Source organism: Pseudomonas sp. TZ252, assembly GCF_056110345.1.
Genome location: NZ_CM148566.1, coordinates 4,789,260 through 4,839,266 on the forward strand (window position 1 = coordinate 4,789,260; position 50,007 = coordinate 4,839,266).

General features: G+C 64.7%; 61 protein-coding genes, 1 tRNA gene and 1 pseudogene (1 of these 63 cut by a window edge). 32 read left to right on the plus strand and 31 right to left on the minus strand.

The window, feature by feature from the left end; all coding sequences use genetic code 11:
• Nucleotides 1-382: the 5' portion of a heavy metal response regulator transcription factor gene (locus tag ACYAF3_RS22260; protein WP_003098784.1), read on the minus strand. 299 nt of this gene lie to the left of the window's left edge; only the first 382 of its 681 coding nucleotides appear in the window; it begins with the start codon at nt 380-382; its stop codon lies beyond the left edge, outside the window.
• Nucleotides 383-507: 125 nt separating this feature from the next.
• Between ACYAF3_RS22260 and ptrA the strand changes: the two genes are divergently transcribed.
• From ptrA to queF, 3 genes are all read left to right on the plus strand, one after another.
• Nucleotides 508-699: a T3SS anti-activator PtrA gene (gene ptrA / locus ACYAF3_RS22265; RefSeq protein WP_003090881.1), complete on the plus strand. Its 192-nt coding sequence runs from the start codon at nt 508-510 to the stop codon at nt 697-699.
• 171 nt (nt 700-870) lie between these two features.
• Nucleotides 871-1,488 (plus strand): copper-resistant cuproprotein CopI, encoded by a 618-nt coding sequence (copI, locus tag ACYAF3_RS22270; protein WP_074231532.1) that lies wholly within the window; start codon nt 871-873, stop codon nt 1,486-1,488.
• 117 nt (nt 1,489-1,605) lie between these two features.
• Entirely contained in the window at nt 1,606-2,436 is an 831-nt protein-coding gene (queF, locus tag ACYAF3_RS22275; protein WP_017149139.1) for an NADPH-dependent 7-cyano-7-deazaguanine reductase QueF, read from the plus strand.
• 66 nt (nt 2,437-2,502) lie between these two features.
• Here queF and ACYAF3_RS22280 read toward each other — a convergent pair whose 3' ends face one another.
• The 3 genes from ACYAF3_RS22280 to ACYAF3_RS22290 all read right to left on the minus strand — a co-directional run bounded on the left by ACYAF3_RS22280 (nt 2,503) and on the right by ACYAF3_RS22290 (nt 4,161).
• Nucleotides 2,503-2,766 (minus strand): DUF4404 family protein, encoded by a 264-nt coding sequence (locus ACYAF3_RS22280; protein WP_003090878.1) that lies wholly within the window; start codon nt 2,764-2,766, stop codon nt 2,503-2,505.
• A 73-nt stretch (nt 2,767-2,839) separates the two neighbouring features.
• Complete coding sequence (locus ACYAF3_RS22285; RefSeq protein ID WP_003090877.1) at nt 2,840-3,421, minus strand: phosphonate degradation HD-domain oxygenase; 582 nt, start codon at nt 3,419-3,421, stop codon at nt 2,840-2,842.
• A complete protein-coding gene (locus ACYAF3_RS22290) occupies nt 3,418-4,161 on the minus strand; it encodes a phosphatase (protein WP_003116578.1) in 744 nt (247 codons plus the stop codon). Before ACYAF3_RS22290 ends, ACYAF3_RS22285 begins: the two co-directional genes overlap by 4 nt.
• Nucleotides 4,162-4,294: 133 nt before the next feature.
• Between ACYAF3_RS22290 and ACYAF3_RS22295 the strand changes: the two genes are divergently transcribed.
• Nucleotides 4,295-5,014 carry a UTRA domain-containing protein gene (locus ACYAF3_RS22295; protein WP_003104061.1) on the plus strand — a complete coding sequence of 240 codons (720 nt, stop codon included), beginning with the start codon at nt 4,295-4,297 and terminating at the stop codon, nt 5,012-5,014.
• Nucleotide 5,015: 1 nt separating this feature from the next.
• On the opposite strand, the gene ACYAF3_RS22300 is transcribed toward ACYAF3_RS22295, so the two are convergent.
• Complete coding sequence (locus tag ACYAF3_RS22300; RefSeq protein ID WP_003119889.1) at nt 5,016-5,420, minus strand: acyl-CoA thioesterase; 405 nt, start codon at nt 5,418-5,420, stop codon at nt 5,016-5,018.
• Between the two features lie 102 nt (nt 5,421-5,522).
• Between ACYAF3_RS22300 and ACYAF3_RS22305 the strand changes: the two genes are divergently transcribed.
• Nucleotides 5,523-6,227, plus strand: coding sequence for an MlaA family lipoprotein (locus ACYAF3_RS22305; RefSeq protein ID WP_003114777.1), 705 nt, complete (start codon nt 5,523-5,525; stop codon nt 6,225-6,227).
• Between the two features lie 57 nt (nt 6,228-6,284).
• On the opposite strand, the gene pilZ is transcribed toward ACYAF3_RS22305, so the two are convergent.
• Entirely contained in the window at nt 6,285-6,584 is a 300-nt protein-coding gene (gene pilZ / locus ACYAF3_RS22310; protein ID WP_023085356.1) for a cyclic di-GMP-binding protein PilZ, read from the minus strand.
• Nucleotides 6,585-6,830: 246 nt separating this feature from the next.
• On the opposite strand from pilZ, the gene rssB reads away from it, so the two are divergent.
• Entirely contained in the window at nt 6,831-8,015 is a 1,185-nt protein-coding gene (gene rssB / locus ACYAF3_RS22315) for a two-component system response regulator RssB (RefSeq protein WP_003119890.1), read from the plus strand.
• On the plus strand, nt 8,012-8,494 hold the full coding sequence (gene rssC, locus ACYAF3_RS22320; RefSeq protein WP_003104052.1) for an anti-sigma factor antagonist RssC: 483 nt from the start codon (nt 8,012-8,014) through the stop codon (nt 8,492-8,494). Before rssB ends, rssC begins: the two co-directional genes overlap by 4 nt.
• A gap of 87 nt (nt 8,495-8,581) precedes the next feature.
• Here rssC and tal read toward each other — a convergent pair whose 3' ends face one another.
• From tal to ACYAF3_RS22340, 4 genes are all read right to left on the minus strand, one after another.
• Nucleotides 8,582-9,505, minus strand: coding sequence for a transaldolase (gene tal, locus ACYAF3_RS22325; RefSeq protein WP_009876707.1), 924 nt, complete (start codon nt 9,503-9,505; stop codon nt 8,582-8,584).
• A 79-nt stretch (nt 9,506-9,584) separates the two neighbouring features.
• On the minus strand, nt 9,585-10,583 hold the full coding sequence (dusA, locus tag ACYAF3_RS22330) for a tRNA dihydrouridine(20/20a) synthase DusA (protein WP_003104050.1): 999 nt from the start codon (nt 10,581-10,583) through the stop codon (nt 9,585-9,587).
• A gap of 592 nt (nt 10,584-11,175) precedes the next feature.
• Nucleotides 11,176-11,769 carry a cysteine hydrolase family protein gene (locus ACYAF3_RS22335; protein WP_003104048.1) on the minus strand — a complete coding sequence of 198 codons (594 nt, stop codon included), beginning with the start codon at nt 11,767-11,769 and terminating at the stop codon, nt 11,176-11,178.
• Between the two features lie 27 nt (nt 11,770-11,796).
• Nucleotides 11,797-13,011 carry an MFS transporter gene (locus ACYAF3_RS22340; RefSeq protein ID WP_003090864.1) on the minus strand — a complete coding sequence of 405 codons (1,215 nt, stop codon included), beginning with the start codon at nt 13,009-13,011 and terminating at the stop codon, nt 11,797-11,799.
• A 104-nt stretch (nt 13,012-13,115) separates the two neighbouring features.
• Here ACYAF3_RS22340 and ACYAF3_RS22345 point away from each other — a divergent pair, with 104 nt between their 5' ends.
• The 5 genes and pseudogenes from ACYAF3_RS22345 (at nt 13,116) to ACYAF3_RS22365 (ending at nt 18,308) form a co-directional block, all read left to right on the plus strand.
• The gene (locus ACYAF3_RS22345; RefSeq protein WP_003116580.1) at nt 13,116-13,772 is read left to right on the plus strand and encodes a GntR family transcriptional regulator; all 657 of its coding nucleotides are present in this window, start codon (nt 13,116-13,118) and stop codon (nt 13,770-13,772) included.
• Between the two features lie 266 nt (nt 13,773-14,038).
• A complete protein-coding gene (locus ACYAF3_RS22350) occupies nt 14,039-15,073 on the plus strand; it encodes a hypothetical protein (RefSeq protein ID WP_003090863.1) in 1,035 nt (344 codons plus the stop codon).
• Nucleotides 15,074-15,152: 79 nt separating this feature from the next.
• The gene (locus tag ACYAF3_RS22355; protein WP_016852705.1) at nt 15,153-15,749 is read left to right on the plus strand and encodes a hypothetical protein; all 597 of its coding nucleotides are present in this window, start codon (nt 15,153-15,155) and stop codon (nt 15,747-15,749) included.
• A 93-nt stretch (nt 15,750-15,842) separates the two neighbouring features.
• Nucleotides 15,843-16,048 (plus strand): annotated as a pseudogene (locus ACYAF3_RS22360) (hypothetical protein).
• 328 nt (nt 16,049-16,376) lie between these two features.
• Entirely contained in the window at nt 16,377-18,308 is a 1,932-nt protein-coding gene (locus ACYAF3_RS22365; RefSeq protein WP_023088218.1) for a right-handed parallel beta-helix repeat-containing protein, read from the plus strand.
• Between the two features lie 77 nt (nt 18,309-18,385).
• On the opposite strand, the gene ACYAF3_RS22370 is transcribed toward ACYAF3_RS22365, so the two are convergent.
• Nucleotides 18,386-18,871 (minus strand): hypothetical protein, encoded by a 486-nt coding sequence (locus ACYAF3_RS22370; RefSeq protein WP_003122543.1) that lies wholly within the window; start codon nt 18,869-18,871, stop codon nt 18,386-18,388.
• A 434-nt stretch (nt 18,872-19,305) separates the two neighbouring features.
• The gene (locus ACYAF3_RS22375; protein ID WP_003160537.1) at nt 19,306-20,385 is read right to left on the minus strand and encodes a hypothetical protein; all 1,080 of its coding nucleotides are present in this window, start codon (nt 20,383-20,385) and stop codon (nt 19,306-19,308) included.
• Between the two features lie 243 nt (nt 20,386-20,628).
• Here ACYAF3_RS22375 and mcpN point away from each other — a divergent pair, with 243 nt between their 5' ends.
• Nucleotides 20,629-22,224, plus strand: coding sequence for a nitrate chemoreceptor McpN (gene mcpN, locus ACYAF3_RS22380; protein ID WP_003452307.1), 1,596 nt, complete (start codon nt 20,629-20,631; stop codon nt 22,222-22,224).
• 21 nt (nt 22,225-22,245) lie between these two features.
• Here the strand turns inward: mcpN and ACYAF3_RS22385 are convergent, their stop codons facing one another.
• The 8 genes from ACYAF3_RS22385 to ACYAF3_RS22420 form a co-directional block, all read right to left on the minus strand.
• Nucleotides 22,246-23,484, minus strand: coding sequence for a M20/M25/M40 family metallo-hydrolase (locus ACYAF3_RS22385; RefSeq protein ID WP_049950133.1), 1,239 nt, complete (start codon nt 23,482-23,484; stop codon nt 22,246-22,248).
• A 66-nt stretch (nt 23,485-23,550) separates the two neighbouring features.
• The gene (locus ACYAF3_RS22390; protein WP_003104034.1) at nt 23,551-24,018 is read right to left on the minus strand and encodes a GAF domain-containing protein; all 468 of its coding nucleotides are present in this window, start codon (nt 24,016-24,018) and stop codon (nt 23,551-23,553) included.
• Between the two features lie 114 nt (nt 24,019-24,132).
• On the minus strand, nt 24,133-24,351 hold the full coding sequence (locus ACYAF3_RS22395; protein ID WP_003104033.1) for a helix-turn-helix domain-containing protein: 219 nt from the start codon (nt 24,349-24,351) through the stop codon (nt 24,133-24,135).
• 8 nt (nt 24,352-24,359) lie between these two features.
• Nucleotides 24,360-24,917: a DUF2975 domain-containing protein gene (locus ACYAF3_RS22400; RefSeq protein ID WP_031690135.1), complete on the minus strand. Its 558-nt coding sequence runs from the start codon at nt 24,915-24,917 to the stop codon at nt 24,360-24,362.
• Nucleotides 24,918-25,087: 170 nt separating this feature from the next.
• Nucleotides 25,088-26,887, minus strand: a complete 1,800-nt coding sequence (gene mep72, locus ACYAF3_RS22405) for a metalloendopeptidase Mep72 (protein ID WP_019486200.1) — start codon at nt 26,885-26,887, stop codon at nt 25,088-25,090.
• Between the two features lie 77 nt (nt 26,888-26,964).
• Nucleotides 26,965-27,624: a biofilm-associated metzincin protease inhibitor BamI gene (gene bamI, locus ACYAF3_RS22410; RefSeq protein WP_025271157.1), complete on the minus strand. Its 660-nt coding sequence runs from the start codon at nt 27,622-27,624 to the stop codon at nt 26,965-26,967.
• Nucleotides 27,625-28,102: 478 nt separating this feature from the next.
• Nucleotides 28,103-28,444, minus strand: a complete 342-nt coding sequence (locus ACYAF3_RS22415) for a PA2781 family protein (RefSeq protein ID WP_003119898.1) — start codon at nt 28,442-28,444, stop codon at nt 28,103-28,105.
• A complete protein-coding gene (locus ACYAF3_RS22420) occupies nt 28,441-28,722 on the minus strand; it encodes a hypothetical protein (protein ID WP_003107213.1) in 282 nt (93 codons plus the stop codon). Before ACYAF3_RS22420 ends, ACYAF3_RS22415 begins: the two co-directional genes overlap by 4 nt.
• 470 nt (nt 28,723-29,192) lie before the next feature.
• Between ACYAF3_RS22420 and ACYAF3_RS22425 the strand changes: the two genes are divergently transcribed.
• The 3 genes from ACYAF3_RS22425 (at nt 29,193) to ACYAF3_RS22435 (ending at nt 31,591) form a co-directional block, all read left to right on the plus strand.
• Nucleotides 29,193-29,591, plus strand: coding sequence for a PA2779 family protein (locus ACYAF3_RS22425; RefSeq protein ID WP_003090843.1), 399 nt, complete (start codon nt 29,193-29,195; stop codon nt 29,589-29,591).
• A 32-nt stretch (nt 29,592-29,623) separates the two neighbouring features.
• Nucleotides 29,624-30,553: a PA2778 family cysteine peptidase gene (locus ACYAF3_RS22430; RefSeq protein WP_003107207.1), complete on the plus strand. Its 930-nt coding sequence runs from the start codon at nt 29,624-29,626 to the stop codon at nt 30,551-30,553.
• Nucleotides 30,554-30,634: 81 nt separating this feature from the next.
• Entirely contained in the window at nt 30,635-31,591 is a 957-nt protein-coding gene (locus tag ACYAF3_RS22435; RefSeq protein WP_031755484.1) for a formate/nitrite transporter family protein, read from the plus strand.
• 50 nt (nt 31,592-31,641) lie between these two features.
• Here the strand turns inward: ACYAF3_RS22435 and ACYAF3_RS22440 are convergent, their stop codons facing one another.
• Nucleotides 31,642-32,925: an NAD(P)/FAD-dependent oxidoreductase gene (locus ACYAF3_RS22440; RefSeq protein WP_003114430.1), complete on the minus strand. Its 1,284-nt coding sequence runs from the start codon at nt 32,923-32,925 to the stop codon at nt 31,642-31,644.
• A gap of 183 nt (nt 32,926-33,108) precedes the next feature.
• Here ACYAF3_RS22440 and ACYAF3_RS22445 point away from each other — a divergent pair.
• The 4 genes from ACYAF3_RS22445 (at nt 33,109) to ACYAF3_RS22460 (ending at nt 35,126) form a co-directional block, all read left to right on the plus strand.
• Nucleotides 33,109-33,185, plus strand: a tRNA-Val gene (locus tag ACYAF3_RS22445).
• Nucleotides 33,186-33,376: 191 nt separating this feature from the next.
• Nucleotides 33,377-33,814 (plus strand): type VI secretion system immunity protein Tsi4, encoded by a 438-nt coding sequence (gene tsi4 / locus ACYAF3_RS22450; protein ID WP_073658348.1) that lies wholly within the window; start codon nt 33,377-33,379, stop codon nt 33,812-33,814.
• Between the two features lie 4 nt (nt 33,815-33,818).
• Nucleotides 33,819-34,406 carry a type IV secretion system toxin Tse4 gene (tse4, locus tag ACYAF3_RS22455; protein ID WP_014602752.1) on the plus strand — a complete coding sequence of 196 codons (588 nt, stop codon included), beginning with the start codon at nt 33,819-33,821 and terminating at the stop codon, nt 34,404-34,406.
• 198 nt (nt 34,407-34,604) lie between these two features.
• Nucleotides 34,605-35,126 carry a hypothetical protein gene (locus ACYAF3_RS22460; protein WP_003122551.1) on the plus strand — a complete coding sequence of 174 codons (522 nt, stop codon included), beginning with the start codon at nt 34,605-34,607 and terminating at the stop codon, nt 35,124-35,126.
• A 92-nt stretch (nt 35,127-35,218) separates the two neighbouring features.
• Here ACYAF3_RS22460 and ACYAF3_RS22465 read toward each other — a convergent pair whose 3' ends face one another.
• On the minus strand, nt 35,219-35,389 hold the full coding sequence (locus tag ACYAF3_RS22465; RefSeq protein ID WP_003099153.1) for a hypothetical protein: 171 nt from the start codon (nt 35,387-35,389) through the stop codon (nt 35,219-35,221).
• Between the two features lie 263 nt (nt 35,390-35,652).
• Here ACYAF3_RS22465 and ACYAF3_RS22470 point away from each other — a divergent pair, with 263 nt between their 5' ends.
• A complete protein-coding gene (locus tag ACYAF3_RS22470) occupies nt 35,653-35,874 on the plus strand; it encodes a hypothetical protein (protein WP_003114427.1) in 222 nt (73 codons plus the stop codon).
• Between the two features lie 6 nt (nt 35,875-35,880).
• On the opposite strand, the gene ACYAF3_RS22475 is transcribed toward ACYAF3_RS22470, so the two are convergent.
• A complete protein-coding gene (locus ACYAF3_RS22475; protein ID WP_003451910.1) occupies nt 35,881-36,906 on the minus strand; it encodes a diguanylate cyclase in 1,026 nt (341 codons plus the stop codon).
• A 331-nt stretch (nt 36,907-37,237) separates the two neighbouring features.
• Here ACYAF3_RS22475 and ACYAF3_RS22480 point away from each other — a divergent pair, with 331 nt between their 5' ends.
• From ACYAF3_RS22480 to ACYAF3_RS22490, 3 genes are all read left to right on the plus strand, one after another.
• Nucleotides 37,238-37,477 (plus strand): hypothetical protein, encoded by a 240-nt coding sequence (locus tag ACYAF3_RS22480; protein WP_003114425.1) that lies wholly within the window; start codon nt 37,238-37,240, stop codon nt 37,475-37,477.
• Nucleotides 37,478-37,563: 86 nt separating this feature from the next.
• The gene (locus ACYAF3_RS22485; protein ID WP_003114424.1) at nt 37,564-38,343 is read left to right on the plus strand and encodes a PhzF family phenazine biosynthesis protein; all 780 of its coding nucleotides are present in this window, start codon (nt 37,564-37,566) and stop codon (nt 38,341-38,343) included.
• Nucleotides 38,344-38,364: 21 nt separating this feature from the next.
• On the plus strand, nt 38,365-38,775 hold the full coding sequence (locus ACYAF3_RS22490; protein WP_003099138.1) for a nucleotide triphosphate diphosphatase NUDT15: 411 nt from the start codon (nt 38,365-38,367) through the stop codon (nt 38,773-38,775).
• A 150-nt stretch (nt 38,776-38,925) separates the two neighbouring features.
• On the opposite strand, the gene ACYAF3_RS22495 is transcribed toward ACYAF3_RS22490, so the two are convergent.
• A complete protein-coding gene (locus ACYAF3_RS22495; protein ID WP_012613943.1) occupies nt 38,926-39,408 on the minus strand; it encodes a DUF6632 domain-containing protein in 483 nt (160 codons plus the stop codon).
• Nucleotides 39,409-39,413: 5 nt separating this feature from the next.
• Nucleotides 39,414-40,382, minus strand: a complete 969-nt coding sequence (locus ACYAF3_RS22500) for an enoyl-CoA hydratase/isomerase family protein (protein ID WP_003114421.1) — start codon at nt 40,380-40,382, stop codon at nt 39,414-39,416.
• A gap of 87 nt (nt 40,383-40,469) precedes the next feature.
• Between ACYAF3_RS22500 and ACYAF3_RS22505 the strand changes: the two genes are divergently transcribed.
• Together ACYAF3_RS22505 and ACYAF3_RS22510 are read left to right on the plus strand one after the other, a co-directional pair.
• Complete coding sequence (locus ACYAF3_RS22505) at nt 40,470-41,051, plus strand: TetR/AcrR family transcriptional regulator (protein WP_003090825.1); 582 nt, start codon at nt 40,470-40,472, stop codon at nt 41,049-41,051.
• A gap of 341 nt (nt 41,052-41,392) precedes the next feature.
• A complete protein-coding gene (locus ACYAF3_RS22510; protein WP_003119903.1) occupies nt 41,393-42,292 on the plus strand; it encodes a Dyp-type peroxidase in 900 nt (299 codons plus the stop codon).
• Between the two features lie 47 nt (nt 42,293-42,339).
• On the opposite strand, the gene ACYAF3_RS22515 is transcribed toward ACYAF3_RS22510, so the two are convergent.
• A complete protein-coding gene (locus tag ACYAF3_RS22515; protein ID WP_003090823.1) occupies nt 42,340-43,035 on the minus strand; it encodes an alpha/beta hydrolase in 696 nt (231 codons plus the stop codon).
• Between the two features lie 348 nt (nt 43,036-43,383).
• Between ACYAF3_RS22515 and ACYAF3_RS22520 the strand changes: the two genes are divergently transcribed.
• Nucleotides 43,384-43,575, plus strand: a complete 192-nt coding sequence (locus ACYAF3_RS22520; RefSeq protein WP_003099127.1) for a hypothetical protein — start codon at nt 43,384-43,386, stop codon at nt 43,573-43,575.
• A gap of 14 nt (nt 43,576-43,589) precedes the next feature.
• On the opposite strand, the gene ACYAF3_RS22525 is transcribed toward ACYAF3_RS22520, so the two are convergent.
• Nucleotides 43,590-43,778 carry a hypothetical protein gene (locus tag ACYAF3_RS22525; RefSeq protein WP_003090821.1) on the minus strand — a complete coding sequence of 63 codons (189 nt, stop codon included), beginning with the start codon at nt 43,776-43,778 and terminating at the stop codon, nt 43,590-43,592.
• A 269-nt stretch (nt 43,779-44,047) separates the two neighbouring features.
• Between ACYAF3_RS22525 and ACYAF3_RS22530 the strand changes: the two genes are divergently transcribed.
• Nucleotides 44,048-44,257, plus strand: a complete 210-nt coding sequence (locus ACYAF3_RS22530) for a hypothetical protein (RefSeq protein ID WP_003090820.1) — start codon at nt 44,048-44,050, stop codon at nt 44,255-44,257.
• 111 nt (nt 44,258-44,368) lie between these two features.
• Nucleotides 44,369-44,713, plus strand: a complete 345-nt coding sequence (locus ACYAF3_RS22535; RefSeq protein ID WP_003090818.1) for a cupin domain-containing protein — start codon at nt 44,369-44,371, stop codon at nt 44,711-44,713.
• 42 nt (nt 44,714-44,755) lie between these two features.
• Here ACYAF3_RS22535 and ACYAF3_RS22540 read toward each other — a convergent pair whose 3' ends face one another.
• Both ACYAF3_RS22540 and ACYAF3_RS22545 read right to left on the minus strand, forming a co-directional pair.
• Nucleotides 44,756-45,127: a hypothetical protein gene (locus tag ACYAF3_RS22540; RefSeq protein ID WP_003160518.1), complete on the minus strand. Its 372-nt coding sequence runs from the start codon at nt 45,125-45,127 to the stop codon at nt 44,756-44,758.
• Between the two features lie 156 nt (nt 45,128-45,283).
• A complete protein-coding gene (locus ACYAF3_RS22545) occupies nt 45,284-46,561 on the minus strand; it encodes an OprD family porin (RefSeq protein ID WP_003099122.1) in 1,278 nt (425 codons plus the stop codon).
• Nucleotides 46,562-46,925: 364 nt separating this feature from the next.
• Here ACYAF3_RS22545 and ACYAF3_RS22550 point away from each other — a divergent pair, with 364 nt between their 5' ends.
• Nucleotides 46,926-47,240 carry a hypothetical protein gene (locus tag ACYAF3_RS22550; RefSeq protein WP_003090814.1) on the plus strand — a complete coding sequence of 105 codons (315 nt, stop codon included), beginning with the start codon at nt 46,926-46,928 and terminating at the stop codon, nt 47,238-47,240.
• A 210-nt stretch (nt 47,241-47,450) separates the two neighbouring features.
• On the opposite strand, the gene ACYAF3_RS22555 is transcribed toward ACYAF3_RS22550, so the two are convergent.
• Nucleotides 47,451-48,338, minus strand: coding sequence for a LysR family transcriptional regulator (locus tag ACYAF3_RS22555; protein WP_003108881.1), 888 nt, complete (start codon nt 48,336-48,338; stop codon nt 47,451-47,453).
• 102 nt (nt 48,339-48,440) lie between these two features.
• Between ACYAF3_RS22555 and ACYAF3_RS22560 the strand changes: the two genes are divergently transcribed.
• Both ACYAF3_RS22560 and ACYAF3_RS22565 read left to right on the plus strand, forming a co-directional pair.
• Nucleotides 48,441-48,884 (plus strand): PACE efflux transporter, encoded by a 444-nt coding sequence (locus tag ACYAF3_RS22560; RefSeq protein ID WP_003090812.1) that lies wholly within the window; start codon nt 48,441-48,443, stop codon nt 48,882-48,884.
• Nucleotides 48,885-49,070: 186 nt separating this feature from the next.
• The gene (locus ACYAF3_RS22565; RefSeq protein ID WP_003160516.1) at nt 49,071-49,457 is read left to right on the plus strand and encodes a hypothetical protein; all 387 of its coding nucleotides are present in this window, start codon (nt 49,071-49,073) and stop codon (nt 49,455-49,457) included.
• 52 nt (nt 49,458-49,509) lie between these two features.
• Here the strand turns inward: ACYAF3_RS22565 and eco are convergent, their stop codons facing one another.
• A complete protein-coding gene (eco, locus tag ACYAF3_RS22570) occupies nt 49,510-49,980 on the minus strand; it encodes a serine protease inhibitor ecotin (RefSeq protein ID WP_003090808.1) in 471 nt (156 codons plus the stop codon).
• Nucleotides 49,981-50,007 lie beyond the last annotated feature (27 nt).

Consider the following 50,007-nt stretch of genomic DNA (forward strand, 5'->3'; position numbering starts at 1 on the left):
GGGTGGTCTCCTGCAACTGCTGGCTGCCCCGGCGCAGCAGGGTGCGCACCCGGGCGAGCAGTTCGACGAAGGCGAACGGCTTCACCAGGTAATCGTCGGCGCCTTGTTCGAGGCCGCGCACGCGGTCCTCTACGGCATCGCGGGCGGTCAGGAACAGCACCGGTACGGTCATCCCGGCGTCGCGCACGCTGCGCAGGATCTGCCAGCCGTCACGGCCGGGCAGCATGACGTCGAGGATCAGCAGGTCGTAGTCGCCGCCCAGGGCCAGTTGCTCGCCCTCGTTGCCATCGTCGCTCAGGTCGACGGCGAAGCCTGCCTCGGCGAGCCCCTGGCGCAGGTACTGGCCGATGCGCGGTTCGTCTTCGACGATCAGCAGTTTCATGTTAATCCCTCGTTACATTTGCCGGCCATGCCGACCTGTTTCTGACAGCATCGTAATCAGTGGGTAACGGGGGCGACAGTGGCCCCCGCGCAGACTACAGGGGAACTCATTCGAGGAGACTTCCCATGCGTACCTTCACTGCCTCCACCCTCGCTTTCCTGCTGGTCCTCGCCCCGACCGTTCCGGCCATGGCCGACAGCGGCGGCGACATCGTCTTCGAGCGCATGCAGGCCCAGGCCGCCAAGGCTCGTGCCGCGCACCAGGAGAAACTGGCGAAGCAGGCCGAAGCGACGAAGAAGGACAAGGAAAACTGCTGATCGCCAGTTCTTCCACCCCCGGCTCCACACGGGATGACGGAGGGCTCCGATCCCGTCTTCACCCGCCACCGGTTCCCTGGTTTCCGGTCGGCGGGTTTTTTATGCCCGTCGGTGGCGCTGGGCGATCTTAGCCTTCGCGGTCCGCAACGGCGGCAAGCTGACAAAGATGTAATGCTCCCGACAGCCAGCCGGCAGGCGCAGCGACACAGGATAGGCGACATCAACCCGATGGAGATTCCCCGTATGTTTCCGCGCCGCCTGCTTCCCGCTTCCCTGATCGTCCTCGGCGTGCTTTTCGGTGCCAACGCCCAGGCTTCGCCGGCCCACGGCCAGACCTTCGGCAAGCCGGCCCAGGCCGCGCAGGCCAGCCGCAGCATCGAGGTGGTGCTCGGCGATATGTACTTCAAGCCGCGGGCGATCGAGGTCAAGGCCGGCGAGACGGTCCGCTTCGTGCTGAAGAACGAAGGCAAGCTGTTGCACGAGTTCAACCTGGGAGACGCGGCGATGCATGCCGAGCACCAGAAGGAGATGCTGGAGATGCAGCAGTCCGGGATGCTCACCCCGACCGGCATGGCGTCGATGGACCATAGTCAGATGGGCCACGGCATGGCCGACATGGACCATGGCCGGATGATGAAGCACGACGACCCCAACAGCGTGCTGGTCGAGCCGGGCAAGAGCGCCGAGCTGACCTGGACCTTCACCAAAGCCACCCGGCTGGAGTTCGCCTGCAACATCCCCGGCCACTACCAGGCCGGGATGGTCGGTCAACTGACCGTGCAGCCCTGAGCCGGCGGACGGCCGGCGTGAAGATGCCGGCCGATCCGTATACACTTGCCGCCGCCCGCCAGTGCGGCGCGGCGCGCGGGGAAGGGCCCTGCGCGATTCATCCAGCAGGTTTCCCTCATGCAGCATCCCGCCGAACATTCGCCGCTGGGCAAGACCAGCGAATACGTCTCCAGCTACACGCCGTCGCTGCTGTTTCCCATTTCACGCACGGCGAAATGGGCCGAGCTTGGCCTGAGCGCCGAGACCCTGCCTTATCGCGGCGTGGATATCTGGAACTGCTACGAGCTGTCCTGGCTGACCCCGGCCGGCAAGCCGGTGGTGGCGATCGGCGAGTTCTCGATCCCGGCGGACTCGCCGAACATCATCGAGTCGAAGTCGTTCAAGCTTTACCTCAATTCCCTCAACCAGTCCGCCTTCGATAGTCGCGAGGCGCTTCGCGCGGTATTGGAGAAAGACCTCTCGGCCGCTGTCGGGGCGCCCGTGGGCGTGCGCCTGCGCAGCCTCGACGAAGTTGCCGAGGAGGGCATCGGGCGTCTGCCGGGGCGCTGCATCGACGAGCTGGACATCGCCGTCGACGGCTACGAGCAGCCGCGCCCGGAACTGCTGCGCTGCGACGCCGGGCGGATCGTCGAGGAGCAGCTCTACAGCCACCTGCTCAAGTCCAACTGCCCGGTCACCGGCCAGCCCGACTGGGGCACCCTGGTGGTCGACTACCGGGGCCCGGCGCTGGACCCGGCCAGCCTGCTGGCCTACCTGGTTTCCTTCCGCCAGCACCAGGACTTCCACGAACAGTGCGTCGAACGCATCTTCCTCGACCTGCAGCGCCTGTTGCAGCCGCAGGCGCTCAGCGTCTACGCGCGCTACGTACGCCGTGGCGGCCTGGATATCAATCCCTACCGCAGCCTGGCGGAGGTCGCACCGGACAACCGACGCCTGGTGCGCCAGTAACGCCTCGCAACACGCGGATACGAAAAAGCCCCGGCCATGCCGGGGCTTTTCATTTCGGCAAGTCGTTCAGATACCCATGTTGGCCAGGCTCTGCACGATGGAGCGGAGCGTGCCGGCGAGGGTCGGGTGGCTGACCTCGAAGCGCTCGACGGCGAGGTTGACCCCATCGACCAGGCTGCCTTCGTTGAGGGCGTCCTCGTTGGCCAGTTTCAGTTCGATGTCCCTGATCAGGAGTTCCAGTTCGGCGCGCTGCTCTTCGTTCAGCGGCGGTTGTTGCTCCAGTTGCTCGCGCAGGGCGGACAGTTCGCGCAGCAGACTCTCTTTCGGCATGGTATTTCCCTCGACGTACAAGTCTTCGGTGGACCTCCGGCGGGCGCCGAAAGGTCCGTCCATGCCGAACAGATTAACCTGTCGGGCGCAGATGTGCGCGATCCGGATCAATCCGCAGCAGGCGTTCCAGCAGCGGGAAGAAGTGCGTCAGTTCGGGGGTGCGCATGGCCGGGTCCTTGGCCAGGTCGTCGAGGCGGCGCAGGGTCAGGCCGTCCTGGGCATAGGGCGCCTTGATGTAGGCCGCGGCGGCACGCTCGTCGAACGGCCCGCCTTGCAGCACCAGGCTGTGCCGGGAGGCCGGCGACAGGCTGGCGTGGTAGCTCGGGTCCACCGCGCAGAGAAAGCGCTTGGCCGATACGTGCAGGCGCACCGGCTGCCAGACCGACTCTGGGAACAGCTCGCGCAGCAGGCGTGCGCCGAATTCCTCGTGGCGCAGGTCCTCCTCGTCGATCTGCGCCGGGTCTTCGTAGAGGTGGCCGATATCGTGCAGCAGGGCGGCGACTACAAGGCTGTCCGAGCAACCGGCGCGCTCGGCCAGGGTCGCACACTGCAGCGCGTGCTCGGCCTGGCTGACTGCCTCGCCATAGGGCTCGGCGCCATGGCTGGCGAAGCGTTCGGCCAGTTCGTCGAGAAAGCGGTGACGGGCGCGGCTCATGGTTTTTCTCCTTTCAGGCGGCGGACGGCGAGGTCGTGCAGGCAGGGTTGCAGCTCGCCCAGGTGATCGATCACGGAATGCACGCCCAGGCGGTACAGTTCCAGGGTGGCGTCGGCGCGCAAGCGGTCGCGCTCGGTATGTCCGAGAGCGTCCCAGTCGGCTGGCGAGAGGCCGCACGACGGCCCGCTGGCGGCCAGGCCGATGGTCCATAGCCCGGCATTGAGTCCGGCCTGGAGTTGACGCGGTTGGGCGCTGACCAGCACGCAGCCGTCGAGGCGCTCGATGCCCAGCCGGGCGAGGGCCTGCCAGCAGCCATCGGGGGCCGGCCAGGGGCGCGCGCCGGCGAGGGGGATCAGGGCGTCCGCTCGGCCGAGCGGCGCGGCAAGGCGCTGGCAGACCGATTCCGGTAGCTCGTCCTGCCAGGCGTAGGGAATCCGTTGTTCGTCCAGGCTCTCCAGCAGGGCCACGGCACCGGCGATGGCTTCGGCCTGTTCCTCGGCGGCTTCGTCGAGGGCCTGCTCCAGGCGCTGGCGCTCGTTCTTGTTCGGCTTGCGCTGCAACAGGAAGCTTTGTGCCTCGGCGAAGGGCAGCAGACTGGCGTCGCGGAGGTGTTCGGCAGGGCTATGCGGATGGCTGCGCAGCAGCGCCAGGGACAGGGTCCGGGCGCCGAAATCCACCAGGCCGCCGGAGAGTCCGAAGAGCAGGGCGGTGAAGCGCGGGAGTTGGTCGGAGCTGGGCATGCGAAAGGCGTCTGGCAAATGGTCTAGGCCAGCCTAGAGGGGTTTTGTGACGCCGCCGTGACGTTTTCGTGGCAGTGGCGATAGGCCGACGGGCTGCCGTTATAATCGGCCGGTCTGAATCAGCGAGGCCGTCATGCCGGTCGATCAATCTCGTCAGTACCTGCGCATCCGCGACCAGCTCGCCGCGGATATCGCCCAGGGCGTGCTGCAGGTGAAACTTCCCTCCGAGCGGGAGTTGGCCGAGCGCTTCCTGTGTACCCGCATCACCCTTCGCGAAGCCCTGCAGCAACTGGAAACCGAAGGCCTGGTCTATCGCGAGAACCGCCGCGGCTGGTTCGTCGCGCCGCCGCGGATCCGCTACAACCCGACCCGTACCACCGGCTTCATGGAATACGTCAGCGCCCAGGGACGCCAGCCGCGTACCGAGACGCTGCACGCCGAGCGGCGTGCAGCCGGCGCCTGGCTGGCCAAGCGGATGGGGCTGGAGGACAGCGCGCCGGTGTATTTCCTGCAACGGCGCCGCTGGGTGGACGAGCGTCCGGTGCTGATCGAACTGATCGCCCTGGATGCCGGGTGGTGCCCAGGCCTGCTGGACCACGACCTCGATACTTCGCTGATGAGCCTGCTGCGCGAGCGTTTCGGCCTGCAGCCGACGCGCTGCCAACTGGCGATGCACCCGACCGCGCTGAACGCGGCCCAGGCCGAGCCGCTGCAACTGGCGCCGGGTTCGCCGGCGCTGTACCTGGAGCGACTGAGTTACGCGGAGGGGCAGAGGGTGGTCGAGTTCGACCAGGAGTTCTGGCGCCCGGACGCTCTGGAGATCGTGCTCGACGCGGCCTATCCGGGCGCCTGAGTCAGGCGATCGCGGCGCGTATGCTGTCCGGCACGGGCGTCGAACGGTTTTCCGCGTGGCGCACCCAGACCAGCTTGCAGTGGCCTTCGCCATAGGTGCCTTGCGGATCTTCCAGGGTGCGCAGGCGATGTTCCAGTACCAGGCTGCTGGTGCCCAGCTTGCCGGCGTACAGTTCCACCACCACGGTGGCCGGATGCACCACCGGCTTCAGGTAGGTGTGCAGGCTTTGCAGCACGACCGGCCCCTCGGCAGCGCCTTCCAGGTCGATGCCGAGGGTTTCGAACCAGGCCACCCGGGCCTCTTCCAGGTACTGGAAATAGAGGGTGTTGTTGACGTGCCCGTAGCTGTCCATGTCGCCCCAGCGCACCGGGATATGGGCCGTGTGTAGCAATTGTCTGTCAGCCATCTCGTAACTCTTCTAGTCTCAAAATCGATGCGAGCCTATATACTGCGCGCACGCTGAAGCCGCGCTGGCGGCCAAGACTAGTCATGCAAAGGAGATACAGCAATGCGCGCCCGCGGCGTGAACTGGATCGAACGTAGTGCCCGAATCCTGGCTTGCGCCAGCCTCGCATTGGCACCCACGCTGTCCCTGGCGGCCAGTGAAGAAGACCCTTGGGAAAGCATCAACCGTCCCATCTTCACCTTCAACGACACCCTGGACACCTATGCGCTGAAACCGCTGGCCCAGGGTTACCAGAAGGTCACCCCGAACTTCGTTCAGGACGGCGTGCACAACTTCTTCAACAACCTCGGCGACGTGAAGAACCTGGCCAACAACCTGTTGCAGGCCAAGTTCCACAATGCCGGCGTGGACACCAGCCGCCTGCTGTTCAACAGCACCTTCGGCCTGGCCGGCTTGATCGACGTGGCGACCCCGATGGGCCTGCAGCGCAACGATGAGGACTTCGGCCAGACCCTGGGTTATTGGGGCGTCGGCAGCGGCCCGTACGTGATGCTGCCGTTCCTCGGCCCGAGCACGCTGCGCGATGCCCCGGCGAAGATCCCGGACATCTATGTCAGTCCCTACCACTACATGGACGACGTACGCGCGCGCAACGTGATGTTCGGCATCAATACCGTCGACACCCGTGCCAACCTGCTGAAGTCGGAAAAACTGATCAGCGGCGACAAGTACATCTTCATCCGCAACGCCTACCTGCAGAACCGCGAGTTCAAGGTCAAGGACGGCGAGGTGGAGGACGACTTCTAAGTCGACCCGCTTCGTGCGACACCTGGAAAGGCGGCCCTTGGGTCGCCTTTCGTCGTTTCAGTGGATCGCGACGATGCTCAGCCCCAGGCTATGCCGACCCGGGCCGAGGCGTTCGCAGCGCACCACGCGGGCTTCCAGTTCCAGGCCGGTGAGCGTCTCGTGGGTGGACGGGATGCTCACCCGCAGGTGGTCGCCCGGAGCCAGTTCGCTTTGCGCTTCCAGCAGCAGCCCGCTGGCGGACAGGTCCCGGCACAGGGCCACCGACTCGTGGCCTTCGCAGCGGATGGTGACCGGGGTGTCGAGCTTCATGCGGATGAAGTCGCGCTTCTCGCTGTAGTTGTGCTCGATGGGCTGCATGGGCTGATCCTCATGGTCGGGGCGATGGGAGGGCGACTGGCAATCCTGGCGATTATCGTCAAAGTTTATACCGTGCGGACGGGATCGGACGGACAAAGGCGGATTTTCCGGCAAAGGTCAACGGCTTGAACTGCTCAACGGATGGGAGTACCGTCTGCGCCTTGTCGAACCCCGTAGCCGCGCTGTTGTCACTTACAATAAGCGCCTAGGACCCACTGTTTCCGGCGCCGTTTGCCTGGATGACCCATGCATAAAGTCAGTGCCACGCTGCTGATCATCGATGACGACGAGGTGGTGCGCGAAAGCCTCGCCGCCTACTTGGAAGACAGCAACTTCAAGGTGTTGCAGGCCCTCAACGGTCTGCAGGGCCTGCAGATCTTCGAAAGCGAACAGCCGGACCTGGTCATTTGCGATTTGCGCATGCCGCAGATCGACGGCCTCGAACTGATCCGCCGCATCCGCCAGACCGCTTCGGAAACGCCGATCATCGTACTTTCCGGAGCCGGCGTGATGAGCGATGCGGTGGAAGCCTTGCGCCTGGGCGCCGCCGACTACCTGATCAAGCCCCTGGAAGACCTCGCGGTGCTCGAGCATTCGGTGCGCCGGGCCCTGGATCGCGCCTACCTGCGGGTCGAGAACCAGCGCTACCGCGACAAGCTGGAAGCCGCCAACCGCGAATTGCAGGCCAGCCTGAACCTGCTTCAGGAAGACCAGAACGCCGGCCGCCAGGTGCAGATGAACATGCTTCCGGTGACGCCGTGGAGCATCGAGGGGCTGGAGTTTTCCCACCGGATCATTCCGTCGCTGTATCTCTCCGGCGACTTCGTCGACTACTTCCGGGTCGACGAGCGACGCGTGGCGTTCTACCTGGCCGACGTTTCCGGCCATGGCGCTTCCTCGGCCTTCGTCACGGTGCTGCTGAAGTTCATGACCACGCGCCTGCTCTATGAGTCGAGGCGCAACGGCACGCTCCCGGAGTTCAAGCCGTCCGAGGTGCTGGCGCACATCAACCGCGGCCTGATCAACACCAAGTTGGGCAAGCACGTGACCATGCTCGGCGGGGTCATCGACCTGGAGAAGAACAGCCTGACCTACAGCATCGGCGGCCACCTGCCGCTTCCTGTGTTGTTCGTCGAAGGGCAGGCGAGCTACCTGGAGGGCCGTGGCCTGCCGGTGGGCCTGTTCGACGATGCGACCTATGACGACCGGGTCATGGAGTTGCCGCCTTCCTTCAGCCTGTCGCTGTTTTCCGATGGCATCCTCGATGTGCTGCCAGGAGCTACGCTGAAGGAGAAAGAGGCTTCGCTACCGGAACAGGTGGCAGCCGCCGGAGGCACCCTCGACGGGCTGCGCCAGGTCTTCGGGCTGGCCAACCTGGCGGAGATGCCGGATGATATCGCCTTGCTGGTGTTGAGCAGGAACCTTGCATGAGTACCGGTAAAATCCAGTTTGCCGAACAGAACGGCTCCTTCGTTCTGAAATTCGTCGGTGAGGTCCGCCTCACCCTGTGCTCGGCCCTGGATTCCACCATCGAAAAGATCTTCGCTGCGCTGAATTTTTCGGCGATCATCATCGATCTTACGGAAACCCAGAGCATCGATAGCACCACGCTCGGCCTGCTGGCCAAGCTGTCCATCCTGTCGCGGCAGAAAATCGGTCTGTTGCCCACGCTGGTGACCACCAATCCGGACATTACCCGTCTGTTGCAGTCGATGGGCTTCGATCAGGTGTTCAATATCGTCGATCGTCCGATTCCGTGCCCGGAATGCCTGTCCGACCTGCCGCCGCAGGACCAGTCGGAAGATGTGGTGCGCGACAAGGTTCTGGAGGCGCACCGCATCCTGATGGGCCTCAACGAATCCAACCGCGAAGCCTTCCACGACCTGGTCAGCGCCCTGGAGCGCCATTAACCGGTCGATCCCTTCCCGAATTCCTGCTGAATCCTCCGCTGCGCCGGAACGGGACGCCCTGCATGCGCGTCCCGCCGGCAGCGGCGATCAGTGGCGGGTCGCCAACTGGTATTCGAGCTTTTCCTGGTCGCGTGCGAACAGGCGGATGCCTTCGGCGAGCTTTTCGGTGGCCATGGCGTCCTCGTTCATCTGCCAACGGAAAGCGCTCTCGTCGAGCACCTGGCGCGGCTCGCCTTCGCCCGGCAGCAGCAGGCGCGGCAGCTCGCCCTGAGCGTCAGCCAGTTGTTGCAGCAGGTCGGGACTGATGGTCAGGCGGTCGCAGCCGGCCAGTTGCTCGATCTGGCCGAGATTGCGGAAGCTGGCGCCCATCACCACCGTCTTGTAGCCGTTGGCCTTGTAGTAGCGATAGATGCGCGAGACCGACTGCACGCCGGGATCCTCGGCGCCGACGTAGTCGCGGTTCTCGCTCTTCTTGTACCAGTCGTAGATGCGCCCGACGAACGGCGAGATGAGGAACACCCCGGCGTCGGCGCAGGCCACCGCCTGGGCGAAGGAGAACAGCAGGGTCAGGTTGGTCTGGATGCCCTCGCGTTCCAGAGTCTCGGCGGCGCGGATTCCTTCCCAGGTGGAGGCGATCTTGATCAGCACCCGCTCGCGGTCGATGCCCTGTTCGTCGTACAGCTCGATCAGGCGGTGGGCGCGGGCGAGGGTGGCCTCGCTGTCGAACGACAGGCGCGCGTCGACTTCGGTGGAAATACGTCCGGGAATGACTCCGAGGATGTCCTTGCCGACTGCCACGGCGAAGCGGTCGCAAGCCAGTCCGGCGTCGCCGCCGCTACCCGCGGTAGCCTGTCGAAGGTGCTCGGCGTAGCGCGGCAGGGCGGCGGCCTTGAGCAGCAGCGACGGGTTGGTGGTGGCGTCCACCGGCTTCAGGCGGGCAATGGCATCGAAGTCGCCGGTGTCGGCGACCACCGTGGTGTATTGCTTGAGTTGTTCCAGCTTCGAAGTCATGGCGAGGTCTTGTCAGGTGGGTTCTTGGGAAGAAGAATCCCCCGACCTTACCCGAGCCGCAGGCGCGGCTCAATGGGAGCTATCGCCCCGCCAGAAGTTCCAGCGCCTGGTCGAAAACCCGCAGCGGATCGGCGGCCTTGTGCACGTCCACCGAGAGCAACTGGCGGAATCGCCGGGAGCCGGGGAAGCCCTGGGCCAGGCCGAGGATATGGCGGGTCACGTGATGCATCGCGCCGCCTTCGGCCTGGTGTCGCTCGATGTACGGACGCAGACGGAGCAAGGCCTCGCTGCGACTGAGCGGCGGCGCTTCGCTGCCGAACAACTGGCTGTCCACCGCGGCCAGCAGGTAGGGGTTGTGGTAGGCCTCGCGACCGAGCATCACGCCGTCGAAGGTCTGCAGGTGCTCGCGGCAGGCCTCTAGGGTCTTGATGCCGCCGTTGAGGACGATCTCCAGGTCCGGGAAGTCCTTCTTCAATTGCGCCGCGACCTCGTAGCGCAGCGGCGGCACCTCGCGGTTCTCCTTGGGCGAGAGCCCTTCGAGGATGGCGATCCGTGCATGCACGGTGAAGCTCCGGCAGCCGGCCTCGCGCACCTGGCCGACGAAATCGCAGAGCTCGGCATAGCTGTCGCGCCCGTTGATACCGATGCGGTGCTTCACCGTCACCGCTATCTCCACCGCATCCAGCATCGCCTTCACGCAGTCCGCCACCAGCGCCGGATGCCCCATCAGGCAGGCGCCGATCATGTTGTGCTGGACCCGGTCGCTGGGGCAACCGACGTTGAGGTTGACCTCGTCGTAGCCGGCCTCTTCCGCCAGCCGCGCGCAGGCCGCCAATTCCGCCGGCACACTGCCGCCCAGTTGCAGCGCCAGTGGGTGCTCGCATTCGTCGTAGCGGAGGAAGCGCTGGCGATCGCCGTGCAGCAACGCGCCGGTGGTGACCATCTCGGTGTAGAGCAAGGTGTGACGGGACAACTGGCGCAGGAAGAAGCGGCAGTGGCGATCGGTCCAGTCCATCATCGGCGCAACGGAGAAGCGGCGTGAGAGGGCGGCGGGGGCGTTGGTCGGTTCTGGGCGCATCGGGACTTCGGTAGGGGGAGCGGAGCAGGGCGAGGGATTTTATCAGGGATGGGGCCTTTGCCATATCGTCGGTAATGAGCAGTTCCACCCGCCCAGCGTCGGTGTCCGATAACCCGAGGCTTTCCAGCACGGCTCGTAGGCTGTCATCAGTACATCGATTCGGATGATGTCTCCATCAGCCTCTCGACCTGGGCCGCCACCGTTTTTCAGTCACTGACCAGAATCTCCGCCCCTGGTACATCTTTCGTGGGGATGGACTCGATCGCCATTTTCTGGGGCGCTGCCAGGCAAAATGGTTGCCAGACCCGAGGAGGTAGTCGTTACCCTCCACTGGGCCTCTCTACATGCGCTCGACGATAGTATCGAGCTCCCGGATCTTGAAAGCCTTTTGGCAGGGAGGCGGGTTCCAGCCCAAAGGAGCGCTCCCGGTGAGTGGCCTTGACGCTACTGATGGTCAGCTTCGATAGCCCCGAGGAGTCGCCGAGCACATCGCCGATGCTTTTATCGGAGGTGGGATCGAGCGAGGGAAGTTGCCAAGGGTCTGGGCGGCGGTACGCGGGAACGACCGTTGCTTCTGTATGGCTGGCGCACTCTACATGCGTAGAGTTTTCGCCACTTCATCGATTTCGGTGATCGTGGCGTGGTCGGAAATGACTCTGGCCATGAGGTAGTCATGCAACTCTGCATCGCCATCGACACAGCCGTCTCTGAGCACAACCAACTGGTAGTCCAGATCGAACGCCTGGCGAACCGTCGTCAGCACTACGCCTGAGGTAGTGGCTCCAGCGATGAGCAATGTTTCAATATCATGCGCCCAGAGAAGCTCGTCCAGTTCCGTACCCGTGAAGGCGCCGACGCGACTCTTCGTAATGACCGGTTCGCTTTCGATCGGCTGCAAGGCGGCGGTGATCGCCAACCCGGGGCTTCCCGGTTCGATCAAGCCACTTTCACGTAGCTCGCGGAATAGCCTGTTGCGCCTGTCCATTGGCGGACCATCGGGCGGGCAGCCCACCGTTACATGAACTACAAGCATATCGGTTTGCCGTACCCTGGAAAGAAATCTGGAGGTGCGGGCCACTACCTCGGCTGCGCGAGGTGCGGGCACGAAGTTGTTCAGCACGAATTCCTGGAAATCCATCAGCAGCAGGGCGGAATTAAAGGGAGATTCAAGCACGAGCTCAGTCATGACGACCTCTGGGTGGTGGAAAACCGTCTAGCGGGTGGAGTGCCCAAGGGCTCGCCAGTTGAATAGCGCCCCTGCCAGCATCAACAGGCTGGTTACCAGGAAAACGCTGCGCATCCCGAACTGGCCACCGACGAACCCTCCGATTACCGGCCCGATTACCTGGCCGGCGAATTGCGCGGATAGCGACCAGCCCATTGCCGAGCCGACGAATCGCTCCGGGACGCTATGGCGGATTACAGCGGCCATGCACGGAAGCAGGCCGCCAAGCGCCATGCCCATCAGGAAGCGCAGGGCGATGAGTTGCCACCCCGCATATACGAAAGCCTGGGGAATCAGCAGGACGGCCGCGACGCTCAGCGCGGCTATCATGATGACGCCGTAGCCAATCCGGTCGGCCACCTTACCCAGATAGGTCGCGGAGATGATGCTTCCGAGCGCTGCCGCCGACATGGCCAGACCCGCCACAGACGTCACCCGCCTCGAGTCCTCGAGCAGCGTTTCGATATAGACGGTGATAATCGGTTCGACCGACATGTTGGCAATCATCAGCAGCAGGCCTGTCGCCAGCATGGCGAGGATCACCGCCTTGTTGGGCATATTCGACCAACCGACCTTGGGAGGTTCTTCGACGGCGGGGACGGAGGGGCGTGCAGTCTCGCGCAACATGAAGGTCGTGAAGACAAACGCAATGAAGATCAATCCACTGGCGCCCCAGAATGTGGCTCGTATGCCGATCAGAGGAGGCAGGAAGCCGCCAACCAGCGGCCCTAACAGATTGCCGGCCATCACGCCCGAGGAAAGAAGACCCAATGCCCATGCCGAACGGGATTTCGGAGCTTGCACCGCGACCAGGATCGTTGCCCCCGACGAGTACCCGCCGGCGATTCCCGCTAACAAGCGCAAGCCGATGAATTGCCAGATATCGGAGGCCAGCCCCATCAGCAACATGGTGATCGCCATTCCCAGGCTAGCTCGGACCAGCATGGGCTTGCGACCGTAGCGGTCGCCAAGCATCCCCCAAAGCGGTGCTACCAACCCGGCGGTGACGAAAGTGGCGGCGTAGGCGATACCTGACCACTGCACGATTGCAGCGTGGCCCGATACCCCGAGTTGACCTATGTAGACCGGGAGGAACGGCAGGATAAGTGTCATGGCGAAGACGGTGGTGAAGGCTCCAAACAAGCACACGGCGAGGTTGCGTTGCCAGCAGTCGATAGCGGGTTCGTTCATGTTGCCTTGCATCAGCAGACTCCGATCAGAGACACTCGATACCACACAGTCAATTTGGTATACCAATTTGGTATACATTGACGTTGGCCAATGGATCTGTCAATCGGAGGCACCTAATGACGGTCATTCAGCAGGCTGAAGAGCGGCTGCGCCGCTTGATTCTGGATATGGAGATCGGCCCTGGAGAGCGCCTGACGGAGCGCTGGCTCGAAGGGCAGACAGGGGCCTCGCGAAGCTCTATCCGCACGGCACTGGTTCGTCTTGAGGCTGAAGGTCTCGTTGCGAGGGAGGGCCGGGGATGGCTGGTGCCGCCCATCGATCTTCAGGAAATAGAACAATTGTTCGTATACCGGGAGATGCTTGAGGTAACGGCAGTTCGCCTCGGTGGAAAAGAGGCGGAAGAAAGCTATCTCCGGGAGGGGGAGGCCATACTGGATGCGGTGCCGATAAATGCCTCGGCAGAAGAGACCGAGTCTGCCGGACGCCAATTCCACCTTTGGATTGCCGGTTTGGCCCGCAATGAATTCATCAGTCGGGGGCTCGGCGAGGCCCTGACGCGCCTCCAGCGTGTCAGATGGTTGGAGAGCCAACCGGAACATCACGGCTGGGCCGAGCATCGCGCCATCATCGCCGCCTTGAGGGCATGCGATATCGAACGCGCCGCGGGGATGGTCGAATCGCACGTCCGGGAGACAAGGGACCGGTTGCTGGAAACTCTCCGAAAAGACCGGCGCAGTCTCAGGGCACGCGGAATCACCATTCTTCCTGAGTGATGCCGGCCGGGCAGGGCGATTCGGTCTCGTTTCCCGAGGAGGGGCATGCCAGGCGGCGCCGATTCCGACGCCTGAAGGTCTGCAGCCGGTTGTGGGCAGTCTGATCGGGAGGAGCCGAACCAACGAGGGCCGGCGGGCCGTGGCAGCTCCTGGCCCTGCCGGTGTGCCCCTGCCGACCTAGTCCATTTGAAATATTGCGATCCTGGCATGGGCCAGTAAGATGGGCCGTTCGACGACCCGCACCAGCCTCTATCAAGGATCGATGCATGAGACTGCCCCGCCCGCGTTTTGCCCTTTCCGCCGCCTTGCTGCTTTGCCTTTCCGGTTGCGTGTCGGAACTCGATTCGGGCGCCTATGGCAGCATGGACGATCCGCGCAACGCGCAGATGCTGGACCTGGTGGACCAGGCGCTGAAGGGGAACATGGCCGTGGTACTGGTGGCCGACGTGATGCCGCACAAGTCCCTGAGCGATGCCCTGACCATGACCCAGTGGACGCCAACGGCGATCTGGGAGTACGAGAAGGACCCGAAGGTGACCTTCGGCCGCAAGTTCCAGACCAACGCGCTGCAGCGGAAGCCCGACGAGACCTATCTGTTCAAGGCCTTCGAGGTGCATATCCTGCCGCCCGGCAAGTACCTGCTGACCGGCGGCGACGACTACCAGATCCATGGCTTGCTCGACCAGGTCGGCGCCCGCAGCGGTCCGCCCGGTTCGGGCCATGGCGCCAACGGCACCGCGTACCTGTCCCCCGAGCTGTATCGCGAGTACTACCGGGAAGAAGTCTGGAAAGATGCCACCTATGGCAGCGAGATCAAGACCGAGAAGGTCTGCACCGCCGTGCATGTGGCCTCGGGCGCCTGCGTGAGCTGGGGCGAGCAGCAATACACGCAGACGACCCAGGGCTCCCAGGCCGGCTATTACCAGCAGACCGACTCCCGCGACGTGCCCTCGATCAAGGTCCAGGCGCGCCTGCCGGTCGACAAGGCGCTGGCCAGCTTCACCGTGCAGGGCGGGCAATTGCTGCTGGCCCCGCGCATGCACCTGAAGACCCCCGGCTACAAGTACCAGCAGTCGAAGTGCCGGGCGATCGATCCGAAGAAGATCGAATGCCCATTGGAAAACCTGACCGTCTACACCTGGCCGGCGCCGATGGACTTCAGCCAGTCCTTGATCGCCCAGCGGGCCCTGAGCGACAAGCACCGGCAACTGCTGTCCAGGCTCCAGCCCCTGCAGATCACACCGCTGCGCAAGCAGGGCATGGAAGACCCGGTCTGGGGCGTGCCGCTGTCATTGAAATAGCGGGTGTTCGCTCAGGGGCGCCGGGTGCCGCCCCTATCCACGATCGGCAGGGAAGCGTTTCCCCACAAAGGAAGGTGACATGAACGTCTATCGCAAGGTTTCCCGCAGTGCCGTGACTTGGCTGTGCTCCGCGCTGCTGGCCGCATCCGGCCATGCCTGGGCCGAAGACTGGTGGGTGGTACACAAGGGCGATGACCCTGCCGAGCTTGACGTGTTCCTGGCCGATGCCGATTCGCTGGCACCGGTGCCGGGTATGGAAAACGCCTGGCAGGTGCAGATCGCCATGCTGTTCGACTCTTTCCATCTGCTCAGCGCGCACCAGTACCGCTGCGATACGCGAGAGGTGAAGGTGGTCAACGCCAAGACCTTCTCCAACAACGGGCAACCCACGAACCTCCAGTTCACCTTCGCCAAGGGCTGGACCCCGCTGCCCAACGAAAGCCATGAGGCTGTCCTCCAGTTCATCTGCGCGCCGCAGCAACGCGAACGCAACGGCATGCGCTCCACCGGCAGGGGCGTGCCATTGCAGGCGGTGATCACCGCCGTCGGCATGGTCGAGATGGAGCGCGCCCAGGCCAATCTCGCCGAGGCCCGGCGCAAGCTCGAAGAGGCCAAGAGCGATCGCGTCATGGGCGAACTCGATCGTCTGCTCGGCAACGAGCCCCGGAAGCCCTGAGCCGCTCTGACTGAAGCAGGGTGAAGCGAGGCGGATCGGGCCGTTTTCCGGGACGATCGGCGTAGGTCCGGAAGGCGCGTCGGGAGGGTATCGATGAAGTGGTATAGCCGCATCAGCCTGGGGCTCAGCCTCGCGGTCGCGAGCGCTTTCCTGCCTGCGCCCTGTTGCTGCATTCCACTGCGTTGGCATTCGTGCTCCAGCAGCGAAAGCTGGGAAGCGCTCGCGAAAGAGCGCTGCAATGGACGATCAACCTGGCGCTGTGGATGGCGCCGCTTTGTTATGTCCTTGCCAGCGTCTAGCCCGATGTACTTCCCCTCAACCCGCAGAGCGACAAGCCATGAGGGCCGTTTCATCATTTTCCTGGGGGCAATGAGTGCGTTGTCCATTTCAATGGGTGGACGTTCAGCCGGCCCCGCCAGTAAACCGTGTAGCGTAGCTTCGTTTTCGCAGGAATGATGCCGAGATTGGGACGGAAGTTGATGTCACGGTGCGATGGGGCTCAGAGGACTTGGGGCGGTGGGGCTTTGTCACGATCCCGGTCATATCATGGGCTGCTGACAAGGGAGCATGGCGATTGCGGCTGCCCTTTTCCCGGTGAAGTGCGAAACGGATTTTTCAGGAGGAAGCATGAGCTACGACACGACCGGTTCCATGGTGGGGGCCACAGTAGGAGACCCTAGCGATGAGCGATGGAATGCGTTGATTGACGAAACCGACCTCGTAAAGGGCGCATCACTTATAGGCAGATCGGCAATGGTTTTAGCCAGCCTGGCCGATCTTCCAGATGTTCCGCAAAGCTACACCCATGAGTACATCGTTCAAGGCCACAGACCCGGTATTACCACTGGTGGTGGCAGGTTCTACTGGGATGGGGCGGTTGCGCGGAATCGCCACAACGGCGGGACTATCATCAGCCCCACTGTTCCTGCGTACACTGCCCAGACGGGGTTGGCTGGCTATCTGGATGGCTCGGGGGAAACTGAGCCGTCCGCCTTTGGCTGCTTTGTCCGCAAAATCGAAGGCCATGGTATTCGCCTCGAATGGTTCGGCTGGCTGCCGGGGGAACTCGCTACCGCGCCAGCGCAAAAGCTTCTGCAACAAACCCGTTCGAACGAAGGCTCTGCGGCCCACATCGGTTACACGGCCATGTTTCCCCCGGCGACCGTTCGCTCCGGTCCATTGGTTATCGGTTCGGACCAGATCATCGCCGGAACCAGCCGGACTGTCATTCTCCAGGAGCCCGGTACGGTGACGATGGATGTCCAGCCGTTCATCAGCATGGCCGGACAGAGCAATGTGTTCATCTTCGGCAATGGAATGCAGATCAATGGACAGAAGAACGAGGCACGCAGCGGCGAAGGTCGATATGGACTTTTCATCTATGGCTCGAAAAAAGTCCTGGTCCAGGACCTGACAATCAACGCGTTCTCCGGTGATGGATTGGCCGTTACCGGCGATGCGGGGCGACCAAGCGAAGACGTACGCATCGACCGAGTCCTTTGCAACTTCAATGGACGCAATGGCTTTTCGGTCATCAATGCCAGGCGCGCGACGCTGCTGAATTGCCGAGCGACTAACACGAATACCAATGGACTTGGTGCATCAGCCAATGGACCCTGGGCGGCCTTCGACATAGAGCCCAATGAAGGAAGCGGTTACTTCATCGAAGATATCAACCTGATCGGTTGTTCGAGCGAGGGCAATGCTGGGAACGGACTCCAGTTCACCATCCCGAATACGGACTCCCCTGTCTCCGTCAGGGTCTCCGGATTCCAGTCCCGACGAGACGGTTCGGCTACTCAATACGGGGCGAAGAATGGCGGAGTGGGTTTCATATATGGAGGGGGCCTCTCTCCGAAAAACACTATGTCGGGTCTGATCCAACTGGTTGGCATAGTTGTCGACGAGCCTTTTGGCAGCGCTATGCGTTTCCGCAACTGGAGCGCCAGAAACGCGCCGGTACTCATCAGGGATGTCACGATAAGAAATGTGAACTTCGGCGTGGCCACGGGAAACATAAATCGATGCGGAGTCTGGCAGGACTCTTCTGACTCCATGGAAGTGATTGAACCAAAGGGCAATTTCGAAGTGGATGGGCTGACCGTCTTCGACGATAACCAACAGCTCATTCGACCCGTGTGGACCATGGGAATAGCGGCGGCTCCTACAATCGCCAAGGTGAGGAATGTCTACGTCAACCGACATGGCTATCCTGCTGTTTTGCCGTTACGTACGAAAGTACAAGGAGGCGTAGGGTGGAGCGAGCTGCCGATGGTGTCCTTGTCCTCGTCCTCAGCAATCGCAGGAACGGATTATGTCGGACAAATGGTCGAGTTGACGGGGAGCGGAGGATTCGTACTGCCGGAGGCCGCTCTTGCCTCGGGCTGTGTCTTCAGGATCAGGAATGGTTCGAGCGGCAGCATCAACGTCACGGCACTGGCTGGAGGAATCACGGGCAGTACCTACGGTAGCTACACCAACACAGGAAGCAGCCTGACCTTGATCAATGGGCAGTATGCCGAGCTATGGAGCAATGGAAGCACCTGGGTCCTGAAATGACGCGTAAACCTTTTATTTGGCTTGCCTCCGACTGTCGTGGCGTATGGTCGGTATGCCAGGACAGCTTTTCGAGCGGCTCAGCGCTTCGGCGCAAAGACCATCTTCACCGGCGCATCGTGCTTCAGGCGCGAGCCGTTCGGTTGGTTCCCGGGCTCGAAGCTAGGGTGCCAGGCCCTGAGTTCCGTATCGGACAGCCACTCCAGTTGCAATTGGTCCGCGGATGCGCGCAGGTCGAATTGCGCCAGCGACCGCACGACTGCATGGCACTTTTCCGATTTCCCGGTTTCGAGGAGGGAGACCTGTATTTCTTCGCCCCAGGTGATCGAACCTTTCTCCGGGCATTTCCGAACCTCGACGTGGTATTGCCCGTTCGGCGACGGCAGGTCGGAAATCAGCTTGTCGGGGCCGCACGCGGCGAGGAGTACGCTCAGTATCAGCAGGGGGCTTTTTTTCATCCATGACCTCTGTGGAAATCTCGGAAAGGAATTCCTCTCTTTTCCTGGCGGAAAATGGGCAGGAAGCGGGCCTGCCCATCCTACGCGCGGACTGCTGGATCTGCCCATGGGCGATCCACAGCTTCGTGCACGAGCGATATCAGATGGCGCTGAGCGATTTCAGGATCAGATAGGTGCAGATGAGCACCCCTGCCATGGACAACAGGCCCAGGGCGACAATGCTGAGTTTCATCGGGTTTCCTCGTTGAACTGCGATGGGCTGCTGTATCAAGGAGGGGAGAGGCAGCAGGCGGGGGGAAAGCCCCGGAGGGATGAGCGGCCTCCGGGGCTTTGGTGACCACCATAGGAGAAAGTCACATTGATAAGGCTAGCCTTGTTTCGCTGTGCGGCAAGCGAAGCGGCATCGCTTTTCCCGCAGGATCGGGAAAATGCCTAGCCATACCGCAGTGATGGCCACGGAGGGTCCATGCGCCTCGTCCATTTCCTGATTGCCCTTCCCGCCGCGCTGCTGGCTGAGCCTCAGATAACCGCGCGGCGCAGGTTCAGCGTTCGTCGCCGATCTCCAGTTCGATGAAGTCGATGACCCCTGCCGCGCGGTTGTCGAGGCGCTCAAGTTCCTGGCCGTCCAGCGTCTGCAACAGCGAGACGCCGTGTTCCAGGCGCTCGCCGGAGGCATGCGAAGCGGCTTCGCGGGTAGGACTGAACAGCCAGGCGTGCGGATGTTGCGCGCGCCAGGCGGCGCGGGGTGAAAGGCTGACCTCGGTGCCTGCCGGGTAGTGCCAGGCGCCCAGTTGCAAGGCCTCGGCGAGGACCGTACCGCCGAGGCCGTACAGGCGGCGGTCGCGGTCGAAGGCCAGGGCGCCGCCGCTCAGCGCGATGCCGCGCACCGACACCCGTTGCCCGGTTTCCGGCATTACCCGCCAGCGCTCGGCGTCGCGGTAGCCGTCGGTGTAGACCATGCCATCGCTGGCGAACAATCGCGCACCGGCGGGGAAGTCGATGTCGTCGGCGCGGTTGCCGGTCGCCAGGCTACAGCCTTCGAAGGCGGCGGGACGCCCGTCGCGCTCGCTGGCGAAGGCGATTTCCTGGCTGGCGTCGCAACGCCAGCCTTCGATCTCGGCGACTCCCTCGCCACGCAGGCGCAGCGAAGTGGGATGGACGCCGGTGGTTTTCCATGGGTCCTGCGGGTTGTCCTGCTCGCTCTGCAGCCAGCGTTGCAGGTGGCGGGTGGCGACGCCGCGGATCGTCACCGGGGTGGGGAATTCGGCTTCTCGGAAGCTTTCCGGCTGGTGCTTGAGTTCCAGCTTCAACCGGGTGCCGGCAGGCATCTCGATGCCTCCGAGGCGGGTAGGGCGCTCGAGCACGGCGCTGTGCGCGGCTTCCTCGCGTGCACGTTCGCGCTCGTACTGCCAGAGACCGATCTCCAGCCAGGCGCGCAGTCCCAACGGGATCAGCAGGAGCAGCATCAGCAGGCCGCGGCTCGGCCAGCGGCGGCGCAAGCGCTGGCGCGCGCGCGGGCTGAAGGCCAGGAGCGATAGCCAGACCAGCAGCCAGATGCCGGCGACGAACGACGACAGGTAGATGAGCGGGACGATCAGGGGAATAGGGGCGACGGGGATCACGCGGGCGTCCTTGCGGGTTGGGTTCCATGACGTCTCCGGCGCGGCGTGCCGGGTACCTGCCAGAGTTTACAGGGCGCGTCCCGATGCCGCAGCGGCAAACTGTCTTCAGGCCTTGTCCGCCGGGGGCCACGCCCTGGAGAGGGAGGCGCTCGGGGATGGAGTCGGCGAAGTGCCGATTCAAGCCCAGGCGCGACGGGCCGATGGGGTGGTTATCGGTTTCTGTAGTCCAGTGGGGAAAAACCAATGAACGAAAGCGTCGCCAGGGTGTTCGATCGGATTCTACGGGGGCTCGGGTTGAAGACCCTGAACGCCCAGTTCCTGCTGTCCTATGCACTGATGTTCGGCCTGGCCGCCTGCGCCTCGGTGGCGTTGTACCTGAGCATGTCGATCTCGCCGGAAACCATCAACGTGGCCGGCGCGCAGCGCATGCTCAGCCAGAAGATGGCCCGCGAGGCGCTGCAATTGCGACTCGGCGCCGGCGACCCAAAGGCCCTGGCCGCGACCATCGCCCAGTACGAACGCTCGGCCGCCGATCTGGATGCGGGCAATGCCGAGCGCAACGTGAGCCGGATGGGCGCGCCGGAGATCGCCGCCCAGCGGCAGAAGGTGGCGCAGATCTGGGGCCGCTACCGGGCCATGCTCGACCAGGTGGCACAGCCTGCCAGTCAGGTCGATCTGCGCGGCTTCTCGCAGTATTCCACCGAGCTGTTGGGCGAGCTGAACAACCTGGTCTCGCTGATGAGCGCGCGCGCCGACAGTGTCCAGCACACCCAGATGTGGATCGCCTTCGGTTGCCTGTTGGCGATCCTGGTGCTGGTGGTGCTTGGCCGGCAGTTCGGCCTGGCGCCGCTGATGCGGCAGTTGCGTGGGTTGGAAGTGGCGCTGACCGAGGTCGGCGCGGCGAACTTCACCCATGCCCTGGCGGCGGGCCATGCGGACAACGAGATCGGCCGCATCGTCGCTGGCTACGAGCGGATGCGCCAGGACGTCAGCGGTTTGCTGGCGAACGTCAAGCGCAGCGCGGCAGAAACCGACAAGGACGTGGCCGAGGCCCTGGAGCAGGCACTCGGCGCCGGCGACCAGGTGGCGCGCCAGCACCAGGACCTGGACCAGGTGGCCACCGCGATGAACGAGATGAGCGCCACCGTGGCCGAGGTCGCCCGCCACGCCAACCATGCAGCGCATTCCACCCGCGACGCCGCGGCCCTGGCCCACGAGGGACGCCGTCTGGTGGAGCACGCCAGCAGCCAGACCGGTGCCTTGGCGGAGGAACTGGAACAGACCGCCCTGGCGCTGAACACCCTGCACCAGCACGCCGGCAGCGTCGGCCAGGTGCTTACGGTGATCAGCAGCATCGCCGAGCAGACCAACCTGCTGGCGCTCAATGCCGCCATCGAGGCGGCGCGGGCCGGGGAGGCCGGGCGCGGCTTCGCCGTGGTGGCGGACGAGGTGCGTTCGCTGGCCAACCGTACCCAGCAGTCGACCCAGGAGATCCAGGGGCTGATCGAGCAGTTGCAGGACGGCGCCAACGATGCGGTAGCCGCCATGCGCGGTAGCGCCAGCCATGCCCAGAGCAACCTCGCCGAGGCCGACAGCGCGGCCCAGGCGCTGGGGCGCATCGTCGCCACGGTGGAAGAGCTGGACGGCCTCAACCAGCAGATCGCGACCGCCGCCGAGGAACAGAGCCAGGTGGCCCAGGACATCGACCGCAACATCACCAACGTCTCCGGACTCTCCGAGCAGGCCCACGAAGGGACCGCCGCCGTGCTCTCGGCCAACCAGAGGGTCAAGGAGCACATGGCTGGCTTGCGCGTGGTGCTTGGTCGCTTCCGCACCTGAGGCTGGCTGCGGGCGTCGGCGCTAGTCGGCGGACAGCTCGCGGATCAGCGCCACCGTCAGGTACAGGCGCGGGGCGATGCTCGACAGTTCGAGGTATTCCGCCTCGCTGTGCAGGCCGGCGCCGACCACGCCGAGGGTTTCCAGCACCGCCGGCTTGTCGCTGCCGGGCACGTAGGCGTAGCCGGCGTCCGTGCCGAAGCGCATGGCGATCGGCTCGATGCGCTTGCCGATTCGGCCGTAGAGCGTCTGCGCGGTTTCCGCCAGGCGCTGCGAGGCGGGGTTCTTCACCAGGGGCGGACGACCCTTGTCGAGACGCAGATTGACTTCGGTATCGGCGATCAGGCGTTCGCCGGTCAGCTTCCGGGCGTCGGCCAGTACCCGCTCGCTCTCGGCCGGGTCCGAGTAGCGCATGTCGGCTTCCGCCGAAGCCTCGGCGGGAATGATGTTGCGCTTCTCGCCGCCCCTGGCGAGGGTCCAGTTCAGCGTGGTGCCTTTCGCCGGATCGCCGAGGTCCTTGAGACGCAGCAACTGGTGCGACAGTTCGAGAATGGCGTTGCGGCCTTGCTCGGGTGCCGAGCCGGCATGGGACGAGCGACCCTTCACCTCGAGCAGCAGGCCGTCGATGCCATTGGTGGCTACCGTCACTGCGTCCCGGTCCGGCGGCTCGTAGGAGAAGACGTAGTCCTGCTGCCGGGCCAGCTCGGCGATCAGTTGCTTCGAGCCGGCGGAGCCGGTTTCCTCGTCGGGATTGAACAGCACGGTGATCCGTCCGTAGTCCCTGAAGCCTTGCTGCCTGAGCAGCGCCAGGGCATGCAGCACCATTGCCACGCCGCCCTTGGCGTCGGCCACGCCGGGTCCGTAGGCGCGCTCCGCGTCCTCGCGGAACGGACGCTTCGCCGCGCTGCCGGCGGCGAACACGGTGTCGTAGTGAATCATCAGCAGGAAGCGCTTGCTGCCGGTGCCATCGAGGGTGGCCACCAGGTTGTCGCCGGCCGAGGGCGTCGCCGGTGCGCTGCGGACTTGCGCGCCGAGCGCCTGCAGGCGTTCGGCGAGCAGCGCGGACAACTGGCCGAGGCCTTCGGCCTGGCCGGTACCGCTGTCCACCGCGACCAGTTGTCGGAGCGTGTCGAGGTAGGCCGGGCGTTCGGCTTCGGCCTGGCGCAGCAGCTCGGCGGCTGGCGTGTCGGCAGCGAAGGCGGGGGGCGAAAGCAGGAAGGCGAGGGCGAACGGCAAGAGGCGGGGCAGGCGGCTGGCGTGCACGGAAGGTCCTCGTCTGGTGGGCGGAGGCGGTGCGGTTGTGCGCCGCGGTATCCGATTGACCTTAGGTCATGAGACGGTTTCCGCCAGCAGCGCCTCGACCTTGCGCCGCAATTCTTCCAGCAGGGCCCGTTCCTCGGCCGAATAGTCGCGCGGTCGGCTGTCGAGTACGCAGACGGTGCCGTACGGGGTGCCGTCGGGCGCATGAACCGGATAGCCAAGGTAGTTGCTCAGGCCGAACTCGACTTCATCCTCGTTGCCGGCCCATTCCGTCTCCTGGCGCGAGTCGCGCACGTGCAACGGGGCGTCGCGGTCGACCACGCGTTCGCAGTAGAGGGGTTTGGCGCCGTCTTCATGGACGCTCTTGCGGCCTTCGGCGCCGATCGGGTAGGTGTCCTCCAGGCGTCCGGCGGAGGCCTCGACGCGCATGTGCCGGGGCAGGGAACGCATGATCAGCACCGACGGCACGTCGAGCCGGCGGGCCAGTGCGTCGATATCCCGGCGCAGGGATTCGAATCGTTCGGAGGATTTCGCCATGCCCGGCCTCGCCCATGTCTGGTGGATGAACCGCGACTGTAGCGGCGAAAGGGGGCTTGGCCTAAATACCCTTTGGTGCGCTCCCCCTCGCTCGAGCGCATAAGCGCCCGGCTGTCACTCCTCGGTCGGACCGGGCAGGTACTCCAGCAGGTTTCCCGGCTGGCACGCCAGGTAGGCGCAGATGGCCTCCAGGGTAGCGAGGCGAATGCCCTTTACCTTGCCCTGCTTGAGCAGCGACAGGTTTTGTTCGGTGATACCGATGGCCTGGGCCAGGTCCTTGGACCTGGCCTTGCGCAGGGCGAGCATGACGTCCAGCCTGATTTCGATGGGCATGGCGGACCTCAGACGAACTGGCGGTTTTCCTCGGCGAGCAGGGCGGCCTTGCGCTGGATGCGCGCGATCACCATCACCGAGGCGGCGGCGAACAGGCTGACCAGTTCCGCCGAACCGAAGCTGAGACTGGCGATGCGTTGTCCCTGGGGTTGGAGGAAGGTGACCCAGACCGTCAGCAGCGGTTCCAGCAGGAAGTTCGCCAGCACCCAGCAAGCCAGGCACAGGCCGACCTTGCCGAGCAGCGCCGCGGCGTCTTCGCAGAAATACTCGCCGCGCCCGTAGTGCTGGAACAGCCTTCGCAGCGCCTGCAGTCCGCTGGCCAGGACCAGCAGCGGCAGGCTCGACAGGAGGATGCCGCCGAGGGCCTGCCAGAGCGGCATGTCCTGCGCCACAACGCCGAGGTCGCCGGCGACACCGGTGGCGGTGAGGGCGAAGCCGAGGCCGTGCTCGCTGGCGAGGTCGGGGAAGATCCAGCACGCGGCGTTGAGCAGCAGCATGCCGGCGATCAACAGCAGGGTCAGGGTAGCCATCAGGCGGCTGTAGCCGGCCAGGCGGTCGCTTGTCATCGGGGGTACTCCTGGGAAGGTGGGCAGGCCCCTCGGAAACGAGGGAAATTGGAGTGATCATAGTTTAATAATAAATTATCGTAAAACGATAATTTCATGATCGCTGCATCCAGCCTGGAGCGCTCCGCAAAATCCCCCCGTGCCTGCCGGGGGCACGGAGGGGAAGCGTCCTACTTCTGCAGCAACTGGACGTTGTCGATGAACATCGACTCCTGCTGGTTACCGCTGAGGATCATCAGTTCAGCACGCTTGATCGGCCCCTTCGGCAATTGCACCTGGCCGCGCAGGCTGGCCCAGCGGCCATTCTCGACCACCTTGTAGCCCAGGGGCAGGTATTCGCCGGGCCGACCCTGGCTTTCCAGGTAGAGGTAGGCATAGGTCATGGCCTGCGAGCCGCGACCGTCGCCGACCCGTACGTCCGCGCTGAACGCGTAGGTCCGGCCTGCTTCCAGGTTGCCCAGCAGGCTGGTGCTCGCGCCGGTGCCGGCGTAGCGCCGCTGGTAGGCTTCCAGGGCCAGCCGCCCGGCGCTGGCGACGCGCGTGGCGCGGGCGCTGGCATGCACGCCGCTCCAGCCGCCGATGCCGCTCTCGAAGTCGTAGGCGATGCGTTTCGGCGCCGGCGGTACGCTCGGCGGCGCGGCCTGGGCTTCCTGCAGGTTCATCTCGTCGACCAGCAGGCTGGCGCCGCTGTCGCTCCAGACCGCCACGTAGAGGTTGCGCTGGTCGGCGGCGGGACGGTAGTCGAAGGTCTTCTCCAGGCGACTGAACTCGTTGCCGCTGACCGACAGTTCGACGCTCTGCGCCGGGTTGTAGGCCAGGGCGCCATCGGCGCGTTCGCTGAGCAGCGCCATGCGCACGGTTTCACGGGTATTGGCGGCCTTGAGCATGACCTTGCCGCTCAGCCGGTAGCCGCTGCCGGCGCGCAGGGGGGCAATGGGGCGGACCAGCAGATCGAAGCCACGCACGTCGACCAGCAAGGCATTGTCGCGGCAGCCCTTGGCGACGTTCACCAGGCTCAGCTGGGCGTTGCCGGACCATGCGCGCCAGCCTTCCATGCTGGCGAACTCGCCATCGCCGAGCAGGCCGCCGAGCTTGGCTTTCGTGCACCATGGCAGGTCCGGCGGGGTCGGCGTGTCGCCGCCGGAGCCCGGGTTGAGCGTGCCGGGTACCTTGGTCGGGCGAAAGTCGGCGATCTGCGTGGCCATGCTGTTCAGCGCGCGTACGGCGTCGGCGTGTTCTTCGCGGCCGCAGGGCTGGTTGGCGCATTCGGCGTTGACCAGGCGCGGGTTGGCGAAGAACGGTGCCTGCTTGTTGGTGCCGAAGGCATGCGGGTAGGCCATCACGGTGGCGAAGCGCCCCTGCACGCCGTAGCCTCGGCTCCATTCGTAGGTGCCGCTGTGGGCGTAGCGCGGATCGTAGTAGCTGGACTCCAGGTCCTGCTCGTAGGAGTGGCGCAGGCCCATGTTGTGGCCGGCTTCATGGGCGAAGGTGTTGAGCCCGCAGTCGACCCCGGTGAGGTTGTAGGCAATGTCCTTGGCGTTGCCGTGGAAGCGCCCGCTGTTCTTATCGCCCGAGCCCATGTAGCCGATGCCGCAGGTGATGTAGCCGTTGCCGCTGTTCTGCGAGCGGTTGACCAGGCTGACCAGGTCGGCGCCGTACTGCTCGCGCAGGCGCTGCACCTGCGGGTCGCGCATGAAGCGATCGAGGTTGGTGCCGGTCACCGTCGGGTAGTCGGCCCAGTCCAGGCGCTGCTTGTGCACCAGACGCAGGCGCAGGTTGACGCCGCTCTTCTCGTAGGCGGTGTTGGCGAACTCGATGTAGCTGGCGATCCGCGCATCGATGTCGCGGCCATTTGCGGTCTGGGTCGCCGCGGGGGTGTAGAGGACCATGATGTCGACGGTCTTCGGCGCGGCCTGGGCGGCAGAGGCTACCGCCAGGGCTAGGGTGGAGCAGAGCAGGGATTTCTTCATGGGTTGCCTGTGTTCGGACAATAGGAAGCCATGGCGCCCCGAGGGCACCGCTGGGGAAACATGCTGGGAAGGTGGGCTCAGCCCTGGGCGGGCGGCGGCATCGGTGGCAGCTCGGCGAGCGGCGCGTCGACATGATCGCCATGCGGGTCGCTACGCGCGGCGATGTCGTTCTCGTCGATCACCCGGGTCTTGCCGCTGCGGTTGTCGACGATGATCGAGTAGCTGCCGTCGAGGGTGGCGACATTGATGTGGGTTTCCAGGCTGCCGCGCACCACGGTCAGGCTTTCCGCCTCGTCGCCGTCCACCAGGCCGCCGCGCCAGACCGGCAGGCCGGCGCTGTTATGGGTGCTGGCGAGGCGTGCCTGCAAGGGCCGCTCGCGACCCGGCAGGCTCATTTCCAGCACCTGGCCGAGCGCCAGCGTGTCGAGCAGGGCGGGTTCGACCTGCGCCAGGTATTCGGGAATGCCCTGGGCGCCTTCGCGGCTGCGCAGTTCGCCTTGCCAGAGCGTCACCCGCTCGCGTGGCGCGGGCGTCGTGACGGGGGGCGGGGCGAGCATGCGGGTAGCGTCCGCCGCCGGCGCCGCGAGCGCCGCTGTCGGGGCGGCGGCTGCCTGGGCGGCGGGGGACTGGCGGGCCTGCGGCGATGCCTCGGGCGGAGCCGGGTCGAGCAGCCAGCCGCCGATCAGCGCACCGCCGATGGCGGCGGCCGAGGCTGCGTAGATCCATGTCTTGGCCACGTTGTTTCTCCTCTGAGTGAACGTGGCGCGGAGTCTAGGAAGAAGCCTCTCCCAGCGTGGCGGCAACCGTTCACATTTGCGCCAGGCCGCGCGCCGGCGTGACGAAACTGCGAATCAGGCCGGAGCGCTGCGGGCGCCAGGTCACGTGCGCTCTGTGCGCTGCGGCAAGGCTGGCGTTCGGCCGCCATGCTGTTCGCGGCGGAAGGCTTCGGCGCACCTGGCCGTCCTCGCGCTTGAAGAACTGGACGAAGTTGCTCGGCTCGTCGAAGCCGATGCCATCGTCTACGGCAGCCCCACCTATATGGGCGGACCGGCCTGGCAGTTCAAGAAGTTCGCCGATGCCACCTCAAAGCCCTGGTTCGTCCAGCTGGCTTCGCTGACGCCTCGCGCCGGCTATGGGGTGTCGTCATCCCGGCCGAGGGTGGCATGTTCGCTCATCTCCAGGCAACCCGGTACGGCCTCTAGCCGCGCCGGGGCCTCAGCCTCGCGCCAGTTGCAGGAGACGGGCGCGCTCCTGCATCAGCGGCCGGCAACTGCGGATGCCTTCGACGATGCTGTAGAGGCTTTCGATCTGCTGCTGGCTGAGGCTGTTGTTCTGGGCCCAGCCGAGCAACTGCAGCCAGGTCCAGCGGGCGATGGTCTCGCTCTGCGTCTCGGCCTTCCTGCGGTCGTCCCCGTCGCTCTGTCCGACCAGGGTCTCCACCAGCCCCGAGGCGCACAACGGCAGCAGCTCCCGGTACTGCTCCGGGTGCGTGTCGCGTAGGCGACGCAGGGCCATTATGGCGGTGGTTATCGAGTCTGAATCCAAGCTTTTGTTCACAGTTCACTCCTTGTGCGTACAGGCTGGCGGCTGGTTGATCCCTGGGCCGCGAGCAACTGTTCGATGAAACGCGTCAGCTCTTTCTTGAACTCGGGTGTCAGGCTGGACACCTTGAGGATGAGCTCGGCCAGCTCGTCCTCGGGGCAATAGAGGTAGGCCATGGGGACCTGGAGGACCATGGCCAGCTGTTCGGAAGTCCGCATGTTGGGGGAGTGCCGTTCGCGTTCGTATTGGTTCATCCGTGCGCTGGCGGAAAACTCGTCCATTCCCACCAGCATGCCCAACTGTTTCTGCGAGTATCCCGCTCTGATTCTTGCGGCTTTTAGCCGGGTACCTAGCATCCATACAACTCCCGTCCCGTTGGCCCGCTCGCTCAAGGTTGGGCAAATCTGGACAAGATGGAAGCTCAGGAATCCTTAGTTTTCGCCGTGCCGGAGGCTCTGTCGTCCGGGGCGGCGCGCGGTTTCGACGCCGTGTACGAGGCTGCGGCGGGGATATGCGTCGATGTCGCCGAGATCGCGCATGCTCCGGTTTTCTCGCGGCGAGCCGGAGTATATGCGAATTGCATAAAGGCGGACGCCGTTTCGTCGCCTGGGGGCGGCGGGTCGTCGTCTCGCCAGAGGGGCGGGCATCGGCGCCGAGGCGGCGGAAAACGGCGATCGGGACGATACTCAGGAAAGGTGGGCGTTGCGGAACCAAGCCTCGCCTTCCAGGACTAATAGCCGGGTTTCACGCAGAGGTCATTCCCATGAGAACAACAACAAGCATCCGCCGTGTCGCTGCCGTCCTGGCAGCGCTGCACCTGCTCACCTTCGCCGAGGTTCCGCTCGCCCAGGCAGCGATGATCGGTACTGCGGAAGTCATGCAGCAACAACAGCACAACCTCGATCGCCAGCAACTGCTGAAGATGCTCGACGACCAGGGCGTCCAGAAGAAGCTGGAGGCCATGGGCGTGCCCCGCGACCAGGTGGCGAGTCGCATCAACAGCCTGACCAACGCCGAGCTGGCGCAGTTCAACCAGCAGCTGGACCAGGCGCCGGCGGGCGGCATCATCGGCATCATCGTGTTGTTCCTGGTGATCTTCATCATCACCGACATGCTTTGCGCCACGGATATCTTCAGCTTCATCAAATGCATCAATCGGTGAGGCGGCTGGCAGGGGCACTGCTGGTCTCCGCAATGCTCGGCGGCTGCGCGCAGCCGCCGAGACTGCCGCCGGAAAGCGCGGCGCTGCCCGCACGGGTGGAGCTGCGCGAAGTGCCGTTCTTCCCCCAGGAAGCCTACCAGTGCGGTCCCGCCGCGCTGGCCACGATGCTTGGCCAGCGCGGCCTGGCGTTGACGCCGGGGCAATTGAAGGACGAGGTGTTCATTCCCGGTCGCGAGGGTAGCCTGCAATTGGAGATGGTCGCCGCGGCGCGCCGCCACGGCATGCTGGTCTATCCGCTGCAAGGCGGACTGGAGAGCGTGCTCGAGGAGGTCGCGGCGGGCAACCCGGTGCTGGTGTTACAGAACCAGGCTTTCTCCTGGTGGCCGCGCTGGCACTTCGCGGTGGTGGTCGGTTTCGATCGGGAGCGCCGCGAACTGGTGCTGCGCTCGGGCATCACCCGGCGCTGGGTTACCGACTTCACCAGCTTCGAGTCGACCTGGAAGCGTTCGGGGCGCTGGGCGGTGCTGACCCTGCCGGGTGACCGCCTGCCGGCCACGGCAGCAGCGGTCCCGTGGCTCAAGGCCGCCAGTGACAGCGAGGAAACCGGCCACCCCAAGGTTGCCCGGCGCGCCTACGAAGAAGCCGTGCGACGCTGGCCTGAGGACGCCTTCGCCTGGTTTGCCCTGGGCAACAGTCGCTACGCCGCAGGCGATTCCGCCGCTGCCGAACAGGCCATGCTCACCAGCGTCGAGCGTCGCGTGGATTTCGCCGCGGGTTGGTTCAACCTGTCCCAGTTGCTGGCGGAACGCGGTTGCGCGGCGCCGGCGCGCCAGGCGCAGGCCTGCGCGCGGGCATTGCAGCCTGGGGAAGCCCGCTTCGCTGCGGCCTTGCCGCAGGCCGTCGCACCCGTGGCGCGGTGCGCCGAGCTGCCGGCCTGTCCCGTTGGCGCCCCGCCCCGCTGAGGCGGCCGAGCCGAAGGTTGTCGGAACCCCGTTCCAGCGAGACGGCTCTATACCTGGGAGGACCCCACTCAGGTGCAGAACATGGCCAACGACAAGCGGACTTCGCCCCCCACCCCCCGGCAACCGGCCAAGGGCGGTGCGGCGGGCAAGCGCCAGGGGCATGCGGCGGAGGGCGCGCGCAAGCCGCGTGCGCGCGGCGAGGAGCGGAAAGAGAAACCGGCCGACGGACGTTCGGCCACGGCGCTGACCGCCAACGAGCGGCGGGAGATCGACGACAAGCAGCCACCGCGCGCCGCTGTCCTGCACGAGGTGATTCGCGTCCAGGGCGAACACGAGTTGCAGCGCACGCTGGCGGCACTCTGGTGGTCGGCGGTGGCCGCGGGGCTGACCATCGGCCTCTCGTTGATGGGCATGGGCCTGTTCCGCGCTGCCTTGCCCGAGCAGGAGTGGGCGATCATCGTCAGCAGCTTCGGCTATCCCATGGGCTTCCTGGCAGTGATCCTCGCCCGCCAGCAACTGTTCACCGAAAACACCCTGACCGCCGTGTTGCCGGTGATGACTGAGCCGACCCTGGAAAAGGCCTGGCAACTGTTGCGTCTCTGGAGCGTGGTGCTGTTCGGCAATATCGTCGGTACGCTGCTGTTCGCCTGGGCGGTGCTGCATCTGCCGATATTCAATGAAGCGGCCGACGCGGCGTTCCTTGAGATCGGCCGCGAGGTGATGCACAACGACCTGGCGCAAATGTTCGCCAAGGGCATCGTTTCCGGCTGGATGATCGCCACCATGGTCTGGCTGATCCCGGCGGCGGAGGGCGCGAAGATCTGGATCATCGCGATGGTCACCTACCTGATGGCGCTGGGCAGCTTCACCCACATCGTGGTGGGCTCGGCGGAGGTAGGCTACCTGGCGTTCGCCGGGGAAATCGGCTGGACCGAGTTCCTGCTGAAGTTCGCCCTGCCTACCCTGGGCGGCAACATCGTCGGCGGTAGCCTGATCTTCGCCCTGATCAGTCATGCGCAGATCCGTAGCGAAGGTTGAGGAGCGGATGGAAAAAACGGCACCCCGGGGTGCCGTTCTGTCGACGCGGACTAGACCCCGAGCTTGTCGCGCAGGCTGTAGTACCAGGCGCCGATGGCGGTGAACGGTACGCGGAACAGCTTGCCGCCGGGGAAGGGGTAGTGCGGCAGGCCGGCGAAAGCGTCGAAGCGCTCGGCCTGGCCGCGCAGGGCTTCGGCCAGGACCTTGCCGGCGACGTGGGTGTAGGTCACGCCGTGGCCGCTGCAACCCTGGGAATAGTAGATGTTGTCGCCGATGCGGCCGACCTGGGGCAGGCGCGAGAGGGTCAGCAGGAAGTTGCCGGTCCAGGCGAAGTCGATCTTCACGTCCTTCAGTTGCGGGAAGGTCTTGAGCATCTTCGGCCGGATGATCGCCTCGATGTCCGCCGGATCGCGAGCGCCATAGATCACGCCGCCACCATAGATCAGGCGCTTGTCGCCGGAGAGGCGATAGTAGTCGAGCAGGTAATTGCAGTCTTCCACGCAGTAGTCCTGCGGCAGCAGGCTGTGGGCCAGTTCCTCGTTCAGCGGCTCGGTGGTGATCACCTGGGTGCCGCAGGGCATCGACTTGGCCGCCAGTTCCGGGACCAGGCCGTTGAGGTAGGCGTTACCGGCGACCACGATGAACTTCGCCTTCACCTTGCCTTGCGGGGTATGCACCACCGGGCTGGCGCCGCGCTCGATGCGGGTCGCCGGGCTCTGCTCGTAGATTCTGCCGCCGAGCGACTCCACCGCCGCCGCTTCGCCGAGGGCGAGGTTCAGCGGATGGATGTGGCCGCCGCTCATGTCAAGCATGCCACCTATATAGTTGTCGGTCGCCACCACCTCGCGGATGCGCTTGGCGTCCATGATCTCCAACTGGTTGTGGCCGTAGCGTTCCCACAACTGTTTCTGCGCGCGCAGGTGATCCATCTGCTTCTCGGTGAAGGCGGCGAACACCCCGCCGTCCTTCAGGTCGCATTGGATACCGTAGCGGGCCACGCGCTCGCGGATGATGCGCCCGCCTTCGAAGGCCATCTCGCCGAGCAACTGCGCTTCGCGCTTGCCGACGGTGCGCTCGATCACGTCGATGTCGCGGCTGTAGCTGTTGACGATCTGGCCGCCGTTGCGCCCGGAAGCGCCGAAGCCGACCTTGGCGGCTTCCAGTACGGTGACCTTGAAACCATTCTCCAACAGGAACAGGGCGGTGGAGAGGCCGGTATAGCCGGCACCGATCACGCAGACGTCGGTTTCGACCTCGCCCTGGAGTTCCGGGCGGGGCGGCGCGGGATTGGCCGACGCGGCGTAATAGGAGGAGGGGTAGGGGGTGTGCGGCATCTTGCACCTCTGTTTTTTATTTTTTACGGATGCCCGGATGCTACCCGAGTCGAAATCGGCCGGCTAGCCTCCGTGCAAAATTTTCAACGGACCCCCTGAAAATAAAAATTCCACTTTTTCAGAGAGTTAGCGAAAAAAAAGCTTGACGGTGTTTTTGGGGTCTGTAGAATGCGCGCCATCAGCAGGCACGTAGCTCAGTTGGTTAGAGCACCACCTTGACATGGTGGGGGTCGTTGGTTCGAATCCAATCGTGCCTACCAAACAAATCCCGCGCTGCTGGCGGGGCAAGAAAGGCGATCCGAAAGGGTCGCCTTTTTTCGTTTGCGCCCCGAAAAAGGCCGCTCGGCCCGTGCTCGCCTGGGCTCGCGCTTCATCGCATAGCCGCTATTGACAGCGGGGGCGGTCTTTTCCGACCCTAGCGCCTTCACGGATGATTCAGGCGACAAGGCTCATGACGACCTCTTCCGGTTCGCGTATCGGCGGACTTCTTCACGCTTCCCTTTTTTCCCTGCTCGGACTCGGTCTCCTGCTCGCCGGCGGTTTCAAGACCGTCGATCGGTACCATTTCCTGCGTACTGCGCAGGAAGCCCAGGGGACGGTCAGCGCCTTGAATGCCGGCGGTTCGCATCCGCAGATCGATTTCACCAGCGTTTCCGGCGAGCGGATTTCCTATCCCCAGGGCGGCTTCATCTTCGGCTACCAGGTGGGCGAGTCGGTTCGCGTCCTCTACGAGGCTGGGCGGCCGGCGGCCAGCGCGATAGTCGACGATGCCGGCGCGCTCTGGGGAACCAGCGCTTTCCTCTGCGGCTTCGGCGCACTCTTCGGTATTGTCGGGTTCAGGGGATTGCTGGGCCTGCGTTCTTCCCAGCCGACCTCAAAAGGACATTGAAGTCATGTCGCAACTTCCCATTCCCTTGCCCCTCAACGAGAGTCGCTGGCGCTACGTGACGGCCAGTGGCGGAGGCATGACCGTGGCCTTCCTGGCGGGTAGCGGCGGCTCCATCACGTTGCTCTCGCCGGAGGGTGAGAACGTGTCCTTCCGCTATGGCGGGGTGGGCGGCGGGATCGGACTGGGCATGCGCCTGCCGCGCTTCGGCAAGGTCAACCTCAATGTCAAGGGCAAGAGCGTTGGCGGGGCCGGTGCGCTGGAGGCGTTGCCGAGCACCGGAACCGTCTTGGTCGCGGACGGCCTGGTGGGGCGCGACCTGTCCCGCGGCGACTTCACCGGGCCCTGCATGTACGTCGAACTCGGCGCGGGAGTCATCGCCGGCGGTTCGGGCACGGCGATTCTCTTCGGCCTCGATCCCAAGCTGCTGGCGGCGGTGGCGCTGGCGAGCGCCTCGCCATTGACCGCCGCGCTGGGCGCCAGCATGTCGCGGCAATTACTGCAATCGTTCCGTGGCGCCCTGTTGATGGCCGGGGTCAACGTCGGTGCACAGTTCGGCGGCGGCGCGGCGGCTTACCTGGGGGCGTTGTTCTGATGCAGGAGGGCGATCCGGGAGGATCGCCCTTTTTACCTTGCGCAGGCGTGCGGCGGCCAGGGCTCCGTTGAGTTCCATGGCCAGCGGGGCGGTGGCGGAAATCGTTACCGGCGCGGGGAACGGTCGTCGGAGATTCCGAACCGGCGTGGATCGGTTCTTTCCAAACAAGCCCATCCACTCGTTCGAGGTGTCGTGCTTGTGTCCAGGTTGATCATGCCCGGAGGGCCGTTGTCGCAAGAATCCGATGTCCGGATCTTCTGTTCACCCAAGGAGCGGCTGGACTTCTACCGGCGGGAAATCCACTACGAGACGGGCCAGCTATCCAGTCGGACCAACGCCTACCTGACGGCGCAGTCGTTCCTGGTCATCGCCTATGCCTCGTCGATGGCCAACCTGAACCCGGCCTGGGGCGAGCTGTTCACCCTGGTGGTGCCGGCGCTCCTGGCACTGCTCGGGATCGTCAATTCCCTGCATGCCTGGCCGGGCATCCAGGCATCCTCGGAGATCATCTGCCACTGGCAGTTCAAGCAGTCCTGCCTGTTGCACAGCGATCCGGAGATCGGCCTGGCCTACGATGATTCGCCATTGTTCAGCGAACGCGAGGTCAACCGCGGCAGCTTCGAGAAAACCTTGCTGTTCTCGCGACGCGTGCCGTTCCTGTTCGCCGGCTTCTGGTGTGCGCTGGGCGTGTTTTCGCTCTGGTTGCAACTGGCCGGTTAGCGCTGGTGGCCCATCGCTTCGGCAAGGCTTGGCGTTGGCGGAGGCTTGCCGGCTCGATAGGCGGGCGCCGTCGGATCCGGGAACGCCCGGCGTCAGGGCGCTGCCTGCTCGCAGAGATCGTTGCCGAGGAGGCGCGCGCCCAGGCCGCGAAGCAGGTAGGTCTCGACATGGCTGCCGTCCGGGCAGTCGACTCGGTAGCCGAGCGCCAGGCCGGCAGAGAGAAGAACGAACAGGAACAGGCCGATATGTTGCAGTTTGCTCATGGTGTTTTCTACGAAAGAGGCTTGAGGGCGCAGGCGCTGCGCCGGGCGATTCTAGTGCAATGAGGCAGGGGGAGGAGCCGATTTGCATGCCTAAGCGTTCTACATGGTCCAGGGCGCCCAGCGATTCGACAGTCGCCCTGCGCCGATCGACGGCGAGCCGGAGCGAATCCGGCTGCAACTGCGTCTGTACCTGGGTTGAGCCGTTGACGGGCGCTGTCGCTGCCTTTATAAGACCGCCTCACGCAGCCGGCAGGCAGTCGAAGATGAGCGACGAAGACGATATTCACGAACCCGAACACGATCACCTGCTGGATAACGATTACCTCGAGGACGAGCGTGACGAAGATACGTTCGGCGCGCTCGACGAGCCCGATGCCTGCGGAACCGGCAGGCGACGTTCCTGCGAATATTGCGACGCGGTCCAGGTGCCAGTCGATAGCGAGGGTTTCTCTATCTGCGCCGATTGCGCAGGGCTGGAGGACTAGCCCTGGTCAGACGCTGACCACCCGGTTGCGTCCGGCACGCTTGGCGTCGTACAGCGCGGCATCCGCCCGGGCGAGTGCCCGTTCCGGTTCTTCGCCGCTGCCGGCCAGGGTACAGCCGGCACTGATGGTCACCGGCACGGACGTGCCGGCACAGTCGATCGGGGTCGCTTCCATCAGTTCGCGGATGCGATTGGCGATCATGGTCAGTTCCGTGGTCTCGCAGACCCGGACCATCGCCACGAACTCCTCGCCGCCGAAACGCGCCAGGAGATCTTCCGGCCGCAGCGCCGCGCGCAGTCGCGAAGCCGCCTCGCGGAGGACGCTGTCGCCGGCCCGGTGCCCCAGGGTGTCGTTGATACGTTTGAAATGGTCGATATCGCTGTAGATGATGCCGATGCGCTGGTCGCTGGCCCGCGCCAACTCCAGTTCATGCTGGTGCAGCGCGTGGAAGCCGGCCCGGTTCCACAATTGGGTGAGGGGGTCGAGCAGTGACTTGCGCTGCTCCCGGTCGATCTCCTGGCGCAGGAAGCGGGTGTGCTCGGTGAGGCTGCGTAGCTGGAGATATCCTTCGGCCAGGATCGACAGTCGATTGAGCTGGCGTCCTTCCCGGAGATCCAGAAGCCGCGGGCTCGGGTCGATCAGGCAGAGTGTGCCGATGGCCTGGCCATTGCTGGCGTGCAGGGGCTCGCCGGCGTAGAAGCGGATGAAGGGCGGCCCGGTGACCAGCGGATTGTCGTGAAAACGCGGATCCCTGGAGGCGTCCGTCACCATCAGCGGTTCGCTGGCCAGGATGGCGTGGCCGCAGAAGGACAGGTCGCGCGGCGTCTGTTCGGCATCCAGGCCGATACGGGCTTTGAACCATTGGCGGTCGTGGTCGATCAGACTGATCAGCACGGTCTTCACCCCGAAGGTTTCCCGCGCCAGTTCCACCAGGGCGTCCAGGTAGTGTTCGGCGGGGGTGTCGACCAGCGCCATGTCGTCCAGGGCCTGCTGGCGCAGGGCTTCGTCGGGAGGGAGGGGGCAGGCGAGCATACTGGATCCTGATCACGGTGGAGACTTTCGGTATAGCTGCCGGACAGGCTGAAGGCCAGCCTGGCGTCCGCAGTCGGCGCAAGGGTGAAGAGGGCAAAAAAAATCCCGGCCGCGTGGAGCAGGCCGGGAAAGGATCCAGGGATGTACAGCGCCCACAGCTTATGTCGGCGGCGGTTTCGATGAAGCTGCCGGATCTGGTAGGCGCGATTTTCGCGTCGATGTGTGACCCGCTTCGCCGACTATCCTGGCAAGTGGGGTCGCGAACCAATAGGATTTGCGGGTTTTATTCAATCTGGGTGAATGCGTGCAGGAAATCTACTCTGAAGAACAGATGCGCAAGGCGCTGGGCCTTGCCGAAACGCGACCGAAAAAGGTCCGGACCGAGGCCAGCCAGCCGGTCCGCTACACCATCGTCGAACTGAGCGTGCGCAAGGGCGGGGCGGGATTGCCGCTGCGTTTCGAACATCGCTCGCGCTCCATCAGCAAGGTCACCGCGCAACTGGAAGCGGAGAAGGAAGCCAAGCGCCAGGGTTACCAGGTCTGGGCGCTGCTGGATATCCGTCAGATCTGAGCGAGGCGCCTGCGCGGGGCGCGGCATTGTCCTGGTCTCGGTCCGGCTGCTAAGGTGCGCAGCCCATCGATACAGGAGTCCGGAACATGGAACTGACGATCTTCCAGGTAGACGCATTCGCCGACAGTCCCTTCCAGGGCAATCCGGCGGCGGTCTGCCCCCTCGATGCCTGGCTGGACGACGAGCGCCTGCAGGCCATCGCGGAAGAGAACAATCTTTCGGAAACCGCCTTTGTCGTCGGCCGCGACGGCGACTATCGATTGCGCTGGTTCACGCCGCAGGTCGAGGTGGACCTGTGCGGTCATGCGACCCTGGCGACGGCCTGGGTACTGATCCACAAGCTCGACGACGCTTCCCCGGTACTGCGTTTCGCTACCCGTAGCGGTGAGCTGAGCGTGCGGCGCGAGGGCGACTCGCTGGCGATGGACTTCCCGGCCAAGCGTCCGGAGCCTTGCGCGACACCGGACGGACTGCTGGAGGCGCTGGGTATTGCCGAGGCGGAAGTGCTGAAGACCGACGATTACCTCGTGGTGGTCGACGACGAAAAGACAATCGCCGCCCTGGCGCCTGACTTCGCCCGGCTGAAGGGCTTGCCGTGCCGCGGGGTGGCGGTGACCGCGCGCAGCCAGCGCTTCGATTTCGTCTCGCGCTGGTTCGGGCCCAACGTCGGCGTCAACGAAGACCCGGTGACCGGTTCCGCGCATACCTCCCTGGCGCCGTACTGGGCGCAGCGCCTGGGCAAGACCCGGCTGAGCGCCGAGCAGGGCGGGGCGCGCAAGGGGCGCCTGGAATGCGACGTGCGCGGCGAGCGGGTGGTCATCTCCGGCAAGGCGGCGTTGTACATGAGCGGTACGCTCCATCTCTGATCCCGAAGCAGGAGTACGACGATGCCGGCACCGCAGGTAGGCGTGGGCGTCCTGATCTTGCGGGACGGCAAGGTGTTGCTGGGGCGCCGCAAGGGCAGTCATGGCGCTGGCTGCTGGTCGGCGCCCGGCGGCCATCTCGAGTTCGGCGAGGCGGTGGAGGACTGCGCCCTGCGCGAAGCCCTGGAAGAGACCGGCCTGGCGCTGAGCGAACTGCGCCACGGCCCGTTCAGCAATGACGTCTTCGAGGGGCGCCACTACCTCACCGCGTTCATCCTGGCCGGTTGCGCGGAGGATGCCGAGGCGCGCCTCATGGAGCCGGACAAGTGCGACGGCTGGGCCTGGTTCGATTGGGCCGATCTGCCGGAGCCGCTGTTCGCGCCCCTGGCGAGCCTGCGCCGGCGGGGCTATTCGCCCTTCGACCCGAAGCGCTGAGCGACAGGCAAAAAAAATCCCGACCGCGGGGGAGCTGGTCGGGAAATACCCTTGGGGTTCGCACACACCGTGAGCATAGGCCAGTCCGCAACGGCATCAAGAGGAGCCTGTTCGAACTGCTAGGCCCCTTTGGGGGCCGTTCCACTGTCGTCACCTCCGCTCGACGGCGAGCGAAGGGGCTGCCCGCTTGCGTTGCGGTATCCAGAACAGCATCAGCGGCAGCAGCGAGGCCCAGCCCAGCAGGACATCGCCGGCCAGGTGGATGTGTTCGCCGGGCATCAACAGTCCCTGCAGGAACATCAGGCCGAAGTGCGCGGCATTGGCCGCTACGGTGAAGTCGATGAACAGCCGGTGGCGGAAGGGCTGGCTGGCGGCGCGCCAGAGGAATGCGCCCCAGACCAGGTAGATCGTCGAGATCATCAGCTCATAGTGCTGTCCGCCGCCTTGCTGGTCGCCCCAGCGAACCAGGCGGAGCAGCAGGCGCCCGGCGTCGGAGTCGAGCAGCGACTGGTCGAGCCGCAGGAGCAGCGTGGCCAGGGCCAGGCCGAAGAACAGCAGGAAGCCGCCGGCCATCAGGCGAATGCTCAGGGTCAGCCAAGGCGTGGCGGAAACCGGGGAAGAGGAGGCAGTCATGCAGATCACCTGTAGGCCATGTCGATGGCGTTGCCTTCGGTCAGGTCGTCAAAATCCGCACGGCGGAAAGGGCGCTCTTCCCGGGTGATGGTGCGCACCCGTTCGATGTATTCGCGCATGGCGCGGCGGGTATTGCCCTGGGAGGCGGCGGAGAGGAAGCCGGCCTTTTCGCTGGCCATGCCTTCCGTCCAGTCGCGGGAAGCCGCCTGGTAGATCGAACGCTTGATCAGGCGCACCGCTTGCGGTGAGCGCCGGGACAGGCGTTGCGCCAGCGCGTCGGCGGCTTCCAGTAGCTCCTCCGCTGGCGCCAGCCCGTTGACCAGGCCCAGCGCAAGGGCCTGGCGCGGCTCCAGCAGTTGCCCTTCCAGGCACAGCTCCAGGGCCCTGGCTACGCCCAGGCTGCGCGCCAGCATCTGGGTGCCGCCGCCTCCCGGTATCAGGCCGATGAGTACTTCCGGCTGGCCGAGGAAGCGTTCCACCTGGTCGTCCTCGGCCATCAGGCGCAGGTCGCAGGCCAGCGCCAGCTCGCAGCCGCCACCCAGGGCCAGGCCGTTGATCGCGGCGATGAACACCTTGTCCATGCGGCGCATGTGCGCGGTGACCTCATGGAACAGGTTCATGTCGGCGACGCCTGCCAGCAGGGTGCGCCGCAGCAGCTTCCTCGCCCCAGGCAAGTGGCGCAGGAGGCTTTCGCTTTCCAGCAGCAGGCGTGTCAGCCAGGCCGGCATGGAAAAGGTGATGGGGGCGACGGCGCGCTCGATCTCGTCGACGTCGAAGTGGGTCAGGAAGACCCCGTCCGCCGCTCCGGAAAGGATGACGGCACCGATGTCCTGGCGTTGCTCAAGGTCTTCCAGCAGGTCGGCCAGCTCCTGCATCACCGCCGTGGTGAGGAAGTTCGCCGGGGGATTGTCGAGCAGGACTTGCAGGACGCGTCCTCGTTGTTCTATGCGCAGGTGTCGCGGTGCTAGAGTCATTGCGGCTTCCTCATTGGATAACGAACGTTATATAACGATCATTATCCAATGTGACGACATCGTCTCCCCAACCAACGGATAGTCGGCATGCGCTACAAACCGGAACAGAAACAGGCCACCCGCGCCCTGCTGTTGAGCAAGGCCGCTCCGCTGGTGAAGCGCCAGGGCTTCGCCAGCACCGGCCTGGACACCTTGATGAAGGCGGCTGGTCTTACCACCGGGGCGTTCTACTCGCAATTCTCCAGCAAGGCGGAGTTGCTCGAAGCGATCCTGCAGCGCGAGCTGAGCGCCCAGCACGATGCCTTTCCGCTGGACAGCCTGGAGCAACTGGCCGGCGCCACCCGTCTCTACCTCAGTCGCGGTCATGCGCAGCATGCCGACATGGGCTGCCCGATTCCGGCGCTGGCCGCCGAGGTGGGCCGGGCAGGGCCCGAGGTGCGGGAAACCTTCGAACGCGCCCTGGAACAGCGGCAACGGCGGCTGGCCGAACTGATGGGCGACGAGAACCGGGCCTGGGTGCTCACCTGCCTGTCGGTCGGCGCGGTGCTTCTCGCGCGTGCCCAGGCGAGCGAGGTGGCGCGCGACAAGGTCCTGGATGCGGCGCTGGAGCATGCGCTGGGCCTGCTTTCGGCGAGCGGAGCGGTTTCGCCGCAAGCGGACCGGGACTGATTGCACAACTGCAATGTTCGGCGTCTAGCGTCAGGCTTTCCCTCCGACAGGTAAGCCCATGAACGCCCATCATCTCGAACTCGCCAAGGCCCTGCTGGTGTTTGCCCTTGCCGTCGCCGGCCTGGTGGTCGGTCTCATGCCGATGGAGTTCTGAGCGACGCAGGTCCGACTTCGCGCTTTTCCCTCGTCTTCGAGTGGTCTCTGGCGTTGCACCGGTTTAGGATGCGCGGGTATTTCGGAGCCGCTTCGCTTGGCGTCGCCCGCCGCTGCGCTCCGAAACCGAGCATTGCTCGAACCAGAACGAGATCGAAGGTGCATCGCCACGAGCGGCGCACGGCCTGATGATAGATGGAGGCAACATGAGCGCGGCTCAGCCAGGCATTCTCACCCCGATTCCGGTGGTGGGTCGCTACCTGTTTTTCAGCATTTCCCAACCCGAGCAGGTGGCCGCGACCTTGGCCAGCCTGGCCGCGGCCACCGATGGTTACCAGCTGGTGGTGGGTATCGGCCATTCGCTGATGCTCAGCCTCGGCAAGACCGTCGAGGGCATGAAGGACTATCCGGTGCTCGCCGCGCCCGGCATCGACCTGCCGTCCACGCCCTCCGCGCTGTGGTGCTGGCTGCGCGGCGAGGATCGCGGCGAGGTGACGCTGCGCTCGCACGCGCTGGAACGGTCGCTGGCGCCGGCCTTCCAGCGGACCGGCGCGGTGGATGCGTTCCTCTACGGCGAGGACCGCGACCTGTCCGGCTACAAGGACGGCACCGAGAACCCCAAGGGCGATGCGGCGCTCGAAGCCGCGCTGGTCTCCGGGCGCGGTGCGGGCCTGGATGGCGGCAGTTTCGTTGCTGTCCAGCAGTGGCTGCATGACTTCGACCGGATGCAGGCGATCCCCGGCGAGGAGATGGACAACATCATCGGCCGCCGCAAGTCCGACGACGAAGAACTGGAAGACGCGCCGGCCTACGCCCACGTCAAGCGCACCGAGCAGGAAAGCTTCGAGCCCGCCGCGTTCCTCCTGCGGCGCGGCGCGCCCTGGTCCGACGAGCACCGCGCGGGGCTGTTGTTCGCCGCCTTCGGCCGCTCGTTCGAGGCCTTCGAGGTCCAGTGGCTACGGATGATCGGCGTGGAAGACGGGGTGCTCGATGGCCTGTTCCGTTTCACCCGGCCGATCAGCGGCAGCTACTTCTGGTGTCCGCCCATGGCCGACGGCCGCCTCGACCTGTCCGCCCTCGGCCTCTGAGCCCGCCGCGGCAGCAGGCCAGGCCTGCTGCCGCGTCCTGCGCGGCGCTAGTGGGCGGTGGCCACGGCGGCCTCGTCGATCAGCGCCGCTACTTCCTTCGCTCGCGAGGCCAGTGACGCGTGGCTGGCATCGAGGGTGACGATCTTCCTCGGTGCGATCCGCGCGGCCATCCGCTCCTGGTTCTCCGGCGCAATCATGCGATCGGCGCTGGAAATCTGGTACCAGGAGGGCTTGCTCTTCCAGGCCGGGCTGCCGATGGCATCGCCAAAAGTGCTGGCCAGCGGAGCCTTCTGGGTGATGCCCATGACCAGCCCTTCGTCCGCAGCGAGATCCTGGCAGAAGCTTTCGTGGAACCTGTCCGCCTTCACCCAGAGATAGCCATCGCTGTCCGGCGCCAGGTTCGCTGCGGCCAGGGGCAAGTGCTCCTGGGTGATGCCACCGGGACTTTCGCCGCTGTCGGGGGCGAAGGCGGCGATATAGACCAGCCCGACCACATTCGGCTGGTTGCCGGCCTCGGTGATCACCGCGCCGCCATAGGAGTGTCCGACCAGCAGGACCGGCCCCTGTTGCTGCGCGATCATCTTGCGCGTCCGCTCGGCATCGTCCGCCAGCGAGGTCAACGGTAGTTCGACGGCATGCAGGTTGTCGTGGCCGAGGCGTTTCAGTTCGAGAATGACCTTGCTCCAGTGGGCGGCGCCGCCCCAGAAGCCGTGGACCAGGATGATCGCAGGCAGGTTGCTCATCGTGTTGCTCCCTTGTGGGTGAGGGTTGCTGGCATGAGACATCGCCCGGCGAGCATACGAGGTCGCGATGGGCGGGCGATAGCGGGAGGCGAGGACGTTCGTCGAAAAGAACAACTCCTTGTTCCGGTAGGCGACGTGATATCGGCACGGCGGTATGTTGCAAGTCCGGACCCGACCGATCGGGTTGTCGCGACGGGCATGGAGGGGTGATCGGTCGGTCGGGTTCGCGTCTTTTCGGGGCACCCGAATCTGAAAAAATCTTGCTTCTCGCCATACCGGGGGAGCGGGGCGGGTAGATTTTCTTCCGAATCCTTCACTTTCTACCCGGTCATGGAAAAAGCTCTGAAATTGGCGTCATGCCTCTACGGCCTGCTGATCCTGCTCAGCCTGGCGATGGTCGCCTTCCTCAGCCAGTTTCCGTTTCTCCTCAGCTCGGGAGCGGAAAACCTCTCGATGTCGATCCTGCCGCTGCTGATCCCGCTGATGGTCGGGCTGGTCGTCTGCGAGGCGGTGCGGGCGGTGGTGCCGAAGAAGCGCTAGGCGCGGTGCCGGGATCAGCGGCCGAGAATGCGCTGGCGGCGCAGCCGGTACTGCTCGTAGGGAAGGCCCTGGCGGTTCAGCTCTTCCAGCTGGCGTTCGCTGGCGCTGCGGGAAAACGATTCCTCGACTATCGAGTCCGGCGTGACAGGCTGTGCGCAGGCGCTGACCAGCAGCACGCCCAGGACCAGGGCAATGCGTGGCATGCGATCTCCATGGACTACGGCAGAAGGGAAAAAAAGGCCATTACCAAGCGGGGGGAGGGTTGGTAATGGCCTGTACAAGGGACATTTGCCAGGCCTTGGGGATCTGGCGAAAAAGACGATATCAAGGGGGAATTTGATTAGCCAGCTAACAAAGTGGAATGAAGTTTTGCGGCAGGCGCAACAATTCTGTCCGAATCGTCATTCTTGCGTCACCGCCGGGACAGAGCGGTTTCGGCAGACTGCGGGGGAGTCGCCGAAGGAGATTCGTCGTGGACGATACGCTCAGATTCGCCTCGCGCTTGTGCAAGTTCATCGTCGCCGCCAGCTTCCTGCTCGTGGCGGTCGCCAGCCTTTGCCTGTGGTGGACGGGCCAGGCCTACGAATACGCGGCGCTGGCGTTCTTTCCGTTCGCCGTACCCATGCTGCTGCTGATCATGGTCTGCGACCTGCTGGCAGCGCTGAATGGCAGGCGTCGCTGAGCGCACGGGCTGCCTAGCGCTTTCAGCTAGGCGGATGTCGAACCCAGACAACCGGCGCCCCGCGCGGGGCCCTATGGTGAGGCATTCATCCACTGCCTTCCTGGAGCGACCATGTCAGATTTCATCACCGTACTGCGCGATACCTGTCCCGTACCCGTGCTGGACGCCACCAAGTGGAAGCGGATCGACGGCGATCCGCATACCGTCAACCTCAACGCATACGCCTCGGCGGACGGCAGCAAGCTGATGGGCACCTGGATCTGCACGCCGGGCAAGTGGGAGGTGAACTACGAACGCTGGGAGTTCTGCCACTTCCTCGACGGCTACTGCATCATCACCCCGGAAGGCGAGCAGCCGGTGCACCTGAGGGCGGGCGACGTGTTCGTCATCGAGCCGGGCCTGCGTGGTACCTGGGAGGTAGTGGAGACGGTGCGCAAGTACTTCGTCTTCGCCTGACGGTATTGCCGCACGTCCGGGATGCCTGCCGGACGTCGCGCCTCAGTCCTGGTGGACGATGCGGCGGATGGTGCCGCCGCAGGACTGGTAGCAACTGCGGTACTCGTCCTGGCAGTCGTCGCCGAAATCGAAGTTGCGCTGCGGGTAGGGGCAGGACTTGCGCTTCTTCTTGTCGCTGTTCTGCATGCAGTAGTTGTAGGCCGTGCTCTGCGCCTGGTAGAGCGCCTCGTCCTGGCGCTGCTGCAGCTTGGCGAGGGTCTTGCACTGGCGCTTCTCGGCATTGCACTGGCTCACGCAGTGCAGGCCGGCATCGCTGGTCGGCGGAATGTAGGAGTAGCTGACGCTAGGACCGCAACCGCCGAGCAGCAGGGCAAGACCGAGGAGGGGGAGCAGAAGGTGTTTCCGGAACGGCATTGTCGATATCGATAAGCAATGGCAAGCGAGAGCGAATGCTATCACTGGCTTTCCGAAGCTGTACGGCTCTACCCGATAAGGTTGAACTGGCGCACGAAACGCAAAAAAGAAAACCCCGGGACTGGCCCGGGGTTCTCGTCGCGCTCGCAGGTTCGATCAGAACACGCTGAACGGGTACTCGACGAAGGCACGGATTTCGTTGCCGTCGTCGTTGTACGAGCGGGCGTCGTTGGAGACACGCAGGAACGAGCTGCGCAGACGCAGGGTGAGGTCCTTGGCCGGACCGCTCTGCACCACGTACTGGACCTGGTTGAATATCTCGCGCTCCTTGCCGTTGCTGGTCTCGGCGGTCTTGATGTTGTCGCCGCGCACGTAGGCTACGCGGTAGGTCAGGCCGGGCACGCCGTACTTGGCGAAGTCCAGGGCGTAGCTGACCTGCCAGGAACGCTCGTCCTCGGCGTTGAAGTCCGACCAGTAGGAGTTGGCCAGCCAGATGGTGGTGCCGCCGTCGCCGATGCCGCCGGCGTTCTGGTACCAGCCGTAGTTGTAGCCGGTGTCGCCGGTGTTGCGCTGGTGGGCGATCATGAAGGTGTGGGCGTCGATGGTGTAGGACGCCGCCAGGCTCCAGATCTTGTTGTCGCGGTTACCGTTGAAGTTCTGGTCGGCGAAGTCGCTGTCCAGCTTGGTGCGATAGCCGTTGAAGTCGAAGTTCAGCGACTGGTCGGCCTGCAGCGGGATGGTGTAGTTCAGGTTGATGTACTGCTTCTTCAGTACGTCCTCGACGTCGGAAGCGTACAGCGAGGCGTTGAAGTGATCGGTGAAGGCGTACTTGCCGCCGAACACGTTGATGCTCTTCAGGCCGCCGCTGTCGCGCCCTTCGGCGCTCTTGCGGGATTCCGCGGTGAAGCGACCGGCGTTCAGCTCCAGGCCCTCGATCTCCTTGGAGGTGATCAGGGTGCCGCTGTAGCTTTCCGGGAGCAGGCGCGAGTTGTCGTAGCTGAGCACCGGCAGGCTGGGCATCTGGTCGCCGTACTTGAGCACGGTGTTGGAGATGCGGAACTTCACCGCCGCGCCGCCCTTGGACAGATCGTCCGCCGCGGAGCCGCTGTCGCCCTGCTTGAAGAAATCGATACCGGCGGCGCCGCTACGACCCTTGCCGCCGTCCAGGCGTACCGCGTACAGGCCGAACGCGTCGACACCGACGCCCACCGTCCCCTGGGTGAAGCCGGAGGTGAAGGTGGCAGTGGCGGCCTGGCCCCATTCGGCCTTGTCCTGCCGGCCATGTTTGTAGTCACGGCTGATGTAGCCATTGCGGAAGAACAGATCGAGGTGGCTGTCCTCGACAAACCCCTTTGCTGCTTCTTGGTCATTGGCCATCGCCTGGCTTGCAGTCGCGATGCCCAGTGCCAGCAGGCAAATCCTTTTCTTCAACATCTTATTGTTCCTGGTTGTTGGCTTGATGTGCGCTGAAATTGAAGGAAGCGCAAGGTTCGAAGTGCACGGGAGTCATTTGTCCCATTTACCGTGCGTGGCGGTTCTGGTTTCTTGTTTCTCCCGTTGGCGGCGCAACAATACCAGAACATTGTTCGATCCAAGAAAGCTTCGAGTCATTTGCTAATAACCAAATTGCAAGGAAAGCCCCTTCCATAGGCTCTGAATCGGGCGTTGCCGGATCGCTTCGTCATGCGCCTGCAATATCAACCTTATCGATAAGTACCATGCCGCGAAGTCGCTGCAGTTCTCGCTTTGGGCGGTGATACCGTCGAATCGTGAACGGATCGACAAAGAGGGACGTGACATGAAGATTCTTATCGCTGTATTCGCCGCCCTGGCCCTGTCCGCCTGTGCCTCGCCTCCCGCTTCGAACGCCCCGGCGCTGGCCGCCAGCACCAGCAAGGCTCCCTACGATTACGCGATGTGCGTCTTGCCCAAGTGGCAACGCCAGGCGCCGGGCGTGGCGCTGGTGGAGGAAGGCCGCGGCTATCGCCTGGCGGACGCCGGTCAGTGGCTGGAGGTGCAGCCGGCGAGGGGTGGCAGCCTGGTGCGAATCCATGATCAGCAGCCCTGGGTCACCCGCGGGGCCTTCATCGATGCGGCCAGGACCTGTTCCTGAGCCGCGAGGAAGAGGGAAGAGCTCCGGCCCCCCTAGCATGAAGTGTCCGGAGCTCTACGGCCGCAAACGGAGGATGGCCGCAGAACGATCATCTGCCTATGGCCGGCGCTGCGCTTGATCGAGATCAAGTACTGGAGGCCGGGGAGCCGGCGTGTGCGGCGATTCGCGTGACGGGTCTCGTTTTTTCTGTGAAGTGCATTGCATAACGCTTCAATCGGGACGGGTGGCCAGCATGCCAACCAGTTCCTGGGCGGCCTTGCGCAATGGCTGGTTTTTCAGCCAGATAGCGTGGACAGGCAGTTTCAGCTCGTTCTTGGTATTCCTGAAGTCCAGGCGTACCAGCCTTCCCGTTGCCAGCAGCGGCGCGACCCGGGACAACGGGAAATTGCCCCAGCCGATCCCCGCCTCGACCATTTCCAGCGCCGTGCCCAGGCTGTCGGTGCGCCAGCAGGCGCCGGCAATCAGCGGACGGGTGTCGGCCAACGGCAGGTCGCAACTGGCCACCAGGATCTGCCGCACGTTCACCAGCTCTTCCAGGTACAGCGCATGCCCCGGCTTCTGCAGGGCGGGATGGTGCGGCGAGATGGTCGCGACCAGCGATTCCGCGCCGACATACTGGAAGCGCTCCTGCGGGTTCACGCTGATGCCGGCGAATCCGAAGCACAGGCTGATGCGGCCGCCATGGAGCAGGGCGAGGGCATCGTCCTGCGCCGCGCTGAGCACCTCGACATCGAGCAGCGGGTAGCGCTCGGAAAGGGTGCGGAGGGCGCCGAACAGCCGCCCGCTGTCGATGTCCGCAACCACGCCGAGCGACAGGCGGCTTTCCAATCCCTGGGAGAGTTCCAGCGCATGCACCTGCAACTGAGCGAGCTGCTCGGCGATCATCCGCGCTTGCGGTGCCAGGGCCCTGGCCAGCGCCGTAGGACGGGCTTCGCGGTGGGTTCGCTCGAAAAGGGCGAAACCCAGCTCCGCCTCCAGGTTGGCGATGCCCATGCTCACCGCCGAAGGCACTCGACCCAAGGCACGGGCGGCGCCGGAAAAGGAGCCGCGGTCGAGGACGGCGAGGAACAGCTCGATGGTATCGCTGGAAAAGTTCATGGCAATTCTCCTATCAGCAGATCTGAAAGCTGCTGACTTTTTCTGTCAAGAAAATTGATCCAACCTTGCCCGCCTTTCCGCTATCACGCCCGAGAGGTCCACGTGCAAGGCATCAAGCGCAAACTGGTCTACGTGACCGCCTACGAATTGATCGGGATGAGTATCTCGACCCTGGGGCTGGCCCTGCTCGCCGGTTCCACGCCCACTACCACCGGCCCCCTGGCGGTGGTGATCACCACCGTCGCGGTGACCTGGAACTTCATCTACAACTGCCTGTTCGAGTTCTGGGAGCGGCGCCAGGCCGTGCGCGGACGCAGCATTGCGCGGCGGGTGGCGCACGCCATCGGCTTCCAGCTGACCCTGGTGGTCTACCTGATCCCGCTGATCGCCTGGTGGATGGGGATTTCCCTGCTGGAGGCGTTCTGGCTGGACCTGGCGCTGATCGTCCTGATCCCGTGCTACACCTTCCTCTTCAACTGGGCCTTCGATCGCCTGTTCGGCCTCCCGACTTCCGCGTTGCCGGCCGGCGAGGCGGCCTCCGTCTGAGGATTTTTTTTCTTCAGCGCCATTCGCGCTCGCCTTGGCCGGGGCAAATCGCCTACCTTAGACGGACGTGCGCTGTGGTGCCGGTTCAGGGAGGAAGTACGACCGCAAGCCATGAAGGTCTGCCCCGGCGAGGATGGGGTGCGGCATTTCGATGAACGGATTGGGGTCACTATGCGGATTTTGGGGATGCTACTGGGGGCCGTCTTGCTGGCGGGTTGTTCGACATCGACGCCCTCGCTCGACGAGACGGACCAGGTACCGAAGGAGCGTTTGTACAACTACCAGTTCCGTGACGACGGCGACGCCTTCCTGGTGGTTTCCCGGGACCGCGAGTTCCTCGGCAGCGTCTGCAATACCCGCTTGATCATCGATAGCCGCCTGGCCGCCGAGATCCAGGCCGGCGAGAGCGCGCGTTTCCGTCTTCCGGCGGGGCTGCGGGTGGTATCCGTACAGGGCGATGGGATCTGCCGCGGCGAGGCGCCCAAGCAGGTGGTGCATGTGCAGAACGGGCAGACCACGCATTACCGGATCACCGTGGACTCCGGCCTGAACATCGGCCTGGTGCCGGGCTGACGCCGGCGCAACGAAAAAAGCCGCCCGTGGGCGGCTTTTTCATGCGCGGCGTTTATTCGCTGACCGCTTTCTCGACCTTTTCGGACGCCGACCAGATCCGATAGCGGACCTCCACGTCCTTCGGCGCATAGACCACGATCGGCAGCTTGCTGTTGTAGCGCAGCAGGAAGCCTTCGCCGACCACCGGGATGAAGCGCTGCTCCTTCTTCTGGCCGGGGCAGGCCATCATCGTGCTCATCGGCCCGCTGACCTTGTCCAGGCGGTAGTAGGAGTAGCCCCAGCCTTCCAGGGTGTGTTCTTCCAGCTCGCCGCCCAGGCGCTGCTGGTTGCAGTCGGCCTCGAGGGTCTTGCCGGCGATGATCTCGACCTTGAATGCGTCTTCCGCGTCCTGTTTCGGCAGGTGGATGACCTGGCGGGTGAAGCCGGCATCTGCCTTCGGGTAGGGAACCTTTTCATCCAGTTTGGCGGCCATGGCGGTGCTGGAAAGAGCGGCAACGCCGGCGGCGATCAGTAGTGCTTTCATGTCCTTGAGGTTCTCCTTACGTGGTAA

What these genes read in the sequence shown, in the direction of transcription:
- ACYAF3_RS22345 (WP_003116580.1), top strand. Translation starts at nt 13,116, where the DNA reads ATGACGGTCATTCAGCAGGCTGAAGAGCGGCTGCGCCGCTTGATTCTG.
- ACYAF3_RS22290 (WP_003116578.1), bottom strand. Translation starts at nt 4,161, where the DNA reads ATGCCCAGCTCCGACCAACTCCCGCGCTTCACCGCCCTGCTCTTCGGA.
- ACYAF3_RS22475 (WP_003451910.1), bottom strand. Translation starts at nt 36,906, where the DNA reads ATGCTCGCCTGCCCCCTCCCTCCCGACGAAGCCCTGCGCCAGCAGGCC.
- ACYAF3_RS22355 (WP_016852705.1), top strand. Translation starts at nt 15,153, where the DNA reads ATGAACGTCTATCGCAAGGTTTCCCGCAGTGCCGTGACTTGGCTGTGC.
- ACYAF3_RS22390 (WP_003104034.1), bottom strand. Translation starts at nt 24,018, where the DNA reads ATGGCGAAATCCTCCGAACGATTCGAATCCCTGCGCCGGGATATCGAC.
- ACYAF3_RS22540 (WP_003160518.1), bottom strand. Translation starts at nt 45,127, where the DNA reads ATGCCGTTCCGGAAACACCTTCTGCTCCCCCTCCTCGGTCTTGCCCTG.
- copI (WP_074231532.1), top strand. Translation starts at nt 871, where the DNA reads ATGCTCCCGACAGCCAGCCGGCAGGCGCAGCGACACAGGATAGGCGAC.
- ACYAF3_RS22335 (WP_003104048.1), bottom strand. Translation starts at nt 11,769, where the DNA reads ATGACTGAGCTCGTGCTTGAATCTCCCTTTAATTCCGCCCTGCTGCTG.
- ACYAF3_RS22490 (WP_003099138.1), top strand. Translation starts at nt 38,365, where the DNA reads ATGCCGGCACCGCAGGTAGGCGTGGGCGTCCTGATCTTGCGGGACGGC.
- tsi4 (WP_073658348.1), top strand. Translation starts at nt 33,377, where the DNA reads ATGACGACCTCTTCCGGTTCGCGTATCGGCGGACTTCTTCACGCTTCC.
- ACYAF3_RS22495 (WP_012613943.1), bottom strand. Translation starts at nt 39,408, where the DNA reads ATGACTGCCTCCTCTTCCCCGGTTTCCGCCACGCCTTGGCTGACCCTG.
- ACYAF3_RS22430 (WP_003107207.1), top strand. Translation starts at nt 29,624, where the DNA reads ATGCTCGGCGGCTGCGCGCAGCCGCCGAGACTGCCGCCGGAAAGCGCG.
- rssC (WP_003104052.1), top strand. Translation starts at nt 8,012, where the DNA reads ATGAGTACCGGTAAAATCCAGTTTGCCGAACAGAACGGCTCCTTCGTT.
- tse4 (WP_014602752.1), top strand. Translation starts at nt 33,819, where the DNA reads ATGTCGCAACTTCCCATTCCCTTGCCCCTCAACGAGAGTCGCTGGCGC.
- ACYAF3_RS22465 (WP_003099153.1), bottom strand. Translation starts at nt 35,389, where the DNA reads ATGAGCAAACTGCAACATATCGGCCTGTTCCTGTTCGTTCTTCTCTCT.
- ACYAF3_RS22280 (WP_003090878.1), bottom strand. Translation starts at nt 2,766, where the DNA reads ATGCCGAAAGAGAGTCTGCTGCGCGAACTGTCCGCCCTGCGCGAGCAA.
- ACYAF3_RS22515 (WP_003090823.1), bottom strand. Translation starts at nt 43,035, where the DNA reads ATGAGCAACCTGCCTGCGATCATCCTGGTCCACGGCTTCTGGGGCGGC.
- ACYAF3_RS22365 (WP_023088218.1), top strand. Translation starts at nt 16,377, where the DNA reads ATGAGCTACGACACGACCGGTTCCATGGTGGGGGCCACAGTAGGAGAC.
- ACYAF3_RS22340 (WP_003090864.1), bottom strand. Translation starts at nt 13,011, where the DNA reads ATGCAAGGCAACATGAACGAACCCGCTATCGACTGCTGGCAACGCAAC.
- ACYAF3_RS22485 (WP_003114424.1), top strand. Translation starts at nt 37,564, where the DNA reads ATGGAACTGACGATCTTCCAGGTAGACGCATTCGCCGACAGTCCCTTC.
- ACYAF3_RS22350 (WP_003090863.1), top strand. Translation starts at nt 14,039, where the DNA reads ATGAGACTGCCCCGCCCGCGTTTTGCCCTTTCCGCCGCCTTGCTGCTT.
- ACYAF3_RS22425 (WP_003090843.1), top strand. Translation starts at nt 29,193, where the DNA reads ATGAGAACAACAACAAGCATCCGCCGTGTCGCTGCCGTCCTGGCAGCG.
- ACYAF3_RS22480 (WP_003114425.1), top strand. Translation starts at nt 37,238, where the DNA reads ATGCGCAAGGCGCTGGGCCTTGCCGAAACGCGACCGAAAAAGGTCCGG.
- tal (WP_009876707.1), bottom strand. Translation starts at nt 9,505, where the DNA reads ATGACTTCGAAGCTGGAACAACTCAAGCAATACACCACGGTGGTCGCC.
- queF (WP_017149139.1), top strand. Translation starts at nt 1,606, where the DNA reads ATGCAGCATCCCGCCGAACATTCGCCGCTGGGCAAGACCAGCGAATAC.
- ACYAF3_RS22550 (WP_003090814.1), top strand. Translation starts at nt 46,926, where the DNA reads ATGAAGATTCTTATCGCTGTATTCGCCGCCCTGGCCCTGTCCGCCTGT.
- ACYAF3_RS22505 (WP_003090825.1), top strand. Translation starts at nt 40,470, where the DNA reads ATGCGCTACAAACCGGAACAGAAACAGGCCACCCGCGCCCTGCTGTTG.
- ACYAF3_RS22500 (WP_003114421.1), bottom strand. Translation starts at nt 40,382, where the DNA reads ATGACTCTAGCACCGCGACACCTGCGCATAGAACAACGAGGACGCGTC.
- ACYAF3_RS22535 (WP_003090818.1), top strand. Translation starts at nt 44,369, where the DNA reads ATGTCAGATTTCATCACCGTACTGCGCGATACCTGTCCCGTACCCGTG.
- ACYAF3_RS22305 (WP_003114777.1), top strand. Translation starts at nt 5,523, where the DNA reads ATGCGCGCCCGCGGCGTGAACTGGATCGAACGTAGTGCCCGAATCCTG.
- dusA (WP_003104050.1), bottom strand. Translation starts at nt 10,583, where the DNA reads ATGCGCCCAGAACCGACCAACGCCCCCGCCGCCCTCTCACGCCGCTTC.
- ACYAF3_RS22395 (WP_003104033.1), bottom strand. Translation starts at nt 24,351, where the DNA reads ATGCCCATCGAAATCAGGCTGGACGTCATGCTCGCCCTGCGCAAGGCC.
- ACYAF3_RS22555 (WP_003108881.1), bottom strand. Translation starts at nt 48,338, where the DNA reads ATGAACTTTTCCAGCGATACCATCGAGCTGTTCCTCGCCGTCCTCGAC.
- ACYAF3_RS22370 (WP_003122543.1), bottom strand. Translation starts at nt 18,871, where the DNA reads ATGGGCAGATCCAGCAGTCCGCGCGTAGGATGGGCAGGCCCGCTTCCT.
- eco (WP_003090808.1), bottom strand. Translation starts at nt 49,980, where the DNA reads ATGAAAGCACTACTGATCGCCGCCGGCGTTGCCGCTCTTTCCAGCACC.
- ACYAF3_RS22435 (WP_031755484.1), top strand. Translation starts at nt 30,635, where the DNA reads ATGGCCAACGACAAGCGGACTTCGCCCCCCACCCCCCGGCAACCGGCC.
- rssB (WP_003119890.1), top strand. Translation starts at nt 6,831, where the DNA reads ATGCATAAAGTCAGTGCCACGCTGCTGATCATCGATGACGACGAGGTG.
- ACYAF3_RS22565 (WP_003160516.1), top strand. Translation starts at nt 49,071, where the DNA reads ATGCTACTGGGGGCCGTCTTGCTGGCGGGTTGTTCGACATCGACGCCC.
- ACYAF3_RS22285 (WP_003090877.1), bottom strand. Translation starts at nt 3,421, where the DNA reads ATGAGCCGCGCCCGTCACCGCTTTCTCGACGAACTGGCCGAACGCTTC.
- ACYAF3_RS22300 (WP_003119889.1), bottom strand. Translation starts at nt 5,420, where the DNA reads ATGGCTGACAGACAATTGCTACACACGGCCCATATCCCGGTGCGCTGG.
- ACYAF3_RS22295 (WP_003104061.1), top strand. Translation starts at nt 4,295, where the DNA reads ATGCCGGTCGATCAATCTCGTCAGTACCTGCGCATCCGCGACCAGCTC.
- ACYAF3_RS22440 (WP_003114430.1), bottom strand. Translation starts at nt 32,925, where the DNA reads ATGCCGCACACCCCCTACCCCTCCTCCTATTACGCCGCGTCGGCCAAT.
- ACYAF3_RS22545 (WP_003099122.1), bottom strand. Translation starts at nt 46,561, where the DNA reads ATGTTGAAGAAAAGGATTTGCCTGCTGGCACTGGGCATCGCGACTGCA.
- ACYAF3_RS22525 (WP_003090821.1), bottom strand. Translation starts at nt 43,778, where the DNA reads ATGCCACGCATTGCCCTGGTCCTGGGCGTGCTGCTGGTCAGCGCCTGC.
- ACYAF3_RS22420 (WP_003107213.1), bottom strand. Translation starts at nt 28,722, where the DNA reads ATGCTGGTGGGAATGGACGAGTTTTCCGCCAGCGCACGGATGAACCAA.
- ACYAF3_RS22470 (WP_003114427.1), top strand. Translation starts at nt 35,653, where the DNA reads ATGAGCGACGAAGACGATATTCACGAACCCGAACACGATCACCTGCTG.
- pilZ (WP_023085356.1), bottom strand. Translation starts at nt 6,584, where the DNA reads ATGCAGCCCATCGAGCACAACTACAGCGAGAAGCGCGACTTCATCCGC.
- ACYAF3_RS22400 (WP_031690135.1), bottom strand. Translation starts at nt 24,917, where the DNA reads ATGACAAGCGACCGCCTGGCCGGCTACAGCCGCCTGATGGCTACCCTG.
- ptrA (WP_003090881.1), top strand. Translation starts at nt 508, where the DNA reads ATGCGTACCTTCACTGCCTCCACCCTCGCTTTCCTGCTGGTCCTCGCC.
- mcpN (WP_003452307.1), top strand. Translation starts at nt 20,629, where the DNA reads ATGAACGAAAGCGTCGCCAGGGTGTTCGATCGGATTCTACGGGGGCTC.
- mep72 (WP_019486200.1), bottom strand. Translation starts at nt 26,887, where the DNA reads ATGAAGAAATCCCTGCTCTGCTCCACCCTAGCCCTGGCGGTAGCCTCT.
- ACYAF3_RS22510 (WP_003119903.1), top strand. Translation starts at nt 41,393, where the DNA reads ATGATAGATGGAGGCAACATGAGCGCGGCTCAGCCAGGCATTCTCACC.